This is a genomic window from Streptomyces chisholmiae (assembly GCF_031845445.1).
In the GTDB taxonomy this organism is placed as follows: domain Bacteria; phylum Actinomycetota; class Actinomycetes; order Streptomycetales; family Streptomycetaceae; genus Streptomyces; species Streptomyces chisholmiae.
The window spans coordinates 228,409-286,079 of record NZ_JAVREO010000006.1; the positions used below are offsets into that span (position 1 = coordinate 228,409).

General features: G+C 71.7%; 48 protein-coding genes and 2 tRNA genes (2 of these 50 only partly in view). 26 read left to right on the top strand and 24 right to left on the bottom strand.

Going from position 1 to position 57,671, the window contains the following annotated elements; all coding sequences use genetic code 11:
* From RM844_RS12405 to RM844_RS12415, 3 genes are all read left to right on the top strand, one after another.
* On the top strand, positions 1-1,541 hold the 3' portion of the coding sequence (locus RM844_RS12405) for a transglycosylase domain-containing protein (protein WP_311667147.1). Its footprint begins 1,168 nt before the window's first position; 1,541 of the gene's 2,709 nt are visible here — the last part of the coding sequence; its start codon lies beyond the left edge, outside the window; the stop codon is at positions 1,539-1,541.
* Between the two features lie 146 nt (positions 1,542-1,687).
* Positions 1,688-3,226: a glycosyltransferase family 87 protein gene (locus RM844_RS12410; protein WP_311667148.1), complete on the top strand. Its 1,539-nt coding sequence runs from the start codon at positions 1,688-1,690 to the stop codon at positions 3,224-3,226.
* Entirely contained in the window at positions 3,216-4,544 is a 1,329-nt protein-coding gene (locus tag RM844_RS12415) for an MFS transporter (RefSeq protein WP_311667149.1), read from the top strand. The genes RM844_RS12410 and RM844_RS12415 overlap by 11 nt, the downstream gene beginning before the upstream one ends.
* 22 nt (positions 4,545-4,566) lie before the next feature.
* On the opposite strand, the gene RM844_RS12420 is transcribed toward RM844_RS12415, so the two are convergent.
* The gene (locus RM844_RS12420) at positions 4,567-6,093 is read right to left on the bottom strand and encodes a CCA tRNA nucleotidyltransferase (RefSeq protein ID WP_311667150.1); all 1,527 of its coding nucleotides are present in this window, start codon (positions 6,091-6,093) and stop codon (positions 4,567-4,569) included.
* A 140-nt stretch (positions 6,094-6,233) separates the two neighbouring features.
* On the opposite strand from RM844_RS12420, the gene RM844_RS12425 reads away from it, so the two are divergent.
* From RM844_RS12425 to trxA, 7 genes are all read left to right on the top strand, one after another.
* Positions 6,234-8,561 carry a DUF6049 family protein gene (locus tag RM844_RS12425; RefSeq protein WP_311667151.1) on the top strand — a complete coding sequence of 776 codons (2,328 nt, stop codon included), beginning with the start codon at positions 6,234-6,236 and terminating at the stop codon, positions 8,559-8,561.
* An 18-nt stretch (positions 8,562-8,579) separates the two neighbouring features.
* The gene (gene murJ, locus RM844_RS12430) at positions 8,580-11,156 is read left to right on the top strand and encodes a murein biosynthesis integral membrane protein MurJ (protein ID WP_311667152.1); all 2,577 of its coding nucleotides are present in this window, start codon (positions 8,580-8,582) and stop codon (positions 11,154-11,156) included.
* Between the two features lie 172 nt (positions 11,157-11,328).
* A complete protein-coding gene (locus tag RM844_RS12435) occupies positions 11,329-13,005 on the top strand; it encodes a protein kinase family protein (RefSeq protein ID WP_311667153.1) in 1,677 nt (558 codons plus the stop codon).
* 60 nt (positions 13,006-13,065) lie between these two features.
* Positions 13,066-13,761: an RNA polymerase sigma factor SigM gene (gene sigM, locus RM844_RS12440; RefSeq protein ID WP_311667154.1), complete on the top strand. Its 696-nt coding sequence runs from the start codon at positions 13,066-13,068 to the stop codon at positions 13,759-13,761.
* Positions 13,754-14,635: an anti-sigma factor family protein gene (locus tag RM844_RS12445; RefSeq protein WP_311667155.1), complete on the top strand. Its 882-nt coding sequence runs from the start codon at positions 13,754-13,756 to the stop codon at positions 14,633-14,635. Before sigM ends, RM844_RS12445 begins: the two co-directional genes overlap by 8 nt.
* 207 nt (positions 14,636-14,842) lie before the next feature.
* Positions 14,843-15,811 carry a thioredoxin-disulfide reductase gene (gene trxB, locus RM844_RS12450; RefSeq protein ID WP_311667156.1) on the top strand — a complete coding sequence of 323 codons (969 nt, stop codon included), beginning with the start codon at positions 14,843-14,845 and terminating at the stop codon, positions 15,809-15,811.
* Between the two features lie 53 nt (positions 15,812-15,864).
* Positions 15,865-16,194, top strand: coding sequence for a thioredoxin (gene trxA, locus RM844_RS12455; RefSeq protein WP_311667157.1), 330 nt, complete (start codon positions 15,865-15,867; stop codon positions 16,192-16,194).
* A gap of 78 nt (positions 16,195-16,272) precedes the next feature.
* On the opposite strand, the gene RM844_RS12460 is transcribed toward trxA, so the two are convergent.
* The 8 genes from RM844_RS12460 to rpmH form a co-directional block, all read right to left on the bottom strand.
* Positions 16,273-17,388 (bottom strand): ParB/RepB/Spo0J family partition protein, encoded by a 1,116-nt coding sequence (locus RM844_RS12460; RefSeq protein WP_311667158.1) that lies wholly within the window; start codon positions 17,386-17,388, stop codon positions 16,273-16,275.
* Positions 17,385-18,446 carry a ParA family protein gene (locus RM844_RS12465; RefSeq protein WP_311667159.1) on the bottom strand — a complete coding sequence of 354 codons (1,062 nt, stop codon included), beginning with the start codon at positions 18,444-18,446 and terminating at the stop codon, positions 17,385-17,387. Before RM844_RS12465 ends, RM844_RS12460 begins: the two co-directional genes overlap by 4 nt.
* 322 nt (positions 18,447-18,768) lie before the next feature.
* Positions 18,769-19,506: a 16S rRNA (guanine(527)-N(7))-methyltransferase RsmG gene (gene rsmG, locus RM844_RS12470; protein ID WP_311667160.1), complete on the bottom strand. Its 738-nt coding sequence runs from the start codon at positions 19,504-19,506 to the stop codon at positions 18,769-18,771.
* Positions 19,503-20,009 carry a Jag family protein gene (locus RM844_RS12475; protein ID WP_311667161.1) on the bottom strand — a complete coding sequence of 169 codons (507 nt, stop codon included), beginning with the start codon at positions 20,007-20,009 and terminating at the stop codon, positions 19,503-19,505. The genes rsmG and RM844_RS12475 overlap by 4 nt, the downstream gene beginning before the upstream one ends.
* 14 nt (positions 20,010-20,023) lie before the next feature.
* The gene (gene yidC, locus RM844_RS12480; protein WP_311667272.1) at positions 20,024-21,166 is read right to left on the bottom strand and encodes a membrane protein insertase YidC; all 1,143 of its coding nucleotides are present in this window, start codon (positions 21,164-21,166) and stop codon (positions 20,024-20,026) included.
* Positions 21,167-21,178: 12 nt separating this feature from the next.
* Entirely contained in the window at positions 21,179-21,493 is a 315-nt protein-coding gene (gene yidD, locus RM844_RS12485) for a membrane protein insertion efficiency factor YidD (protein ID WP_311667162.1), read from the bottom strand.
* On the bottom strand, positions 21,490-21,858 hold the full coding sequence (rnpA, locus tag RM844_RS12490) for a ribonuclease P protein component (protein WP_311667163.1): 369 nt from the start codon (positions 21,856-21,858) through the stop codon (positions 21,490-21,492). The genes yidD and rnpA overlap by 4 nt, the downstream gene beginning before the upstream one ends.
* Before the next feature lie 25 nt (positions 21,859-21,883).
* Positions 21,884-22,021, bottom strand: coding sequence for a 50S ribosomal protein L34 (gene rpmH, locus RM844_RS12495; RefSeq protein ID WP_311667164.1), 138 nt, complete (start codon positions 22,019-22,021; stop codon positions 21,884-21,886).
* A gap of 383 nt (positions 22,022-22,404) precedes the next feature.
* Here rpmH and dnaA point away from each other — a divergent pair, with 383 nt between their 5' ends.
* From dnaA to RM844_RS12555, 12 genes are all read left to right on the top strand, one after another.
* Positions 22,405-24,198: a chromosomal replication initiator protein DnaA gene (dnaA, locus tag RM844_RS12500; protein WP_311667165.1), complete on the top strand. Its 1,794-nt coding sequence runs from the start codon at positions 22,405-22,407 to the stop codon at positions 24,196-24,198.
* 1,014 nt (positions 24,199-25,212) lie between these two features.
* Positions 25,213-26,343 (top strand): DNA polymerase III subunit beta, encoded by a 1,131-nt coding sequence (gene dnaN, locus RM844_RS12505; RefSeq protein ID WP_311667273.1) that lies wholly within the window; start codon positions 25,213-25,215, stop codon positions 26,341-26,343.
* A gap of 135 nt (positions 26,344-26,478) precedes the next feature.
* Positions 26,479-27,357 (top strand): phosphogluconate dehydrogenase (NAD(+)-dependent, decarboxylating), encoded by an 879-nt coding sequence (gene gnd / locus RM844_RS12510; RefSeq protein WP_311667166.1) that lies wholly within the window; start codon positions 26,479-26,481, stop codon positions 27,355-27,357.
* A gap of 46 nt (positions 27,358-27,403) precedes the next feature.
* The gene (gene recF, locus RM844_RS12515; protein ID WP_311667167.1) at positions 27,404-28,543 is read left to right on the top strand and encodes a DNA replication/repair protein RecF; all 1,140 of its coding nucleotides are present in this window, start codon (positions 27,404-27,406) and stop codon (positions 28,541-28,543) included.
* Positions 28,527-29,165 (top strand): DUF721 domain-containing protein, encoded by a 639-nt coding sequence (locus RM844_RS12520; RefSeq protein WP_394814490.1) that lies wholly within the window; start codon positions 28,527-28,529, stop codon positions 29,163-29,165. Before recF ends, RM844_RS12520 begins: the two co-directional genes overlap by 17 nt.
* Positions 29,166-29,424: 259 nt before the next feature.
* Positions 29,425-31,482, top strand: a complete 2,058-nt coding sequence (gene gyrB, locus RM844_RS12525; protein WP_311667275.1) for a DNA topoisomerase (ATP-hydrolyzing) subunit B — start codon at positions 29,425-29,427, stop codon at positions 31,480-31,482.
* A gap of 50 nt (positions 31,483-31,532) precedes the next feature.
* Positions 31,533-34,136: a DNA gyrase subunit A gene (gene gyrA / locus RM844_RS12530; RefSeq protein ID WP_311667168.1), complete on the top strand. Its 2,604-nt coding sequence runs from the start codon at positions 31,533-31,535 to the stop codon at positions 34,134-34,136.
* Positions 34,137-34,291: 155 nt separating this feature from the next.
* Positions 34,292-34,921 carry a DUF3566 domain-containing protein gene (locus tag RM844_RS12535; RefSeq protein WP_311667169.1) on the top strand — a complete coding sequence of 210 codons (630 nt, stop codon included), beginning with the start codon at positions 34,292-34,294 and terminating at the stop codon, positions 34,919-34,921.
* 56 nt (positions 34,922-34,977) lie between these two features.
* A tRNA-Ile gene (locus RM844_RS12540) sits at positions 34,978-35,051 on the top strand.
* 129 nt (positions 35,052-35,180) lie between these two features.
* Positions 35,181-37,283, top strand: coding sequence for a serine/threonine-protein kinase (locus tag RM844_RS12545; protein WP_311667170.1), 2,103 nt, complete (start codon positions 35,181-35,183; stop codon positions 37,281-37,283).
* Positions 37,284-37,388: 105 nt separating this feature from the next.
* Positions 37,389-37,526: a DLW-39 family protein gene (locus RM844_RS12550; RefSeq protein ID WP_170184714.1), complete on the top strand. Its 138-nt coding sequence runs from the start codon at positions 37,389-37,391 to the stop codon at positions 37,524-37,526.
* A gap of 242 nt (positions 37,527-37,768) precedes the next feature.
* Positions 37,769-39,097, top strand: coding sequence for a hypothetical protein (locus tag RM844_RS12555; protein WP_311667171.1), 1,329 nt, complete (start codon positions 37,769-37,771; stop codon positions 39,095-39,097).
* Positions 39,098-39,417: 320 nt separating this feature from the next.
* Here the strand turns inward: RM844_RS12555 and RM844_RS12560 are convergent, their stop codons facing one another.
* Both RM844_RS12560 and RM844_RS12565 read right to left on the bottom strand, forming a co-directional pair.
* Complete coding sequence (locus RM844_RS12560; protein ID WP_311667172.1) at positions 39,418-40,665, bottom strand: serine/threonine-protein kinase; 1,248 nt, start codon at positions 40,663-40,665, stop codon at positions 39,418-39,420.
* A gap of 57 nt (positions 40,666-40,722) precedes the next feature.
* The gene (locus RM844_RS12565) at positions 40,723-41,283 is read right to left on the bottom strand and encodes a helix-turn-helix domain-containing protein (RefSeq protein ID WP_311667173.1); all 561 of its coding nucleotides are present in this window, start codon (positions 41,281-41,283) and stop codon (positions 40,723-40,725) included.
* Between the two features lie 147 nt (positions 41,284-41,430).
* On the opposite strand from RM844_RS12565, the gene RM844_RS12570 reads away from it, so the two are divergent.
* Both RM844_RS12570 and RM844_RS12575 read left to right on the top strand, forming a co-directional pair.
* Positions 41,431-41,503: transfer RNA gene (locus RM844_RS12570), tRNA-Ala, on the top strand.
* A gap of 327 nt (positions 41,504-41,830) precedes the next feature.
* A complete protein-coding gene (locus RM844_RS12575) occupies positions 41,831-42,730 on the top strand; it encodes a phosphatidylinositol-specific phospholipase C/glycerophosphodiester phosphodiesterase family protein (protein WP_394814491.1) in 900 nt (299 codons plus the stop codon).
* A gap of 72 nt (positions 42,731-42,802) precedes the next feature.
* On the opposite strand, the gene RM844_RS12580 is transcribed toward RM844_RS12575, so the two are convergent.
* From RM844_RS12580 to RM844_RS12600, 5 genes are all read right to left on the bottom strand, one after another.
* Positions 42,803-43,549 (bottom strand): class E sortase, encoded by a 747-nt coding sequence (locus RM844_RS12580; RefSeq protein ID WP_311667277.1) that lies wholly within the window; start codon positions 43,547-43,549, stop codon positions 42,803-42,805.
* A 619-nt stretch (positions 43,550-44,168) separates the two neighbouring features.
* On the bottom strand, positions 44,169-45,683 hold the full coding sequence (locus RM844_RS12585) for a class E sortase (RefSeq protein WP_311667174.1): 1,515 nt from the start codon (positions 45,681-45,683) through the stop codon (positions 44,169-44,171).
* A complete protein-coding gene (locus RM844_RS12590; RefSeq protein ID WP_311667175.1) occupies positions 45,680-46,336 on the bottom strand; it encodes an aminodeoxychorismate/anthranilate synthase component II in 657 nt (218 codons plus the stop codon). The genes RM844_RS12585 and RM844_RS12590 overlap by 4 nt, the downstream gene beginning before the upstream one ends.
* On the bottom strand, positions 46,333-46,512 hold the full coding sequence (locus tag RM844_RS12595) for a hypothetical protein (RefSeq protein WP_311667176.1): 180 nt from the start codon (positions 46,510-46,512) through the stop codon (positions 46,333-46,335). Before RM844_RS12595 ends, RM844_RS12590 begins: the two co-directional genes overlap by 4 nt.
* 77 nt (positions 46,513-46,589) lie before the next feature.
* Positions 46,590-47,336 (bottom strand): DUF881 domain-containing protein, encoded by a 747-nt coding sequence (locus RM844_RS12600; RefSeq protein ID WP_311667177.1) that lies wholly within the window; start codon positions 47,334-47,336, stop codon positions 46,590-46,592.
* A gap of 121 nt (positions 47,337-47,457) precedes the next feature.
* Between RM844_RS12600 and crgA the strand changes: the two genes are divergently transcribed.
* Positions 47,458-47,724, top strand: coding sequence for a cell division protein CrgA (crgA, locus tag RM844_RS12605; protein WP_311667178.1), 267 nt, complete (start codon positions 47,458-47,460; stop codon positions 47,722-47,724).
* Between the two features lie 228 nt (positions 47,725-47,952).
* Here crgA and RM844_RS12610 read toward each other — a convergent pair whose 3' ends face one another.
* Entirely contained in the window at positions 47,953-48,831 is an 879-nt protein-coding gene (locus RM844_RS12610) for a rhomboid family intramembrane serine protease (RefSeq protein ID WP_311667179.1), read from the bottom strand.
* A gap of 112 nt (positions 48,832-48,943) precedes the next feature.
* Positions 48,944-49,471: a peptidylprolyl isomerase gene (locus RM844_RS12615; RefSeq protein ID WP_311667180.1), complete on the bottom strand. Its 528-nt coding sequence runs from the start codon at positions 49,469-49,471 to the stop codon at positions 48,944-48,946.
* A 198-nt stretch (positions 49,472-49,669) separates the two neighbouring features.
* Here RM844_RS12615 and RM844_RS12620 point away from each other — a divergent pair, with 198 nt between their 5' ends.
* A complete protein-coding gene (locus tag RM844_RS12620; protein ID WP_311667181.1) occupies positions 49,670-50,152 on the top strand; it encodes a DUF5324 family protein in 483 nt (160 codons plus the stop codon).
* A gap of 141 nt (positions 50,153-50,293) precedes the next feature.
* On the opposite strand, the gene pknB is transcribed toward RM844_RS12620, so the two are convergent.
* The 6 genes from pknB to RM844_RS12650 form a co-directional block, all read right to left on the bottom strand.
* A complete protein-coding gene (gene pknB, locus RM844_RS12625) occupies positions 50,294-52,330 on the bottom strand; it encodes a Stk1 family PASTA domain-containing Ser/Thr kinase (protein WP_311667182.1) in 2,037 nt (678 codons plus the stop codon).
* 252 nt (positions 52,331-52,582) lie between these two features.
* Positions 52,583-54,055 (bottom strand): penicillin-binding transpeptidase domain-containing protein, encoded by a 1,473-nt coding sequence (locus RM844_RS12630; RefSeq protein ID WP_311667183.1) that lies wholly within the window; start codon positions 54,053-54,055, stop codon positions 52,583-52,585.
* Positions 54,052-55,455 (bottom strand): FtsW/RodA/SpoVE family cell cycle protein, encoded by a 1,404-nt coding sequence (locus RM844_RS12635; protein WP_311667184.1) that lies wholly within the window; start codon positions 55,453-55,455, stop codon positions 54,052-54,054. The genes RM844_RS12630 and RM844_RS12635 overlap by 4 nt, the downstream gene beginning before the upstream one ends.
* A gap of 64 nt (positions 55,456-55,519) precedes the next feature.
* Complete coding sequence (locus RM844_RS12640) at positions 55,520-56,947, bottom strand: PP2C family protein-serine/threonine phosphatase (RefSeq protein WP_311667185.1); 1,428 nt, start codon at positions 56,945-56,947, stop codon at positions 55,520-55,522.
* 40 nt (positions 56,948-56,987) lie between these two features.
* Entirely contained in the window at positions 56,988-57,497 is a 510-nt protein-coding gene (locus RM844_RS12645; RefSeq protein WP_311667186.1) for an FHA domain-containing protein FhaB/FipA, read from the bottom strand.
* A gap of 10 nt (positions 57,498-57,507) precedes the next feature.
* Positions 57,508-57,671: the 3' portion of a DUF3662 and FHA domain-containing protein gene (locus RM844_RS12650; RefSeq protein WP_311667187.1), read on the bottom strand. The gene runs 658 nt beyond the window's last position; the window shows 164 of its 822 coding nt (coding positions 659-822); its start codon lies off the right edge, out of view; the stop codon is at positions 57,508-57,510.

Sequence of the window (57,671 nt, forward strand, 5' to 3'; positions counted from 1 at the left end):
CGGAGCAGCAGCTGTCCACCGGCGGGCTGCAGATCCACACGACCTTCAATCCGCGGATGATGGAGCAGATGGAGGCCTCGGTCGAGGCAGTCAAGGAAGAGCACATCGACCCCGAGGCCCGCGACGAGGACCGGCACGTGCAGTTCGGCGCCGCCTCGGTGATCCCAGGGGACGGCGCGATCGTCGCCATCTACGGCGGCGCCGGCTACCCCGAGCACTACGTGAACAACGCCAACTCGCCGAACGCGCAGGTCGGTTCGACCTTCAAGCCGTTCGTGCTGGCAGCGGCGATGCAGGAGGGCATCCGCGACCCCGAAGGCCCGCCGGAGCAGAGCCGGGAGGAGCGCATCCAGCTGTCGCCGGAAAGCGTGTATCTCAGCGAGGACGGCCTCCAGATCAACCAGTACAACGGCGAGACGCTGTACGTGGAGGACGCGGAGACCGGCGAGGACATCACCTGGGAACAGGCCAACTTCGAGGGCAAGTCCCCGGGTGAGCTGACCCTGCGGGAGTCCATGGAGGTCTCGGCCAACTCACCCTTCGTCCAGCTGGGCATGGACATCGGCCCGGCGACCGTGGCCGAGGTCGCGGAGGCGGCCGGACTGCTGCCGGACAGCCTCGGCCCGGCCAACGACACGGTGCCCTCGTTCGCCCTCGGTGTCTCAACGCCGGGCCCGATCCGGATGGCCACCGCCTACGCCACCTTCGCCGCCGGCGGCGAGCGGGCCGAGCCGTACTCGGTCACCCGGGTCGAGTTCCCCGACGGGGAGAGCTACGAGTACGAGACGGAGACCCAGCGCGCCTTCGAGGCCGCCGTCGCCAACAACGTGAACGACGTCCTGGTCTCCGTGGTGGAGAGCGAGCAGGGCAGCGGCCACGAGATCGTCCGGCAGGGCTTCGACAAGCCGGCGGCCGGCAAGACCGGCACCACGGACGACAACAAGAGCGCCTGGTTCGTCGGCTACACCCCGCACCTCTCCACCTCGGTCGGCATGTGGCGGATCGCCTCCGACCCGGAGGACCTGCGGGAGGACGAGGAAGCCGGCTTCATGTCCATGTACGACACCGCGGGCATGACCCGGATCAACGGTTCCAGCCTGCCGCTCCAGGTCTGGCTCGGCTTCATGCGGGAGGCCACGGCCGACCACGAGCCGACCGAGTTCCCCGAGGCGCCGGAGATCGGCGAGACCATCTGGGGTGGCGGCGCGGAGAGCCCGCCGCCGCCTCCCCCGGAGGAGACCGAGGCCCCGCCGGAGGAGGAGACCGAGGAGCCGGAGGCCCCTGAGGAGCCCGAGGAGAGCGAGGACCCGGAGCCCAGTGATCCGCCCACCGGCGAGGAGCCTGATCCGGAGCCCACCGATCCCTGCATGCCCTGGACCCCGAACTGCGAGGAGCAGGGTGATCCCGGCGGGACCGACCCGGGCACCAGCGACGGCCCCGGAAACACCACCGACCCGGGCACCAGCGAGGGACCGGAGGGGACCGACCCGGGCGAGAACGGAGACCCGGGTTCGAGCAACTCGGTCTTCCCCTGGGACTGACGGGGAGCACCGCGACACCGAAGGCTCACCCACCGAGGGCCGGGCATGGGCAACAGCTCATGCTCGGCCCTCGGCCGTGAGCGCCCCGCACCGCCGGGCCGGCCCACCCCCCGCCACGGAGGGGGGCCGTGGGGCAGGATGGGCGCATGGCGCATCCCAACCGGCGAGCGGTCGTTCAGCCCTCGTCCCAGGACGAGGTGGCCGCCGCGGGCAGCGAGTTGATCGGTGGGCCGGCCGGCCGGCGGGCGGTCCCGGGCGACGGCTGGTGGACCCCGGTCCGCGTGGTCGCCCTCGTCATGATCGGCATGTTCGCGCTCGGCATGGTCCAGAAGGTGCCCTGCTACCAGGAGTACTGGTTCTTCAGCGCCACCGGCCAGTACACCCACGCCTGTTACTCGGACATTCCGTATCTGTACGAGTCGCGCGGTTTCGCCGACGGGAAGCTCCCCTACGCGGAGCTTTCGGACACGCTCTCCGACGGCATGCGCTTCCTTGAGTACCCGGTGCTCACCGGCTACTTCATGCAGCTGGCGGCCTGGCTCACCCCCGGGGGCGGGGAGGTGCTGGAAGCCCAGCTCTACTGGATGGTCAACGCCGGGCTGCTGATGGTCTGCGCCGTGGTGATCGCCGTCTGCGTGGTCCGCGTCCACCGGCACCGCCCCTGGGACGGCCTGCTGGTGGCGCTCGCGCCGGCGCTGGCGCTCACCTCCACCATCAACTGGGACCTGTTGGCCGGAGCGTTGACCTGCCTGGCCCTGCTGCTCTGGTCCCGGAGCCGGCCAGGGTGGGCTGGAGTGCTGATCGGGCTGGCGACGGCCGCGAAGCTCTACCCGGTCCTGCTGTTGGGTCCGCTGCTGCTGCTCTGCTGGCGGGCGGGTCGTTGGCGCGCGTGGCTGGTCACCACCCTGGCGGCGGGGACCGCCTGGCTGCTGGTCAACCTGCCGGTGCTGCTGGCCGCGCCGGAGGGCTGGTCGAGGTTCTACGACTTCAGCCGCGAACGCCCGGTGGACGTCGGCTCGTTCTGGTTGGTCATCGCCCAGCGAACCGGCGCCGAGCTGGACTCCGTGAACAACTACGCCATCGCGCTGATGGTGCTGGGCTGTGCCGGCATCGCACTGCTCGCCCTCGCCGCGCCGCGCCGCCCACGCCTGGCGCAACTCGCCTTCCTGGTAGTGGCGTTGTTCATCCTGACCAACAAGGTGTACTCGCCGCAGTACGTGCTCTGGCTGATCCCGCTGGCGGCGTTGGCCCGCCCGCGCTGGCGGGACTTCCTGATCTGGCAGGCCTGCGAGGTGCTCTACTTCCTGAGCATCTGGATGTATCTGGCCTACCGGCACGGGGAAGACCACCAGGGCCTGTCCGTGGGGGGGTACCAACTGGCCATCCTGCTGCATCTGGCGGGCACGGCCTACCTCTGCGCCATGGTGGTGCGCGACGTGCTGCGCCCGGAGCACGACCTGGTGCGGCGCGACGGTTCGGACGACCCCGGAGGGGGCGTACTGGACGGGGCGCCGGACGCCTTCACCCTGCGCCGCAGCGAGGTGTCGAATCCGGCGCCCAGCCCCTATGTCGCCTGGGGCGTCGCCGCACCCCCACCGACCTTCTCCCCGACCTGGCCCGACCGTTCCCGGCCCGACCATCCTCGGCCGCCACACAGCACGGACGACGTTTCACGTGAAACCTGAGAGACAGCCGCCGAGCACCTCGGTGATCCACAACCTTCGGGATCTTCTGCGCGGCAGCGGCTTTCGCCGACTCCTGACCGTCCGGTTGCTCTCCCAGTTCGCCGACGGGGTCTTCCAAGTAGGGCTCGCCACCTATGTGGTCTTCGCTCCCGAGCAACAGACCACCCCCGCGGACATCGCCGCGGCCATGGCGGTGCTCCTGCTGCCCTACTCGCTGCTGGGACCGTTCGCCGGCGTGCTCCTGGACCGCTGGCGACGCCGCCAGGTGCTCTTCCACGGGAACCTGTTGCGCTGCGCCCTGGTCGTCGCGAGCTGTGCCCTGATCCTGAGCGATGCCCCGGACTGGCTCTTCTACCTCTCGGCCCTCCTGGTGACGGCCGTCAACCGCTTCATCCTGGCCGGGCTCTCGGCCGCCCTCCCCCGGGTGGTGGTCGAGCCGGACCGGCTGGTCGTCGCCAACTCCCTCTCGCCGACCGCCGGCACCCTGGCAGCCACCCTGGGCGGCGGCGGCGCCTTCGTGGTCCAACTGCTGGCCAGCTCCCAGGGCGTCGAGGACACGCTGGCGCTGCTGTTGGCCGCGGCAATCTATCTGCTCGCCGGGCTGGCCGCCCTCCGCCTGGGCCGCGACCAGCTGGGGCCGGACGACCGGGCGCTCGCGCCGGATCTCCGCACCGCCGTCGTCGCCACCAGCCGCGGCCTGACCGCCGGACTTCGCCATCTCCGCGACCGCCCCTACGCGGCGTGGACCCTGACCGGCGTCGGACTGATGCGCTTCTGCTACGGCGCCCTGCTGGTGACCGTGCTGATGCTCTGCCGCTACGCCTGGGACGAGGGTGGCGACGAGGGGGTCGCGCTGCTCGGCGTGGCCGTCGGCATATCCGGGGCCGGCTTCTTCGTCGCGGCCGTGCTGACCCCCTGGCTGGTGGCCCGGCTGGGCCGGCTCGGCTGGTATGTCTGCTGCGCCCTCGCCGCCGCCGTGTTGGTGCCGGCGCTCGGCCTGCCCTTCGCTCCGGCCCCGATGATGCTGGCCGCCTTTGTGCTGGGGCTGGTCACCCAGAGCGCGAAAATCGTGACCGACACGGTGGTGCAGTCCTCGGTCTCGGACGACTACCGCGGCCGCACCTTCGCGCTCTACGACATGCTCTACAACATCGCCTTCGTCGGAGCGGCCGGAGTAGCGGCGCTGATACTGCCGTCGGACGGCCGCTCCCCAGCCTTGCTCTGCCTGGTCTCCGCGCTCTACGCACTGACCGCCCTGCTGATCGCACGACTCCGGTGCCGCGCTGTTTCACGTGAAACAGCGGAGGCGGCCGGCTGAGGACAGTGGTGTGCCGGCAGCGTCACCCCTGCTGGGCCCACCACTCCTTGAGCGCGGCCTCGGCATCCGCCCGCTCCATCGGGCCCTTCTCCAGCCGCATCTCCAACAGGAAGCGGTAGGCGCGCCCCACCACCGGGCCCGGACCGACCCCCAGGATCTCCATGACCTCGTTGCCGTCGAGATCCGGACGGATGGCGTCCAACTCCTCCTGCTGCTTGAGTCGTTCGATGCGCTCCTCCAGGCCGTCGTAGGCCCGGGAGAGCGCCTGCGCCTTCCGCTTGTTCCGGGTGGTGCAGTCCGACCGGGTCAACTTGTGCAGCCGGTCCAGCAGGGGACCGGCATCGCGCACATAGCGCCGCACCGCGGAGTCGGTCCACTCGCCGGTGCCATAGCCATGGAACCGCAGGTGCAGCTCCACCAACCGCGAAACGTCCTTGACCAGCTCATTGGAGTACTTGAGCCGGGTCATCCGCTGCTTGGCCAGCTTGGCGCCGACGATCTCGTGGTGGTGGAAGGAGACGCGGCCATCCCCTTCGAAGCGGCGGGTCTTGGGCTTGCCGATGTCATGGAGCAACGCCGCCAACCGCAGCACCAGGTCGGGGCCGTCCTCCTCCAGGTCGATGGCCTGCTCCAGCACGGTCAGGCTGTGCTCGTAGACGTCCTTGTGGCGGTGGTGCTCGTCCCGCTCCAGCCGGAGGGCAGGGATCTCGGGCAGAACCCGGTCCGCGAGTCCGGTCTCGACCAGCAGCGCGATGCCGCGGCGCGGGTGGGCGCTCAGCAGCAGCTTGTTCAGCTCGTCCCGGACGCGTTCGGCGGAGACGATGTCGATCCGCTCGGCCATCGCCGCCATGGCCGCCCGCACCGGCTCGGCCACCGTGAACTCCAGCTGGGCGGCGAAGCGCGCCGCCCGGAGCATCCGCAGCGGGTCGTCCGAGAAGGACTCCTCCGGCGTACCCGGCGTGCGAAGCACCCGCTGGGCCAGGTCGGCGAGGCCGTTGTGCGGGTCGACGAACTCCTTCCGCGGGAGTGCCACGGCCATCGCGTTCACGGTGAAGTCCCGACGCCGAAGATCCTCTTCGAGCGAGTCCCCGTAGGCGACCTCGGGCTTGCGCGAGTCCCGGTCGTAGGCCTCGGAACGGTAGGTGGTGATCTCCAGCTGGTAGTCCCGCCGGCCCTCGCCGCCCTCCCCGAGGGGCGCGCTCTTGCGGCAGCCGACGGTGCCGAAGGCGATCCCGACCTCCCAGACGGCGTCCGCCCAGGGACGCACCAACCGCAGCACGTCCTCCGGGCGCGCGTCGGTGGTGAAGTCAAGATCGTTGCCGAGTCGCCCGAGGAGCGCGTCGCGTACCGAACCCCCCACCAGGGCCAGGCTGAACCCGGCCCGCGCGAAGCGGGTGGCGAGATCGTCGGCGATGGGGGAGACCCGCAGCAGCTCCCCCACGGCCCGCTGTTGCGCCTGGCTCAGCTCGGGCGCGGCCTGGCGGATGGTGCTGTCTTTCCTGTCGTTCGACACAACAGCACAGGGTACGTGGCTCACCGCCGCCGGCATCGTGGCCGGGGGGCAACCGGGGCCGCCAGCCCTGGCGTTCGCGGGTGGCGATCATCGTTACCATGAAGGCGCGTTGAGGGCTGGGGATGGACCCCGGGAACAGCGGGGATGAGAAGGAACGGGGCTGACGCGTGCCTGAGATGGCGGAAACACCATCGTCCCGACCTGGTGCCGGCCAGCGGGCCGGACTCCTGGGGCCCCGCGGACGCCGTCTCTTCGGTCTCTGTGCCGCCCTGCTGGCCACCGTGCTCTCCGCCGGCCTCGGTCCAGCGGCCACGGCGGCCACGCCGACCACGCCGGGTGCCGTGCCCGCCCAGACGGGCACCGGTTCGCTGGCCGCCACGGTCACCCTCGCCGAGCTGAGCCCGGTGGCCCCCGAGCAGGGCGACACCCTGACCATCCGGGGGACGATCACCAACGAGGGCGACAGCACCATCCTGGGCAGCTCCGTCGCGGCCCGCCAGGGCGTCCTGCTGGACAGCCGAGGCGCCATCGACGAGGCGATGGCCCGCAGCGAGTTCGGCATCGACCGGGACGGCCCGATAGTGACGGGGCACGGCCAGGACATCGGAGACGTGGCGCCGGGCATGTCCCGCACCTTCTCCCTCGAAGTGCCGGTCTCCGCCCTCTCCCTGGGCGAGGACGGGGTCTACCAGCTCGGCGTCGCCCTTACCGGGCAGACCGAGGCCGAGCGGTGGGACCGGATTCTCGGCATCGGCCGCAGCCTGCTGACCTGGCAGCCCACGGGCGCGGCGGACGCCTCCGGGACCCAGCTGACCGTGCTGTGGCCGTTGATCTCCCGGACCCACATGACCGCCCAGACCGGTGCCAACGAGGAGCAGACACCGACCTTCCGCGACAACTCCCTGCTCGCCGAGATCTCCCCCGGCGGTCGCCTCCACCAGCTGGTGCGGCTGGGCGCCGAGCTGCCGGTGACCTGGGTGGTCGACCCGGACCTGCTCGCCTCGGTCGACGCCATGGTGGAGGAGTACCAGGTCTACGAGGGCGACAACCTCGTCCCGGGCGCGGGCCAGCGGGAGGCCAGGGCCTGGCTGCACGACCTCCAGGAGGCGGTGCGCGGCGACGAGGTGGTCGCCCTGCCGTTCGGCGACCCGGACCTGGCCTCGCTGGCCCACCAGGGGCGAGAGGTGCAGGGCGCCCTCTGGCAGCTGGCCACCGCCACCGAGACGGCCGCGGTCACCGTCGAGTCGGTCCTGAAGGTCGAGCCGACCACGAACTTCGCCTGGCCGGTGGAAGGCGCGGTGGACCCCTCGATCGTCTCGGTCGCCACCTCGGCCGGCGCGCACAACGTCATCGCCCGCGGTGACAGCCTGCGCGACGACGGCCTGGCCCACACGCCCTCGGCCGCGCGCCCGATCGGGGACGGCAACACCGCCATCGTGGCCGACCCGGTGCTCTCCACCCTCTTCACCGCCGACATGAGCGGCGCCGGCAACGCCACCCTGGCTCGCCAGCAGCTGCTCGCCCAGACCCTGGCCATCGCCGAGGAGGACACGGCGAGCGAGCGCAACCTGCTGCTGGCCCCCCAGCGGATGCCGACCGGCGACCAGGCGCAGGCCATGGCCGACGCCGTGCAGGCGCTCCAGGAGCATGCCGACTGGCTCTCCTTCGCCGACCTGAGCACCGCCGCCGCCGCGGCACCCGACCCGGCGGCCAACCAGCGGGTGCCGAGCGCGGACGAGTACCCCTCCCGACTGCGCCAGCAGGAGCTGCCCACCAGCGCCTTCCAGATCATGCGGGAGACCCAGCGCGCGCTGGACGACTTCACCGTCATCCTGACCCGCCCGGATCGGGTCGAGCCGCCCTTCGGCAACGCGATCCGCCGGGAGATGTCCACCTCCTGGCGCGGCCACGAGTCGGACGCGGCCGCGTACCGCTTCACGGTGCAGAACGGTCTGGAGGACCTCACCGACCGGGTCCGCATCATCCAGAAGTCCCCCATCACGCTCTCCGGTCGCAGCGCCACCATCCCGGTGACGGTGGAGAACAACCTGGTGCAGGACGTCCAGGGGCTTGAGCTGCGGCTGACCTCCAGTCGCCGGATGGGACTTGAGGTGGGCGAGGCCCAGCAGGTCACCGTGGGCGGGGGGCACAGCCAGACGGTGAAGTTCTCCGCCACGGCCCGGGCCAACGGCCAGACCTTCCTGGAGGCCCGCCTCTTCACCGCCGAGGGCGACAAGGCGTACGGGGAGCCCATGCGGTTCCAGGCCGACGTCACCTCCATCACGCCCGTGGTGCTGATGGTGATCGCCGGCGGCCTGCTGCTGGTGGTGCTCGCCGGTATCCGGATCTACACACAGCGCAAGCGAGCGGCCCGCGAGGGCGGCACGTCCGACGACGCCTCGGCGGGTGAGAGCGACTCCGACACCAGCGGCGTCAACACCGACACCCCGCCCCGGGGTGAGAGGCTGGATCCCCCGACGAGTGAGCCGGAGTCCGGACCGTGAGCCTAAGGTGGGGTAGCGATGCAAGCGCCGTATGACCGTGAACGCGGCCAGGCGCCGGATGGCGGTGACCCGTCCGGCTGGCCGGAACACGCTGCGGACCAGAGCGGCTACCAGCCCTACGCGGAGCCGCCCCACGCCGGCTACGACCCGCAGGCCGGCTACCCCCCTCAGCAGCCCTACGGGCAGCAGCCGGCGCCGCCGCACGGGCAGCGGCAGCCGGCCGGATACGACCCCTACCTGGCGGACAGCTACGCGCACGACCCGTACGCGGCCCGCGATCCGCTGGCGCAGGACCCGGTGGGTGAGGCGCTCTACGACCGCACCGCGCACCCGCCCTACCAGGGCCCCACGGACCCGGCGGCCGGCTACCAGCAGCCGCAGGCCCCACAGCACTACCAGGACCCCCGGTGGGGCGCGCCCGAGGCGCAGTATCCGCAGCAGGCGCAGCCGGGCGCCTCGTACCCGGACGGCCTGGCCGGCCAGCACGGCGACCAGTTCGGCGGCCCATACCAGCAGCACGGCCAGCACGGGCAGCACAACCAGTACAACCAACACGCGCAGCAGCACGGCCCGGGCCCGACCGGCGGCTACCCGCCCGCCGGGTCCGACCAGCAGTACCAGCAGCAGCCCGGGCAGCCGGACGACGCCTTCGCCTACCTCTTCCGGGACCAGCAGCACCCGGGGGCCGGCCCGGCCCAGTCCCCCGCCCAGCCGCCGGCCGAGTCCTACCCCCAGCCACACCACCCGCAGGGGCAGCATCCCTATCCGCAACAGCATCGGGAACAGCCCCGGGAGCAGCAGCACCCTCAGTACCAGCACCCCCAGCACCCCCAGCATCCGCAGCACCAGCAGCACCGGCCGCCGGCGCCGCCGCCCCCCTCACCCCCGGCGCCCGCCGCCGCGCCGGCCCCGGCGGCCGATCCCACCCCGACGCCCGCGGAGAGCAAGGGCGGTGGTGGGCGAGCCAGCAGCCTGCTGAGGTCCAGCGCGATAATGGCGGCGGGCACCCTGGTCTCCCGGGTCACCGGATTCGTCCGCCAGCTGGTCATCGTGGCGGCCCTCGGCGCGGCCGTCCTCGCCGACACCTACACCGTCGCCTGGGCCCTGCCCTCGATGATCTACTTCCTGATCATCGGCGGTGGCCTCAACTCCGTCTTCGTGCCCCAGCTGGTGCGAGCCATGAAGGACGACGAGGACGGCGGCGACGCCTACGCCAACCGGCTGCTGACCCTGGTCATGGTGGCCCTGGCGGTCCTGGTCGTCGGCGGCATGCTGGCGGCGCCCCTGCTGGTCCGGCTGCAGACCGCCAAGTTCGCCAGTGACCCGGCGGCCAACGAGCTGACGATCACCTTCGCCCGCTACTTCCTGCCCACCATCTTCTTCACCGGCGTCTACACCGTGCTGGGCCAGATCCTCAACGCGCGGGACCGGTTCGGCGCGATGATGTGGACCCCGGTCCTCAACAACATCGTCGTGATCTTCACCTTCGGCATGTTCCTCTGGGTCTACGGCACCCAGGGCAGCTCGGAGATGAACGTCACCACCATCACCCCCGAGGGCATCCGGCTGCTGGGCATCGGCACGCTCCTGGGCCTGGTGGTCCAGGCCGGCGCGATGCTGCCGTACCTCAGGGCCGCCGGGTTCCGCATCCGTCCGCGCTTCGACTGGCGCGGCCACGGTCTGGGCAAGGCGGCCCGGCTGGCCAAGTGGACGGTGCTCTTCGTCCTCGCCAACCAGGCCGCGCTGATCGTGGTCACCCAGTTCGCCACCTGGGCCGGCGACAACGCCGACCGCGCCGGTTTCCCCGGCACCGGCTTCACCGCCTACAACAGCACGCTGCTCATCTGGCAGATGCCGCAGGCCATCATCACCGTCTCGGTGATGGCCGCCCTGCTGCCCAGGCTCTCCCGCTCGGCGGCCGACAACGACACGGCCGCGGTCCGCGACGACCTCTCGCACGGGCTGCGTACCTCGGCGGTGGCGATCGTCCCGATCAGCTTCGCCTTCCTGGCGCTCGGTATTCCGATCTGCACCATGCTCTTCGGCTCGGCCGGCGAAGCGAGCGCCCGTTCCTTCGGCTACATCCTGATGGCCTTCGGGCTGGGGCTGATCCCCTACTCCGCCCAGTACGTCGTGCTGCGCGCCTTCTACGCCTACGAGGACACCAAGACGCCGTTCTTCAACACCGTGGTGGTCTCGTTCGCCTGGATCGTCCTCTCCACGCTGAGCTTCGTGCTGCTGCCGGACCGCTGGGTCGTCGCGGGCATCGCCTTCGGCTACGGCGTGGCGTACGCCCTCGGCGTGGTGATCGCCTGGCGGCGCCTGCGGCAGCGCATGCGCACCGATCTGGACGGGCCCCGGGTGGTCCGCACCTACATCCGGCTCTGCGGCGCCTGTCTGCCGGCCGCGCTGCTCGGCGGCCTCGCCGGCCTCTTCCTGCTGGACACCCTGGGCCAGGGCCTGCTGGGCTCGCTGGCCGCGGTCAGCGTCGGTGGGCTGCTGTTGTTGGCGATCTTCTACCTGGCCGCGCGCCGGATGCGGATCCAGGAGATGACCGTCCTGGTCGGCATGGTCCGCAGCCGGCTGGGGCGCTGACCTCGGACGTCGCGGGGAACCGGCGCACGGGGCCGCGACCCCGACGCATTCCGGCCACCCTCCGTACAACCTCCCGGTGCCCTCACATGTCGTGCGGGGTGACGGACTAACGGCACAATGAATCTGGCAGAGTCCACGACCGACGGCTCGGAACGGGGAGGCGGAAGCGACGGTGGCGGAACGGAGCACGGCCACAAGCCCTCCGCAGGACCAGGCGAACGCCCGGGAAGCTGCGGACACACCTGAGCCGGAGGGCGAGACCGCCACGAGTGCCACGCAGGAACGTCCTCCGTCCGCCCCCGAGCCGGTCGAGCTGCACAGCGGTCACCGACTGGCCGGTCGCTACCGGCTTGAGGAGTGCATCACCCGACTGGACGGCTTCAGCAGCTGGCGTGCGGTCGACGAGAAGCTGCGCCGCGCGGTGGGCGTCCACGTGCTGCCGGCCAGCCACGAGCGGGCCGCCACGGTGCTCTCCTCGGCGCGGTCCACCGCGCTTCTGGGCGACCCGCGCTTCGTCCAGGTCCTCGACGCGGTGGAGGAGAAGGGCCTGGTCCATGTGATCCACGAGTGGCTGCCCGACGCCCAGCCGCTGCACACCCTGCTGCACAGCGGACCGTTGGACGCGCACGAGGCGCAGGCGCTCGCCGGCCAGGTCGCCGAGGCCATGGCCGCGGCCCACCAGAAGAACCTGGTGCATCTGCGGCTCAACCCGGCCACGGTGCTCCGCACCGGCCCCTGCCAGTTCCGCATCCGCGGGCTGGCCGTGGACGCGGCGCTGCGGGGCATCGAGGTGGACGACCCCCAGCGCACCGACACCGAGGCCATCGGGGCCCTGCTCTACGCGGCGCTGACCCAGCGCTGGCCCTACCCGCAGGGCGTCTATGGGCTCAGCGGCATCGGGGAGCTGAGCACGGGTTCCAGGGATCCCCTGCTCACCCCGGACCAGGTGCGGGCGGGGGTGCATCGGCGGCTCTCCGAGCTGGCCATGCGCGCCCTGGTGAACGACGGCGCCACCGCGGCGAGCGAGAAGCCCGCGCTGACCACCCCGGAAGAGCTGCGTCAGGCGCTGGCGGCCCTGCCTCGGATCCGCCCCCCGGAGCCCACCCCCTCCGCCATCCCGCAGTTCCACCAGCCGACCACCTTCCAGCGCGGCTCGCTGGTCAGCGGTGGCCAGCCGCCCGCCGCGAGCCGTCCGGTGCCCACTGGTCCGGCCGGGAGCGCGCCCCCGCCGCTGTCCGGACGCTGGGGCACGGCCCTGAAGCTGGGCGTCTCCGCGCTGCTGATCGCCGCGCTGGGGCTGGGCAGCTGGCAGCTCGCCGACGCGCTGCTGAAGAAGGACTCACCGCCCGAGAACCCCCCGGTCCCCGGTCCGGTCGTGGAACCGGACGACGAGGCGCCACCCGCCGGCCCGGTGACGGTCAGCGAGATCTCGGAGTTCGATCCCCTCGGCTCCGGACAGAACCCGGAGTCCGCCCCGCTGGCCATCGACGACGACCCAGCGAGCTTCTGGCACACCAAGAACTACTACGGAACACCGAACTTCGGTAACCTCAAGCCCGGTCTGGGCCTGCTCCTGGACCTCGGCGAGGCCCAGGAGATCCAGTCCATCGACGTGGAGGCCCTCGGCTCGACGAGCGTCGAGTTCCGGGTCGCGCCGGCCGACGCGACCACGGCGCCCAGCCATCAGGACGGCTTCACGGTGGTGGACGGCGGCACGGGCACCTCGCTCACGCTTGAGGGAGACGAACCAGTCGAGACACGATTCGTGCTCGTCTGGCTGACCGAACTGCCGCAGGGGGATGACGGCAACTACCGTGGCCGAATCACCGATATCAGCGTTCACCAGTAATCGGTCAGAACACGAGCAGGCCGGCCCCGCCGGTCCCGGGGGGCAGAGGGAGGTGCCGTGGTGAGCAGTCAGGCGCCCAGCGAACCCGCCGTCTCCAGCGACAAGGAGCTGCTGGCCCAGCACGTGGCCGGGGACCCGGAGGCGTTCACCGAGCTGGTCCGACGCCACCGGGATCGCCTCTGGCGGGTGGCGATGCGCACCCTGGGCGACCGCGAGGAGGCGGCGGACGCGCTCCAGGACGCCCTGGTCTCCGCCTACCGCTCCGCGCACACCTTCCGGGGCCACTCGGCGGTCACCACCTGGCTGCACCGCATCACCGTGAACGCCTGCCTGGACCGGGTGCGTCGGGCCCAGAGTCGCCGTACCTCGCCGATGCCGGAGCCGGAGCGGCTGGAGGATCTTCTGGAGCCGCACGAGTCCGCGGAAGCCCCGGCCGAACGTCAGGACCTCCGCCGTCAGCTACACACCGCGCTCGCCGAACTCCCCGCAGAGCAGCGGGCCGCCCTGGTCCTGGTCGACATGCAGGGCTACCCGGTGGCCGAGGCGGCCCGCATCCTGGAGACCCCGGTAGGCACGATCAAGAGCCGCTGTGCCCGTGGCCGCGCGCGCCTACTGCCGCTGCTCCGGCACCTCCACCCCAAGGCCTCCCCGGATGAGGAGACCGTGCGGAACCAGACTTCGGGTCCATCCGTCCCACCTCCCAGAGGCAGGGGAGCGGCCGGCGCCACCGAGAAGGAGGTGGGCAGACATGAGTGAGAAACACCCCGAGCCCGCCGAGATCGCGGAGCTGGACGAGGGCTTGCTCTCTCCGGCCGAGGCGGCCGGCCTGCGCGAACACCTAACGCACTGCCCCCGCTGCGCGGCGGTGCACGATGATCTGACCCTGCTGCGTCAGACCCTGGCTGATGAGACCGACCCCGGCCCGATCCCGGACGATGTCGTCCTCCGGATCGACGCGGCGCTCGCCGCCGAGGCAAGCCGGCCCATCGAGCTGCCGCCTGTTTCACGTGAAACAGCGCCACCGCAGCGGCGCCGTTCCCGTGGCCGCTTCATGCTGGCGGCGGCCGGCGCGGCACTGGCCGTGGGCCTCGGCGGCGTACTCCTCCAGACGTTGGGCACGGTGAGCGAGGACGGCGCCGCCAGCGATGCCGCGGCGAACTCCGGCGCCGCCGAAGAGGCTATAGCCACGCCGTCCGAGCTGCCGGTGGAGTACCTGGAGGGCCAGGTGCGGGAGCTGCTCGAGGACACCGAGCAGTCCGAGGCGTCCGCCGCCGAGGAGCCGCCCACCCAGGAGCCGCCGCCCGAGCCGGAAGCGCCGGCCCCGCCGCCCGTATCCACCAGCGCGCCCAGCGACACGCCGCCCGACGACCCCACCGAGGAGCCGGACACGGGGGGACTCCAGGTCCTCTCGGAAATGCCGATCTGTGTGGACGAGGCGATCAACCGGCCCGAGGAACCCCTGGCCGTCAATGCGGAGGACTACCAGGGTATGGACGCCTACCTGGTCGTCCTCCCGCACAGCGAGGACCCCGAGTTGGTGACCGCCTATGTGGTGGACGCCCAGTGCGTCTCCGCCGACCCGCCGGTCACCGGGGAGATCCTGCTGGAGGAGAGCTACCCCCGCGACTAGGACGTCGCGACCGGGGGAGCCCACCGAGAAGATCGTTCGCGTCGCGCCCTCTCCGGCCGTCGCGTTTCCCCGCCGGGAACACCTCAGGGGCATGGACCCCCCGGGGGCGTCATCGGGCGGGGAATGTCTGGGACCCTGGGAACCGTTAAGCGTCTGAGGGCCCAGCCAGGGTCCCGGGTGAGAGACCACCAGACAAGGAAGATTTCCGTGAGCGACGTCCGCAACGTGATCATCATCGGCTCCGGACCTGCGGGCTACACCGCCGCGCTCTACACCGCCCGTGCCTCGCTCAGCCCGCTCGTCTTCGAGGGGTCGGTCACCGCGGGCGGCGCACTCATGAACACGACCGAGGTCGAGAACTTCCCTGGCTTCCAGGAAGGGATCATGGGTCCCGACCTGATGGACAACATGCGGGCCCAGGCGGAGCGGTTCGGCGCCGAGCTGGTGCCCGACGACATCGTCGCGGTGGATCTCAGCGGAGAGATCAAGACGGTCACCGACTCCGCCGGCACCGTGCACCAGGCGAAGGCTGTCATCGTCACCACCGGTTCCCAGCACCGCAAGCTGGGACTGCCCAACGAGGACGAGCTGTCCGGCCGCGGTGTCTCCTACTGCGCGACCTGCGACGGCTTCTTCTTCCGGGAGCAGGACATCGTGGTGGTGGGCGGCGGCGACACCGCCATGGAGGAGGCCACCTTCCTCAGCCGGTTCGCTCGGAAGGTCACCATCATCCACCGGCGGGACACCCTGCGTGCCTCCAAGGCCATGCAGGAACGCGCCTTCGCCGACCCGAAGATCGAGTTCCTCTGGGACAGCGAGGTCGCGGAGATCAAGGGGACGGACAACAAGCTCTCCGCTCTGGTGGTGCGGAACACCAAGACGGACGAACTCTCCGACCTTCCCGTCGGCGGTCTCTTCGTGGCCATCGGCCACGACCCGCGGGTCGAACTCTTCAAGGGCGTCCTGGAGTTGGACGACGAGGGCTACATTGCGGTCGACGCGCCCAGCACGCGCACCAATGTGCCCGGAGTTTTCGCCGCAGGTGATGTAGTGGACCACACCTACCGGCAGGCGATCACCGCCGCCGGGACCGGCTGCTCTGCCGCGCTGGATGCCGAACGGTACCTGGCGGCCCTGGCCGACGCCGTCTCCGTCACCGCGGAAGCCCAGGGCTGAGCCTCCCCACAAGCCACCGACCGACCAGCAAGTACCAACAAAGGAGAAGCATCATGGCTGGCGCCACCGTCACCGCCACCGACGCCGACTTCGAGGAGAAGGTCCTCCAGAGCGACAAGCCCGTGCTGGTCGACTTCTGGGCCGAGTGGTGCGCCCCGTGCCGCCAGGTCGCCCCCTCGCTGGAGGCGATCGCCGCCGAACAGGCCGAGAAGATCACCATCGTCAAGCTCAACATCGACGAGAACCCGGCGACCGCGGCCAAGTACGGCATCCTCTCCATCCCGACCATGAACGTCTACCAGGGCGGCGAGGTCGTCAAGACCATCGTGGGCGCCAAGCCGAAGGCCGCCCTTGAGCGGGACCTTCAGGAGTTCATCGGCTGACGTCCCCGCAGCATACGAAAGGGCCCGTGGTGTTTCACGTGAAACACCACGGGCCCTTTCGTATGCCGGCGACCGCGTCTAGCGCTCCTCGCCGTCCGTCGACTCCGGCGCCTCATCCGGGGAGCGCTGCTCCAGCACCGGACCAGAGCCGGGCGCCAGCTGCCCCAGGATTCGCTCAAGGTCCTCCATCGAGGCGAACTCGACGACGATCTTGCCCTTCTTCTGCCCCAGGTCGACCTTCACCCTGGTCTCGAAACGGTCGGAGAGACGGGTCGCCAACTCATCGAGCGCCGGGGCGATCCGCTTGCCCGCGCGGGGGCCCCGACTCCGCGAGCCCTGCTTCTTGCTGCCGCTCTCCAGGGTGACGATCTCCTCGACGGCCCGCACCGAGAGGCCCTCGGCCACGATGCGCAGCGCCAGCTTGCTCTGCTCCTCCGGGTCCTCCACGGAGAGCAACGCGCGCGCATGACCGGCCGAGAGCACGCCGGCCGCCACGCGCCGCTGCACGGCCGGTGAAAGCCGAAGCAGCCGGAGCGTGTTGGAGACCTGCGGGCGAGAGCGACCAATCCGGTCGGCCAGCTCGTCATGGGTGCACTTGAAGTCCCGCAGCAGCTGGTCGTAGGCAGCGGCCTCCTCCAGCGGGTTGAGCTGTGCCCGGTGCAGGTTCTCCAGGAGGGCGTCCAGCAGCAGCTTGTCGTCCTCGGTGGCCCGGACGATCGCGGGGATCGCCTCCAGGCCGGCCTCACGACAGGCGCGCCACCGACGCTCCCCCATGATCAGCTCATAGCGGTCGGCCGAGAGGCGACGCACCACCACCGGCTGGAGCAGCCCCACCTCCTTGATCGAGGTGACCAGCTCGGCAAGGGCGTCCTCGTCGAAGACCTCCCGCGGCTGCCGCGGGTTGGGCGTGATGGCGTCCAGCGGCAGCTCGGCGAAGTGCGCACTCGTCGTCTCCGGGAGCGGGCTCTCCTCCTCGACCACCGCGGGCTGCGCCGCCTGGCCGGCGACCGGACGGCGTTCCCGCTCCGACGCGGTGGGCACCGCGACGCCACGCTCCGCCGTCAGCACGGGCACCGCGCTGGGCGACACCGACGGTCCCTTGCCGCCCTCGGGCGCCTGCTCCTCGGAGCTCCTGGGCGCGGCCGGGATCAGCGCGCCCAGCCCTCGACCCAGCCCTCTACGTCGCTCGCTCACTGAGTCCCCTCCACCGGGTTGTGCTGTTCCTGCTGCGGGATCGCGCCACGCAGCGCGATCTCCCGGGCCGCCTCCAGGTAGGACAGCGAACCACTGGAGCCCGGGTCATAGGTGAGGACCGTCTGCCCATAGCTGGGGGCCTCGGAGATGCGGACCGAACGCGGGATGTTGGTCCGGAGCACCTCGTTACCGAAGTGACCGCGCACCTCGTCGGCCACCTGAGAGGCGAGCCGCGTCCGCCCGTCGTACATGGTCAGCAGAATCGTCGACACATGCAGCTTGGGATTGAGATGGCCCCGCACCAGCTCGACGTTGCGGAGCAGCTGCCCCAGGCCTTCCAGCGCGTAGTACTCGCACTGGATCGGGATGACCACCTCGGCGCCGGCGACCAGGGCGTTGACGGTCAACAGCCCCAGCGAGGGCGGGCAGTCGATCAGCACATAGTCCAGCGGCTGTTCGTAGTCGCTGATGGCGCGCTGCAGCCGGCTCTCCCGGGCCACCAGGGAGACCAGCTCGATCTCGGCGCCGGCCAGGTCGATGGTGGCGGGAGCACAGAAGAGCCCTTCGACATCACGCACCGGCTGCACCACATCGGAGAGCGGCTTGCTCTCCACCAACACGTCGTAGATCGACGGGACATCGGCGTGGTGGTCGATGCCGAGCGCCGTCGAGGCGTTGCCCTGCGGGTCGAGGTCGATCACCAGCACCCGGGCCCCGTGGAGCGCGAGTGAAGCCGCCAGATTGACGGTGGTGGTGGTCTTCCCGACGCCGCCCTTCTGGTTGGCGACCACCATGATCCGCGTCTCGGCCGGCCGGGGCAGGGCCGCTCCCGAGAGGTGCATGGCCGCGATGGCCTGTTGCGCCGCCCGGGCAACCGGGGCGCCCGCGACCGGCGATGGCGCGGTGGTCCCCATATCAACGGCACCACCAGGCGCGTCCGTCGGTTCGGACCGGGGGCCCGGGACCGGATCGGCCGTCGGCCCAGCAGTGTTGGCGTCGGACCGCAATGGTTCACTCTCCTCGACACGCACAGCCTCTGTGGAGTCAAAGCCTGCCATGTCCTGGGGGTCGTGAACCAGCGAGGACCGCTTAGCTGTGGATGACTGGCCGTCTGTGGATACCTGCGACCCACTTTGGAGTGACATTCGGGGACGACGGGTGCGCGGCTCGGCGGTCGCGCGCCCACGGCTGATGATTCCCTGAAGCAGCGAGCGGCGTTTCACGTGAAACACGATGCCCAGCGAGATCAGCTGTCCCCGGCAGGACACTCCGCCGGGGACAGATTGAGCGCCATGACGGCCGCTTCGGCCGAACGCCCCCGCCTCCAGGAGCTCAGGGCTCGCGGCGGCGGGGGCGCTCAGGAAGTCATCGGGGACGCGTTCAGCGCCGCGGCCGGCGGGTGGCTCCGCCCCTTCGTGCCGCCTTGGCTCGCTTCGCGGCGAACCGCACCCCACCGGGGCTCTCTCCGACCTCGACCCGCACCACCGTGGACGGCGGATCGACCACGCCGACTCCCGCGTGGAGCACGGAGCCGCGCACCACACCGAGCTTGGCCAGCGCGCCACGGGCCGCCTTCAGCTCCTCCTCGGCCGTCTCCCCCTTGAGCGCCAGCATCTCCCCGTAGGGCCGGAGCAGCGGAACGCCCCACCCCGCGAGCCGGTCCAGGGGAGCGACCGCCCGGGCCGTCACCACATGGACCGGGGTGAAGGTGGGGAGTACCTCCTCCGCCCGCCCTCGGAGCACGGTGACGCCGTCCTCCAGGCCGAGCAGCTCGACCACCTCGCTCAGGAAGTTGGTCCGCCGCAGCAGGGGCTCCAGCAGGGTGATCCCGAGGTCCGGCCGAACCAGCGCGAGCGGAATGCCGGGCAGCCCGGCCCCCGAGCCCACATCGCAGACCGTGACCCCCTCGGGCACCACCTCGGCGAGGACCGCGCAGTTCAGCAGGTGACGCTCCCAGAGCCGCGGCACCTCGCGAGGGCCGATCAGCCCCCGGCGGACGCCGATGTCGGCGAGCAGCTCGGCGTAGCGAACGGCGTCGCCGAGCCGGTCGCCGAACACCTCGTGGGCCGCCTCCGGCGGCTCGGGAAGCGCCGCCGCGGGGGCGCGGTCCTCACTCACGGCAGGACGACCACGCGCCGCTGCGGCTCCTCGCCCTCGGACTCACTCCGAAGCCCGGCCGCCGCCACCGCGTCGTGTACCACCTTGCGCTCGAAGGGCGTCATGGGCTGGAGCTTCACCGGCTCACCGGAGTCCTTGGCCTGCTGGGCGGCCTCGGTGCCCAGCGTGGTCAGCTTCTCGCGCTTACGGGCCCGGAAGCCGGAGACGTCCAGCATCAGGCGGCTGCGCTCGCCGGTCTCCCGGTGCACCGCGAGCCGGGTCAGCTCCTGGAGCGCCTCCAGCACCTCGCCCTCCCGGCCCACCAGCTTCTGCAGGTCACGGGAGGTCCCCTCGGAGATGATCGACACCGCCGCCCGGTCGCCCTCCACGTCCATGTCGATATCGCCGTCCAGGTCGGCGATGTCGAGGAGCCCCTCCAGGTAGTCGGCCGCGATATCGCCCTCCGTCTCCAGGCGGGTCAGCTCGTCGGTCTCCTCGGCAGCGGCTGAGGTGGTGTCCGTCACGGGTGAGGCTCCTTCTACTTCTTGCTCTTGGCGGACGGCTTGGGCTTGCGGGCCTGGGACTTCTTGGCCTGCTGCCCCCGCTGCTTCTTCTGGGGCTGGGAACCGCTGGACTTCTTGGCCTGAGCGTCACCGGACCCGGCGTTCTGCCCCGGCTTGTCGAGCCGGGAGCCCTGCTCGGGCTTCTCCAGCCGGGACGAGGAGGCCGCCTGCTTCTTGGCCTGCGGCTGGCCGCCCGTCTGGCGCTGGGACTTGGTCTGCCGCTTGGGCTGGCTGCGCGCGGTGCGGGGGCCCTCGGCGGTCTTCTTGGCGGCCTCGGTCTCCTCCTGGGGGAGCTTGCCCTTCTTGCGGAGCCGCTCCTGCCGCGCCTGGTAGGCCAGGCTGCCCGGGGTGGGGTTCCGGGTGATCACGTACATCTGCTGCCCCAGCGTCCAGACGTTGGTGGTCAGCCAGTAGATCAGCACACCCACGGGGAAGTTGACGCCGAAGACGGCGAACATGATCGGGAAGATGTACATCAACATCTTCTGCTGGTTCATGAACGGCGTCTTGACCGTGAGGTCGACGTTCTTCGTCATCATCTGGCGCTGAGTGAAGAACTGCGACGCCGACATCAGCACGATCATGATGATGGTGACGATGCGGACGTTGCCCTGCGAGGCGCCCAGCTCGGCAACCTTGTCCACGCTGTCCATGAACCGGGTGGCGATCGGCGCGCCGAAGATCGTGGCCTCACGCGCGGACTCGACCTGCTCGTTGGTGAGCACGCCGACCTTGTTGTTGCTGGCGATGTGGTTCAGCACCTGGAAGAGCGCGATGAAGAACGGGGACTGCGCCAGGATCGGCAGACAGCTGGCGAGCGGGTTGGTGCCCGTCTCCCGGTACAGCTTCATCATCTCTTCGGACTGACGCTGCCGGTCGTTCTTGTAGCGCTCCTGGATCTTCTTCATCCGGGGCTGGAGCGCCTGCATGTTGCGCGTCGCCTTGATCTGCTTCACGAAGAGCGGGATCAGGGCGATCCGGATCACGACCACCAGGGAGACGATCGAGAGCCCCCACGCCCAGCCACTGTCCTCGTCGAAGATCAGGCTGTAGAGGCTGTGGAACTGAACGACGATCCACGAAACGGCGATATAGAGAGGAGTGAGGATCGTATTGATCGTGTCCACAGATCAGGCTCCTTGGGCATTGTTGGGGGCACCCCCGGGAGAGGCGGGGTTGAGCGACCGGTGCCGTAGGCGGTCACGCAGTGACTGGTGCCAGACTGGGCGCTTGCGCGGCGGGACGTGGTCGACCCCGCCGGGCGACCAGGGGTTGCACCGCAGGATGCGCCAGGCGGTCAGGACCGTCCCCTTCACCGCGCCGTGCCGGTCAATGGCGCCGTATCCGTAGTGAGAGCACGACGGATAGTAACGGCACACCGGGCCGAGAAGCGGGCTGATGGTCCACTGATACAGCTTGATCAGCAGCAGCAGCGGGTACTTCATCCGCGTACCCCTCCCAGTAGCCGCTCCAGTGCGGCGTCCAGCTCCCGGGCCAGCTGCTCGGACGCGACGGACTCCGCGCCGGGCAGGGCCCGCACGACGACCAGGCTACCGGCGGGCAACGCGGCCAGCCGTGCCCGGACCAGGTGGCGCAGCCGGCGCTGCACCCGGTGCCGGACCACCGCGTTGCCGATGGCCTTGCTGACGACGAAACCCGCACGTGGCGGAGGAGGGGTCTCCTCCGCCACGTGCGGGTCCGTGCCATCACGCAGATGGACGACGAGATGGGGGCGCCCAGCCCTGCGGCCTCGGCGCATCGCGGTCGCGAAGTCCTCGCGTCGCCTCAGTCGGTTCTCCGAGGACAGCACCGCATGGACCTGTGGTCGCTAAGACTCAGGCCGAAAGACGGCCGCGGCCCTTGGCACGACGGTTGGCGATGATGGCGCGGCCGGCACGCGTCCGCATCCGCAGCCGGAAGCCGTGGGTCTTGGCCCTGCGCCGGTTGTTCGGCTGGAAAGTGCGCTTGCTCACTCGGGGACTCCAGAGATCTTCGGTGTTTCGGCACAGGACGGCCGAGACAAGTTTGTGGACCGTCGTTGGCTGTCACCGTGCGCCCGCGAGGGCAGCGCAACGCCCGAGTCAGCCGCTCAACACCTCTGTACCGAGGCGGGCCATCGGAGGCAGGCGGCAGCAGCCATCGACGACTCGACCTGGCAACGGTACGCGCGAGGCCAGCCACAGGTCAAACTCAGACGGCGCACCCTTGTACACAGCCTGTGGACAACGACTTGATGCGCGGACCTCGCGCTGACTAACGTGGCTGAACTCGGAATCTTTCCCGACCGCCCCCGGCGTCACACCCTCAGGTGCCCGCCAACGCCAGCGCCACCCCTGCGAGTGAGAGAGCGTGCCCCGTGGCTGACCTTCCAGCGGACCTTGCAGCGGTCTGGCCCCGGGCTCTGACGACGATGCTCTCCGACGGCCAACGCCTGGAGTCCAAGGATCACCGCTGGCTCCAGGACTGTCAGCCACTCGCCCTGGTCTCCGGCACCGCGCTGCTCGGCGTGCCGAACGAGTACGCGAAAAACGTGCTGGAGGGCCGGCTGGCCCCGCTGATCAGTGAGGCGCTGAGTCGGGAGTGCGGCCAGCCGGTCCGGCTGGCCATCACCGTCACCGCGCCGCCCGCCGAGCCGGCGCCGTCCGCGCCCGAGCCGTCGTCCGCCACCGAGCCGCCGGCGGACGACGGCTACGCCGGCGGCAACGGCTACGGCGAGCGCGGCGCCGGGCTGCCCGAGGTCCGGCCGGTCTACCCCGACCGGCACCAGCCGCCGCTCCAGGAGAGCCCGCAGTGGCGCCAGCCCCGCGGCGACTACCCGGCCTACGGCAGGTCCGACGGCTACTCCCCCGGCTACGCCGAACAGGGATACGGCGAACGGGGCTTCGGCGACCAGCACTACCAGGAACAGCGCTACGGCGAACGTGCCTACGGCGGCGAGCCGCGCTATCCGGAGCAGCGGTACGGCCGTTACGAGCCGGGCGGGCAGCCCGGCGGCTCGTCGGGTGCCCCCGGAACGCCGGGGTCGGCCGGTGCGCCCCAGGGCGCCGGCCCGTCGGCCGGCGGGCCGGCGTCGCCCGGCTCGGGCGCGGGCGGCAGCGGCCCCGGAACGGGGGAGCCGACCGCCCGGCTGAACCCGAAGTACCTCTTCGACACCTTCGTGATCGGCGCCTCCAACCGCTTCGCCCACGCGGCGGCGGTGGCGGTCGCCGAGGCGCCGGCCAAGGCGTACAACCCGCTCTTCATCTACGGCGAGTCCGGCCTGGGCAAGACCCACCTGCTGCACGCCATCGGGCACTACGCCCGCAGCCTCTACCCCGGCACCCGGGTGCGCTACGTCAGCTCCGAGGAGTTCACCAACGAGTTCATCAACTCCATCCGGGACGGCAAGGCGGACGCGTTCCGCAAGCGGTACCGGGACATGGACATCCTGCTGGTGGACGACGTGCAGTTCCTCGCCAGCAAGGAGTCGACGCAGGAGGAGTTCTTCCACACCTTCAACACCCTGCACAACGCGAACAAGCAGATCGTGCTCTCCTCCGACCGGCCGCCGAAGCAGCTGATCACCCTGGAGGACCGGCTCCGCAACCGCTTCGAGTGGGGGCTGATCACCGACGTCCAGCCGCCCGAGCTGGAGACCAGGATCGCGATCCTGCGGAAGAAGGCCGTGCAGGAGCAGTTGAACGCGCCGCCCGAGGTGCTGGAGTTCATCGCCTCCCGGATCTCCCGCAACATCCGGGAGCTGGAGGGCGCGTTGATCCGGGTCACCGCCTTCGCCAGCCTCAACCGGCAGCCGGTGGACCTGGGGTTGACGGAGATCGTCCTCAAGGACCTGATCCCCGGCGGCGAGGACGCCACCCCGGACATCACGGCCGACGCCATCACCTCGGCCGTCGCCGACTACTTCGGACTGACCATCGAGGACCTGGCCGGCTCGTCCCGGAGCCGCATCCTGGTCACCGCGCGACAGATCGCGATGTACCTGTGTCGCGAGCTGACCGATCTGTCACTGCCCAAGATCGGCCAGCACTTCGGCGGCCGGGACCACACCACGGTGATGCACGCGGACCGCAAGATCCGGGCCCTGATGGCCGAGCGGCGCTCCATCTACAACCAGGTCACGGAGCTGACCAACCGCATCAAGAACGGCTGACGCCGCCCGTCCCGGCCCGCACCGCGCCGGCTCTCCCCAAGCCCCACCCCGTCGCCCCGCGCGCCCGCACGGGGCGCTCCGGCGTGCCCGCGCGCCGATGTCGCTCCCCGAGCCCGCCCCGCGTCCGGTCGCCGGCGTCGCGCACCTCGCCCGAGCACCCCGTGGAACGCCACCCAGCGTGTCCGCTCGGCGGCCGCCCGGGAGCCGCGCGCCCCGCCGCCGGCCGGTCCCGGCCCGGCGTCCACCGTCCTCGGACCGCGGGCGCTGTTCGATTAGCGATCTGGGCCACCGCGTTTTCCCGGGTTTCCCACAGGTTGGGCCTGTTGTGGTCGTCCACACCCTGTGGGGTTGGCGTGTCGTCCAGAACTCCGTCCACAGGCTGCCGGTCAACGGGACGCCGTCGCAGGTCAGATGCCTGTGGATGTGTGGAAGAAGGTTATCCACAGACTGTGGACACCGCTCCCGGGCGCGAACCGGCGTCGGACGTTGTCCACCGTCGAGGACCAGCTACCCACAGGAAACGGGTAGTTGTACACAGGCAATCCACAGGTTTATCCACTGTTCGGCAACCTAACGCGCCGCGTCACCGGGTCGAGTGAATCAGGTCACAGGAAGCGGCCGGGAAGCCTGTGGGTAACCGCTCGGAAACTGGGGATGGAGCTGTGGGGAACTCGGGGTCCGCTGTGGACGGCCTGTGCACAACTGATCGCTGTCCACAGGAGGGGCCGCGTCATCCACCGCTCCACCCACAGGGCCTGTGTATAAAAAACCGGGTCTGACCAGGGGAATTGGAGTTATCCACGGTTTCCACAGGCCCTACTACTACCACTACGGATATAAGCCGGGAGACTCGATTCGAAGTGGGGGCTGTGCACAACTCGGCCCTGACCGGTCCTACCCGGCGCGCCTCGATTTGACTCGCCCCAGCCCCTACTGTCGGTGGCGTGCGTCAGACTGGTGGCTCGACAGGAGCCAGCGACGACGAGCGGCCAGCAACAGCGGGAGGCGGCTGAAGTGAAGATCCGGGTGGAACGCGATGTGCTCGCGGAGGCGGTGGCGTGGGCCGCCCGCAGCCTGCCGGCCCGGCCTCCGGTGCCGGTGCTCGCGGGCCTGCTGCTGAAGGCCGAGGAGGGGGCGTTGAGCCTCTCCGGCTTCGACTACGAGGTCTCCGCGCGGGTCTCGGTCGAGGTCGACGTGGAGGACGAGGGGACGGTGCTGGTCTCCGGGCGGCTGCTGGCGGACATCTGCCGCTCGCTGCCGAACCGGCCGGTGGAGATCTCCTCGGACGGGGTCCGGGTCACGGTCGTCTGCGGCTCCTCCCGGTTCACCCTCCACACCCTCCCGGTGGAGGAGTACCCGGCACTGCCCCAGATGCCGACGGCCACCGGCACGGTCTCGGCCGAGGTCTTCGCCTCCGCCGTCTCCCAGGTGGCCATCGCCGCCGGCCGGGACGACACGCTGCCGGTGCTGACCGGGGTGCGGGTCGAGATCGAGGGCGACACGGTCACCCTGGCCTCCACCGACCGGTACCGCTTCGCGGTGCGGGAGTTCCTGTGGAAGCCCGAGGTCGCGGACATCTCCGCGGTGGCCCTGGTGCCGGCCAAGACGCTGCTGGACACGGCGAAGTCGCTCAGCGGCGGCGACGCTGTCGCCCTGGCGCTCTCCGGCTCCGGCGCGGGCGAGGGCCTGATCGGCTTCGAGGGCGCCGGCCGGCGCACCACCACCCGGCTGCTGGAGGGCGACCTCCCGAAGTACCGCACGCTCTTCCCCACCGAGTTCAACTCGGTGGCCGTGATCGAGACGGCCCCGTTCGTCGAGGCGGTCAAGCGGGTGGCGCTGGTCGCCGAGCGGAACACCCCGGTCCGGCTCAACTTCGAGCAGGGCGTGCTGATCCTGGAGGCCGGCTCCAGCGACGACGCACAGGCGGTGGAGCGGGTCGACTGCCAGCTGGAGGGCGACGACATCTCGATCGCCTTCAACCCCGGCTTCCTGCTGGAGGGGCTCAGCGCGATCGACTCCCCGGTGGCCCAGCTCTCCTTCACCACCTCGACCAAGCCCGCGCTGCTCAGCGGCCGGCCCGCGGTGGACGCCGAGGCGGACGAGAGCTACAAGTACCTGATCATGCCGGTGCGGTTGAGCGGCTGAGTCGTCGGCGTGGCCGCCGGGTCCTCCCGGCGGCCACGGTGCTGATCTGCGCTTTTGAGCGCCCGACCCCGCAGTTGTGCGGATGGGGTCGGGCGTAGGCTCGGCCTCAGGTACAACGCTACGAAGGAGTTCCTGATGGAGCTGGGTCTCGTCGGTCTCGGCAAGATGGGCGGCAACATGCGCGAGCGCATTCGCCGTGCCGGTCACACGGTCGTGGGGTACGCCCCCGACACGGAGACCGCCGATGTGCACAGCCTGCGGGAGCTGGTGGACGCCCTGGCCGCGCCCCGGGTGGTGTGGCTGATGGTTCCCGCCGGTGCGGCGACCCAGTCGGTGGTGAACGAGCTGGGCGAGCTGCTCTCCCCCGGTGACGTGGTGGTCGACGGGGGGAACTCCCGTTGGACGGACGACGCCCGGCACGCCGAGGAGTTGTCCACCCGGGGCATCGGCTTTGTGGACTGCGGTGTCTCCGGCGGCGTCTGGGGCCTGGAGAACGGCTACGCCCTGATGTACGGCGGCGAGGCCGAGCACGTGGCGCGGGTGCAGCCGATCTTCGACGCGTTGAAGCCGGCCGGCGACGCCGGCGCGGTGCACGCCGGGAAGGTGGGCGCCGGGCACTTCGCGAAGATGGTGCACAACGGCATCGAGTACGCCATGATGCAGGCCTTCGCCGAGGGCTGGGAGCTGCTGGAGGCCGCCGAGGAGGTCACCGACGTCCGCGAGGTGTTCCGCTCCTGGCAGGAGGGCACGGTCATCCGGTCCTGGCTGCTGGACCTGGCGGTCCGGGCGCTCGACGACGACGAGCACCTGGAGCTGCTGCGGGGCTACGCGGCGGACTCCGGCGAGGGGCGCTGGACGGTGGAGGCCGCGATCGACCACGCGGTGCCGCTGCCGGCGATCACCGCCTCGCTGTTCGCGCGGTTCTCCTCCCGGCAGGAGGACTCGCCGCAGATGAAGATGATCGCCGCGCTGCGGAACCAGTTCGGCGGGCACGCCGTGCAGAGCTCCTCGTAACGGACGTGCCCAGGAGCGAATCGATCGGGGAGGTTGGGCCACCGCCGTGCATCTGACCCATCTGTCGCTGGCCGACTTCCGGTCCTATCCCCGCGCCGAGGTGGTCCTCGGCCCGGGCGTCTCCGCCTTCCTCGGGCCGAACGGGCAGGGCAAGACCAACCTGGTCGAGGCGGTCGGCTATCTCGCGACGCTGGCCAGCCACCGGGTGGCGTCCGACGCCCCGCTGGTGCGGATGGGCGCGGAGCGGGCGGTGCTGCGGGCCCAGGTCCGGGAGGGCGAGCGGCAGCAGCTGGTGGAGCTGGAGTTGAACCCGGGCCGTGCCAACCGGGCCCGGCTCAACCGGTCCACCCAGGTGCGGCCGCGCGATCTGCTGGGCATCGTGCGCACCGTGCTCTTCGCGCCCGAGGACCTGCGGCTGGTGAAGGGCGACCCGGGGGAACGGCGCAGATTCCTGGACGAGTTGGTGACCGCCCGGGTGCCCCGGATGGCCGGGGTGCGGGCCGAGTACGAGCGGGTGCTCAAGCAGCGGAACACGCTGTTGAAGTCGGCGGCGATGGCCAGGCGGCACGGCGGTCGTGGGATGGACCTGTCCACCTTGGACGTCTGGGACCAGCATCTGGCGGGCGTGGGCGCGGAGTTGGTGGCGCAGCGGCTCGCCCTGCTGGAGGGCCTGCGGCCGTTGGCCGACAAGGCGTACGACGAGGTGGCGCCCGGCGGCGGGCCGGTGGCGCTGGAGTACCGGGGCTCGGCCGGCGAGGAGTCGGCCGGCCCGGTCGGCCGGGAGGGCTACACCGCCCTGCTCGCGGAGGCGTTGACACGCTCCAGGCCGCGGGAGATCGAGCGCGGGGTGACGCTGGTGGGCCCGCACCGGGACGAGCTGCTGCTGGGGTTGGGGGAGTTGCCGGCGAAGGGCTACGCCAGTCACGGCGAGTCCTGGTCGTTGGCGTTGGCGCTGCGGCTGGCCTCCTACGAGCTGCTGCGGGACGAGGGTCCCGAGCCGATCCTGATCCTGGACGACGTGTTCGCCGAGCTGGACGCCAGGCGCCGGCACCGGCTGGCCGAGTTGGTGGCCTCGGCGGAGCAGGTGCTGGTGACGGCCGCGGTGCCGGAGGACGTGCCCGAGGTGCTGGCCGGCGCCCGTTACACCGTCGCCGAGGGGCAGGTCTCCCATGTCGAGGGGGAGTGACCGGGGCGCCGGCGGTCCCTCGCCGGTGGCCGGTGGGCCGGCCCCGGCGCGGTTGCCCGAGGACGGCGGTCGGGCCGGCGGGGCGGCCGAGGTGTCGCAGGGGTCCGCGGGGTCTCAGGGGCCCGAGGTGTCCGGGGTGGATCTGGCCCGGGTCGCGCTGCGCGCGGCGAAGGAGCGCGCGCGGGAGCGCGGCGCCCTCGTGTCGCAGCGTCGGGACGCGCGCCGCGGGGGGCTGCGCTCCGGGGCGCGCGCCGGCGGTCGGGACCCGTTGCCGCTGGGCGCGGCCGTCGCCCGGCTCTCCGTCGAGCGGGGCTGGGAGATGCCGCTGGCGGTCGGCGGAGTGCTCGGCCGGTGGCCGGAGTTGGTGGGGCCCGAGGTGGCGCAGCACTGCGCGCCGGAGAGCTACGACGAGGAGAGCCGGGTGCTGACGGTGCGCTGCGACGCCACCGCCTGGGCCACTCAGCTGCGGTTGTTGGCTCCCCAGCTGCTGGCTCGGCTGAACGCCGATCTCGGCCAGGGCACGGTCAAGTTGATCAAGGTGCTGGGTCCGGCGTCCCCGGTGCGGCGCCCGGGACGGCTGCGCGCTCCCGGGTCGCGAGGGCCTGGTGACACCTACGGGTAACGTTGGGCGGCGGTGATCCGAAGTGATCCCGGTCACGTCCTGTGAGGTTGACAGGTGGAAGCGCTGAGCGCCGTTGTGAACGGATCAGGGGCCCCGGTCACATATGGGGAGTCGATGGAGGCCGGTTGAGGGCGGCACATGCGGGCTGAGAGCCCCGCAAACCGTCATTACGGTTGGCGCTAGCGGTAGACTGGCGGCAACCGCCCCGTTGCGGACCATGTCGAACGACGCAGCCGCTCCCGAGAGCCGGAGTTGGCTCGTGCTGTGCCAGAAAGGGCGCTTCGTGGCCGATTCCGGCGATGCCAACAACAACACTCCGTCCGCCGCCGATTCGACGGACGCACCCGTCTCCTACGACGCCAGCGCGATCACCGTGCTGGAGGGGCTGGACGCGGTCCGCAAGCGACCGGGCATGTACATCGGGTCCACCGGTGAGCGCGGCCTGCACCACCTGGTCTCCGAGGTCGTGGACAACTCCGTGGACGAGGCCCTGGCCGGCCACGCGGACCGGATCGACGTGACCATCCTGGCCGACGGCGGGGTGCGGGTCATCGACAACGGGCGCGGTATCCCGGTGGACATGGTGCCGTCCGAGGGCAAGCCGGCGGTCGAGGTGGTGCTCACGGTGCTGCACGCCGGCGGCAAGTTCGGCGGCGGCGGGTACGCGGTCTCCGGCGGTCTGCACGGCGTGGGCGTCTCCGTGGTCAACGCGCTCTCCACCCAGGTCGCCGTCGAGGTCAAGCGGGACGGCTACCGCTGGACGCAGGAGTACGAGCAGGGCGTGCCGACGGCGCCGCTGGCGCGGAACGAGGAGACCGGGGAGACCGGGACCACCGTCACCTTCTGGGCCGACGGGGACATCTTCGAGACCACCGACTACTCCTTCGAGACCCTGGCCCGCCGCTTCCAGGAGATGGCCTTCCTCAACCGCGGCCTGACCATCAGCCTCACCGACGAGCGGGCCGCGGCCAAGCAGACCTCGGGCGCCGACTCGGCGGCGCCGGCCGACGACGGCCAGCCGCGGACGGTGACGTACCACTACGAGGGCGGCATCGCCGACTTCGTCCGCCACCTCAACTCCCGCAAGGGCGAGCCGGTGCACGCCTCGGTGATCGAGATCGAGTCCGAGGACGTCGAGCGGCGGATCTCCGTCGAGCTGGCGATGCAGTGGAACACGCAGTTCAGCGAGGGCGTCTACAGCTTCGCGAACACGATCCACACGCACGAGGGCGGCACCCACGAGGAGGGCTTCCGGGCGGCGCTCACCGCCCTGGTGAACAAGTACGCCAGGGAGAAGAAGCTGCTGCGCGAGAAGGACGACAACCTCGCCGGCGAGGACATCAGGGAGGGCCTGACCGCGATCATCTCGGTCAAGCTGGGCGAGCCGCAGTTCGAGGGCCAGACCAAGACCAAGCTGGGCAACACCGAGGCCAAGACCTTTGTCCAGAAGATCGTCTACGAGCACTTCTCGGACTGGCTTGACCGGAACCCGACCGAGGCGGCGGACATCATCCGCAAGGCCATCCAGGCCGCGACGGCCCGGGTCGCCGCCCGCAAGGCCCGTGACCTGACCCGCCGCAAGGGCCTGCTGGAGACGGCCTCGCTGCCCGGCAAGCTCAGCGACTGCCAGTCGAACGACGCCACCAAGAGCGAGATCTTCATCGTCGAGGGCGACTCGGCCGGCGGCAGCGCCAAGTCCGGCCGGGACCCGCAGTACCAGGCGATCCTGCCGATCCGCGGCAAGATCCTCAACGTGGAGAAGGCCCGGATCGACAAGGTGTTGCAGAACACCGAGGTCCAGGCGCTGATCTCGGCCTTCGGGACCGGCATCCACGAGGACTTCGACATCGCCAAGCTCCGCTACCACAAGATCATCTTGATGGCGGACGCCGACGTCGACGGGCAGCACATCAACACCCTGCTGCTCACCCTGCTGTTCCGCTTCATGCGCCCGCTGGTCGAGGCCGGCCACGTCTACCTCTCCCAGCCCCCGCTGTACAAGATCAAGTGGGGCCGGGACGAGTTCGAGTACGCCTACTCGGACCGCGAGCGCGACAGCCTGATCCGGCTGGGCCGGGAGCGCGGCAAGCGGATCAAGGAGGACTCGATCCAGCGGTTCAAGGGCCTGGGCGAGATGAACGCCGAGGAACTGCGGATCACCACCATGGACATGGCCCACCGGGTGCTGCGCCTGGTCACGCTGGACGACGCGGCCGCCGCCGACGACCTGTTCTCGATCCTGATGGGCGAGGACGTGGAGGCGCGGCGCTCGTTCATCCAGCGCAATGCCAAGGACGTTCGGTTCCTGGACATCTGACGCCGGCCATCCGGCCCATCCCCGCTGTTTGAAAGGAATCGACCCACAGCATGGCCGACGAGAACCCCCCCACCCCGCCGAACCCCGAGGCCGCCGCGACCGGCGCGCTGCGGATCATGCCGGTGACGCTCGAAACCGAGATGCAGCGCTCCTATCTCGACTACGCGATGAGCGTGATCGTCTCCCGGGCGCTGCCCGACGTGCGCGACGGGCTCAAGCCGGTGCACCGGCGCGTGCTCTACGCCATGTACGACGGCGGGTACCGCCCGGAGCGCGGGTACTACAAGTGCGCCCGCGTGGTGGGCGACGTGATGGGCACCTACCACCCGCACGGCGACACCTCGATCTACGACGCCCTGGTGCGGCTGGCGCAGTCCTGGTCGATGCGGATGCCGCTGGTCGACTCCAACGGGAACTTCGGCTCCCCCGGCAACGACCCGGCCGCCGCGATGCGGTACACCGAGTGCCGGCTGGCGCCGCTGGCCATGGAGACGCTCCGGGACATCGACGAGGAGACCGTCGACTTCCAGGACAACTACGACGGCCGGAACCAGGAGCCGACGGTGCTGCCGTCGCGCTTCCCCAACCTGCTGGTCAACGGCTCGGCCGGGATCGCGGTCGGGATGGCGACCAACATCCCCTCGCACAACCTGCGCGAGGTGGCGGCCGGCGCCCAGTGGTACCTGGAGCACCCGGACGCCGAGCCGGACGAGCTGCTGGACGCGCTGATCGAGCGGATCAAGGGCCCCGACTTCCCGACCGGCGCGCTGGTGGTCGGCCGCAAGGGCATCGAGGAGGCGTACCGCACCGGGCGCGGCTCCATCACCATGCGGGCCGTGGTCGAGGTGGAGGAGATCCAGGGCCGGCAGTGCCTGGTGGTCACCGAACTGCCCTACCAGGTGAACCCGGACAACCTCGCGCAGAAGATCGCGGAACTGGTCAAGGACGGTCGGGTCAGCGGCATCGCCGACGTCCGCGACGAGACCTCGTCGCGCACCGGCCAGCGCCTGGTCATCGTGCTCAAGCGGGACGCCGTCGCCAAGGTCGTCCTCAACAACCTCTACAAGCACACCGACCTCCAGACCAACTTCGGCGCCAACATGCTGGCCCTGGTCGACGGCGTGCCGCGCACCCTCTCGCTGGACGCCTTCATCCGCTGCTGGGTGGCGCACCAGATCGACGTCGTGGTCCGGCGCACCCGCTACCGGCTGCGCAAGGCCGAGGAGCGGGCGCACATCCTGCGCGGCCTGCTGGCCGCGCTGGACGCCATCGACGAGGTCATCGCGCTGATCCGGCGCAGCGAGACGGTCGACGTGGCGCGGCAGGGCCTGATGGGGCTGCTGAGCATCGACGAGATCCAGGCCAACGCGATCCTGGAGATGCAGCTCCGCCGGCTGGCCGCCCTGGAGCACCAGAAGATCACCGCCGAGCGGAACGAGCTGGAGGCGCGGATCCGCGAGTACAACGCGATCCTGGCCTCGCCGGAGCGGCAGCGGCAGATCATCGGTGAGGAGCTGGCCGCGATCGTCGAGAAGTACGGCGACGACCGGCGGACCAAGCTGGTGCCCTTCGAGGGCGACATGTCCATCGAGGACCTGATCGCCGAAGAGGACATCGTGGTCACCATCACCCGCGGTGGCTACGTGAAGCGCACCAAGACCGACGACTACCGGGCACAGAAGCGCGGCGGCAAGGGCGTGCGCGGCACCAAGCTGCGCGAGGACGACATCGTCGACCACTTCTTCGTCTCCACCACCCACCACTGGCTGCTCTTCTTCACCAACAAGGGGCGGGTCTACCGGGCCAAGGCGTACGAGCTGCCGGACGCCGGCCGGGAGGCGCGCGGACAGCACGTGGCCAACCTGCTGGCCTTCCAGCCGGACGAGGAGATCGCGGAGATCCTCGCCATCCGGGACTACGAGGCGGCGCCGTACCTGGTGCTGGCCACCAAGTCCGGGCTGGTCAAGAAGACCGCGCTCAAGGACTACGACTCCCCCAGGTCCGGCGGCGTCATCGCGATCAACCTGCGGGAGATGACGGACGGCGGGGACGACGAACTGATCGGCGCCGAGCTGGTCTCGCCCGACGACGATCTCCTGCTGATCAGCAAGAAGGCACAGTCGATCAGGTTCACCGCCACCGACGACTCGCTGCGCCCGATGGGCCGGGCGACCTCGGGCGTGAAGGGGATGAGCTTCCGCGAGGACGACGAGCTGCTCTCGATGAACGTGGTCCGCGCCGGCACCTACGTCTTCACCGCGACCGACGGCGGCTACGCCAAGCGGACCCCGGTGGACGAGTACCGGGTGCAGGGCCGGGGCGGGCTCGGTATCAAGGCCGCCAAGATCGTCGAGGACCGCGGTTCGCTGGTCGGCGCCCTGGTGGTCGAGGCCACCGACGAGATCCTGGCCATCACGCTGGGCGGTGGGGTGATCCGCACGCGGGTCAATGAGGTCCGGGAGACGGGCCGTGACACCATGGGCGTCCAGCTGATCAACCTGGGTAAGCGGGACGCCGTCGTGGGCATCGCGCGGAACGCCGAGGCTGGTCGGGAGGCCGAGGAAGTCGAGGCCGAGGACGTTGGGGCCGAGTCCACGGACGAGGCTCAGCCGGCGTCCGCCGAGGACTCGGCGGCCGCGGGCACCGAGGAGTAGAGCGTGAGTGGAGCCATGGGCGCCCAGGGTGGCGGGAGCGACGGCGTGCCGCGCGCTTCGGCGACCCCGCCCCCGGGCGGCCATGGCTCGGGCTCCGGGACGGCGCGCCCAGGGGCCAGGAATCCGCAAGCGACCCTTCCCATGGGGGAACGACGATGACCAGTGCCCGACCTGCGGACTCCTCACCGCCGCAGGGCCATTCGCAGGGCCAGGGGTACAGCACCCCGGAACAACAGCACTACCATCCGCCGCAGGCGTACCCGTCCCCGCCCGGGGCGGCGCCGTCCGTCGGCCAGCAGTCCGGCCAGCGCCGGGCCGGCGGGACGCAGGGCGGTGGCACCACCGGCGGCCAGGGCCCCCAGACGCAGGGCGGCGGCGTGCGCCGCCCGCGCACCGGGGCCCGCACGGTCCCCCGGGTCCGCAAGGCGCGGCTGCGGGTGGCCAAGGCCGACCCGTGGTCGGTCATGAAGGTCAGCTTCCTGCTCTCCATCGCCCTCGGCATCTGCACCGTGATCGCGGTGTCCGTGCTGTGGATGGTGATGGACGGCATGGGGGTCTTCTCCACCATCGGCGAAACGATCACCCAGGCCACCGAGACGGACAACGAGAACGGCTTCGACCTCGAGTCGTTCCTGTCGCTGCCCAGGGTGCTCGTCTTCACCTCGGTGATCGCCGTGATCGACGTGGTGCTGGCCACCGCGTTGGCCACGCTGGGGGCGTTCCTCTACAACCTCTCGGCCGGTTTCGTCGGGGGCGTCGAGGTCACGCTGGCCGAGGACGAGTGAGGCCGCTTTCCGATTTGGGCGTGGGGCCGGGCATACGCTAGCCTTGCCGTGCACGCGGGGCTATAGCTCAGATGGTTAGAGCGCATCCCTGATAAGGATGAGGCCACAGGTTCAAGTCCTGTTAGCCCCACCGCGTGGAGGCCCCGGTCGGAGACGACCGGGGCCTTCTGCGTGTCCCCGGGGCGCTCCCGTCGTGCGGCTCCCCGCCCCAACTCCCTTACGCTGACGACGTGTACGCCACGGGAGGGGACGCGAGCTGATGAAGCCGTTGAGGGCGGGGGACCCACGGAGACTGGGGGACTACCAACTGCTCGGCCGGCTGGGCGAGGGCGGCATGGGGGCCGTCTACCTCGCCAGGTCGAGCCGGGGCAGAACGGTCGCGGTCAAGCTGGTCCGGGGGGACGTGGCCGACGACCCGACCTTCCGGGAGCGGTTCGCCCGCGAGGTCGAGGCCACCCGGCGGGCCAGCGGCGAGTGGACCGCCGAGGTGCTGGACGCCGAGACCGACAGCGGGACGCCCTGGGTGGCGACCGACTACATACCCGGACCCTCGCTGCACGAGGTGGTCGAGACGCACGGCCCGCTGCCGGAGCGGAGCGTCCTGCTGCTGGCCGACGGGCTGGCCCGGGCGCTGCGGGACATCCACCGCGTCGGCCTGGTTCACCGGGACCTCAAGCCGTCCAACGTGATGGTCACCATGGAACGGCCCCGGGTGATCGACTTCGGCATCGCCCGGGCCGTCGGGTCGCTCGGTGGCACGCTCACCGGCACCGGCATGCTGGTCGGGTCGCCCGGCTTCATGTCGCCCGAGCAGTGCCGCGGCGAGGCCGTCACCGCGGCCAGCGACATCTTCACCCTGGGCGCCGTGCTGGCCTTCGCCGCCACCGGCCGCTCACCCTTCGGCGGCCGCGACACCTCGCCCCATGTGCTGCTGCTCCGCATCGTGCAGGGTGAGTTCGACCTGACCGGCCTGCCCGACGGGCTCCGCGCGCTGATCGAGTGGTGCCTCGCCCCGCGCCCGGCGGACCGGCCCACGGCCGACGCGGTCATCGAACGCACCGTCCCGCACCACGACGGCGAGGTCTGGCTGCCCGGCGCCCTGCTGGCCACGCTCGGCCAGCGGGCCATCGAGCTGCTCACCGCCGAGACCCCGGACGCCACCCCCACCCCGGCGCCGCCGGCGCCCACGCCGCTGCCCGGGCCGCCGCCAACCCCGTTGCCCACGCCGGCGCCAACCCCGTTGCCAGCAGCGGCGGTTCCTCCCACGCCGCTGCCCGGGCCGCCCCCGTCCCTGGCGCCGGCGCCCGCGCCGGCCCGCCGGCGCGCGCGGTGGCTGGCCGCCACCGCGGTCGCCGCCACGGTGGCGGTGGTGGCCACGCTGGCGGTCAGCCTCTCCGGCGGCGACGACGGCGACCCGTCGGCCGCGGACGGCGGGGCGACGGACGGCGAGGCCGTTGACGACGAGGCCCTCGACGACGAGGCGTTCGGCGAGGACCCGCGCAACCGCGACGTCGGCGCGGACATCGAGTTCTCCGAGGAGGAGCTACGGACCGAGTTCGGCTACTCCTACGTGGACGAGGGTGCCGACTACCTCGGCACCTGGGAGGGCACCTGGACGAGCGACCTGGAGGCCGGCCTCGGCGTCTTCGGCCGGCTGGTCGTCGAGGAGATGGACGGCGGGGTCGGCAGCGGCACCCTCCGACTGGCCAGGGCCGAGACCGGCTCCACCTGCGCGATCCGCTGGACCTCCGACCGCAGCGAGCGCGTCGACGAGCACCGTGCCGTCCGGGACACCGTGGTCGAGGTGGCGCACACCGTCCCGGCGGAGCACGAGGAACACTGCTGGCCGGTGGCGCACGCCCTGGTGCTCAGGCAGCACGAGGGGGAGCCGGAACCGGAGCTGATGTGGTGGGTGCCGAGCAGCGGCCAGTCCATCCGCATGACGCGGGCCCCGGACGTGGCGGAGCTCGGCTTCCCCCCGGTGACCGGCAACTGGGCCATCGAGCCGGCGGAGTTGGCCGCCCTGGGGGTGCCGACGGAGGGCACGGAGCCCTACCGGGTCACGATGCGCCCTGCCAGGCCGGGCGAGACCGCGATGGAGATCCGCCCGCCCGCCGCCCTGGGCAGCCCCTGCGTCTGGGACGCGCAGCTGGTCACCTCCCAGGAGGACGGGGCGCACCTGCTGCTGACCGCGCCGGTGCCGTCCGGCCGGCTGGACGTGGAGTTCGAGCCGGGTGACTGCGCCGTGGCCGACGACGTGGTGCCGCTGATCGTGGAGAGCGTCGACTCCTACACGACCATGATGCTGCGCGGCATCGACCGCGATCCGGACCGGATCGTCACGCTGAACCGGGAGGACTGAGCGGATGGGGCGGGCGGCCCTGGCCCAAGCCGCTTGGCAGAGGACACGATTGGGTATCATCGGGCGCCAAGGTCCGATCACGTTGAAGAAGGACGAGGTAGCGCGGTGAAGAAGCTCCTCCTGGTCGCTGTGGCCGCCATCGGCGGACTCCTTGTCTACCGTCAGATCCAAGCGGACAAGGCCGAACAGGATCTGTGGACGGAGGCGACCGACTCCGTGCCGGCCGGCTCCACGGGCGCCTGACGTCCCCACGGACTCCACAAGGACTCATAGCAGCCGCCTTCGGGCCCTGGCCGCCTGACGGCGGTGGGCCCGAAGGCGGCTGGCCGCGTTTCGGGGACGGTTCGGGCCCGCCGCGCGCCGGGGCGCGGGCGCCGGCGGCTTGTAGCGCAACCGTGACGGGCCCGGGCGTCCGTGTGCACCAGCGAACTCGTACGGTGCGGTGAGGGACAGCGCGGTACCGGGGATGGCCGGGGGAGTTGGGGATGGGACAGATACGCGGCGGCGCGCGACTCGCGGCGCTGGGCTGCGCGTTGTTGCTGGTGGGCCCGCTCGCGGCGCCGGCCGCCGCCGCCGGTCCGGGGGCGGCGGAGCCAGGGGCGGCCGGGGGGTACCGGTTCGCCGCGGACGCCCGGCCGGTGGCGGGCACGGCCAGCAGCGCCGACGCCCCCACCATCGAGGCCGGCGGTGTCTACACGGACGAGATCGCCCCCGGCGAGACCCGGCACTACGCGCTCTCGCTGGACCACGCCGCCAGCGCCTACGTGACGACGGTGGCGGTCCCCGGCCCTGGGGCCCCGCTGGGGTCGTCCGACACCCTCGAGGTGGAGCTGCTGACCACCGACAACGAGAGCTGCTCCACCGGCCGCCGGAGCTTCTCGTCGGCCGGGACGGCCCGGCCGGTCGCCGCGTGGGCCGGGCGGACCGTCGCGCAGGGCGCCCCCTGCCAGCGGGCCGGCGTCTACTTCTACAGCGTGACCAGGGGCATCGGCGGCGACCCCGAGGACTGGCCGGTCGAGCTGCGCTTCACCCAGGAGCCGCCGCTGGCCGGCATCCCCGAGTCGGCCCCCGAGTTGACCGCCTGGGAGACCGAGCCGCCCGCCCCGCCCGGCGGGGCGGCCACCCGGGTGGCGGGCGGCACCGGCTTCAACGACGCCCAGCCGATCGGCGAGGGCGTCTGGCGCGACGACCTGGCCGCCGGGGACACGCTGGTCTACCGGGTGCCCGTGGACTGGGGCCAACAGCTCGCGGTGGACGTCGAGTTGGCCAACGCCACCGACCTCGACCCGGCGGTGGGGAGCCGGGCCGACGTGTTGGTCGAGCTGTACAACCCGGCCGGCGCGTGGGTGGACGCCGACGGCGCCGCCCGGTACGGCGGGGAGCAGCTCAGCGTCCCGCTGCTCACCCCCGGTGTGCACTACGGCAACCGCTTCCTGGAGGAGTACGACGCGCTGCGGCTGGCCGGCTGGCACTACCTGGTGGTCACGCTCGCCCCCGAGGCCGCCGAACTCACCCGGCGTCCGGTCGGGTTGACCCTGCGGCTCGCGCTGCTCGGCGAGCGCGCGGCCGGGCCGGCGTACGCCACCGACCTGGTCGAGGCCGGCTTCGGCGTCACCGACGAGATGGTCGCCCAGGCCGACGGGGGGCTGACCGACGCGGAGTTGGCCGCCGAGCGGGCCACCGACCGGAAGCGGCAGCGGGGCTACCTCGCCATCGGCGCCGGCGCGGTGCTGAGCGCCGGCATCGGGCTCTGGCACCTGGTTGCGCGCCGCCGCGCGGTGGCCGCGGCCGGCCCGGTGCCCGGCTCCCCCTGACGCCGGGCCCGGCCCCGGCCGGCTGGGCCGCGGCGGCCGGCGGGCGCCGGCCGGTGCCGTCGCCCCGGGTGGGTGTGACGGTCCGGGTGGGCGCCGGCGGGTCGGTCGCTCAGGCGGATGCCGGCGGCCCAGGGCGGGCGCTGGCGGTTTTGGTGGGCGCTGACGGTCCGGGCGGGCGCCGGTGGTTCGCTGGGTCTGGGGGGCGCCGGCGGGTCGGTGGGCCCAGCCGGACGCCGGCGGCCCGGACCGTGCGACGACGCCCGGTCCGGCCCGTTCAGGCGGTCCAGCCGTTCAGCGGGCCGAGCCGGATCGCCGGTGGTTCAGGCGGTGAGCAGGGACCAGATCCCGAAGCCGAAGCAGAGCGCGGCGACCAGCAGCACCGGGACCGCGACCGCGCGCGGCGGCCCGGGACGCTTCCGCACCGGCATCGGCCCGGTCGTGCCGTGTGGCGTCGGCGCCGCCGGCGTCCGCACGGTCTGCGCGCGGGTCACCGGCGACCTGGGCATGTCCGCGGTGGCCAACTCGCCCAGCGTCTCCGCCGACGGCGGGTACGCCCGGCCCCGGCCGGCCGGGCGCCCGGTGGCGGCGGAGCCCTGCGTCGCGCCGCCCCGCGGCGGCGCCAGCCGGTAACTCCCGGTCGCCGACGCGGTGTCGTCCACGGGCGGCCGCTCGCCGACCGCGCGGCCGTGCTCCGGCCCGTCGGGGCCGAAACCGGCGGGCAGCGGCCCCAACTGGTCGAAGACCTCGACGACCTCGCCCTCCAGGGTGGAGTCAGGCAGCAGCTCGCGGGCCGCGAGCAGCGCCTTGCGCGCCCCGGTCGCGGACCGGAACCTGGCGTCTGGCGAGGGGTGCAGCAGGGTGCCCAGCACCTGCCACAGCGGCTCGGGGACGCCCTCCGGGGGCCCCGGCTGGCCACCCGCCGCGTACTGCGCCAACAGCGCCTGGGAGTCCGGCTTGACCGCCGTCAGCAGGTAGAGGCCCAACAGGCCGACCGCGTACAGGTCGGCCGGGAAGTCCGGCTCCGCGCCCTCAAGCTGTTCGGGCGCGAAGTAGCCGGGTGTCCCCACCACGTAGTCGGTCTCGGTCAGCCGTGGCTCGCCCTTCCGCATGGCGATGCCGAAGTCGGAGAGCCGCAGGTGGGGCCGTCCGGTGCCGGTCGCGTCCAGCAGGATGTTGGCCGGCTTGATGTCCCGGTGCACCACGCCCTCGTCGTGCACCGCCTGAAGCCCGGCGAGCAGCTGGTCGAGCAGGAGACAGACCTGGGACGGCGGCAGTGGACCGTAGTCACCGATCAGGTGGGCGAGCGAACCCCCGGCCATCAGGTCCATGGTGAAGAGGACCTTGTCGTCGTCCGCCGCCCAGCTGGCCGGGGCCAGCACGTGCGGGTGGTCGATGCGCAGGGCCTGCTCCCGCACGAAGCGCAACAGGGTGTGGGCGTCCGCCTGTTGCAGCACCTTGGCGGCGACGTAGCGGCGCCGCCGGTGGTCGAAGGCGCGCCAGACCGCGCCCGCGCCCCCGCGTCCTATCGGGTCGACCAGCTCGTACCGACCCGCGAAGATCTCACCCATGGCGTCCAGTCCGCCCCCGTCGTCATCCCCGGCGCCGGCGTCGGCGCCGGCCGCCCGTCAGCCCTGGTGGCTCTCGTAGTGCTCGACGGCCTCGCGCGTCCTGGCCACGCCGTACACCCGAAGGAACTCGGCGAGTTCCGGGTGGCTGTCGCCCAACACCCGGGCTGCGCTCTGGATCTCCGTCGCGTCCGCGACCGAACGCAGCAGCGCCTGGATCTCCCGGACCACCCGCTTGCTGGGGTTGGCCGGCACCGCGCTCGGGCCGGACCTGGTGCTGGTGGAGGCCGGGCTGAGCACGTTGCCGCCGGCGGTGCGACGGATGTCGTCCATCGCGCCGGTGGCCTCGGCGGCGCTCACCCGACCGGCCCGCACCTCGGCGGCCAGGTCCTGGAGGGCCCGCACCCGCTGCACCACCGCCGGGTTGCCGATCTTCGCCCGCTGGCCGCTCATCAGCTGGGAGAGCATGGGGGCGGACAGCCCGAGCACCCCCGCCAGGCGCGCCTGGTTCAGCCCCAGGTCGGCGATGAGCCGGCGGAAGAGCGTGCCCAGGGGCTCGCCATACCAGGTCGTCTGCTGTTCCCTGGCCTTCTCGGTTGACTCCTGTTGGACCGCGTCCATCCTGCGACTCCCCTGTCTCCCCTGATCGCTTCACGTGAGCGAAGTTGCGCGTCATCCTACGGAGAGAGTCTTCCCCGGTGCGATACCCGGTCGGCCTCCCCGGAGAAGATTGGGTAATCTTGGCACTGGCCTTCCCGAAGGCCCGGCGGGGCCTTAGCTCAGTTGGTAGAGCGCCGTCTTTGCATGGCGGATGTCAGGAGTTCGACTCTCCTAGGCTCCACTTCGAAGGACCCCTTCTGACCTGCGGAAACGCGAGTTGGGAGGGGTCCTTCCCGCGTTTCAGTGGGCGACGAGTGGGCGAGGGCCCGGCCGGCGGTGCCTGGGTTGGTATGCCTGCATAATCGGGGCAAGCGGGACGGAACGGCCGGCGAAAGTGCGTGTGGGGGAGTCAGCGGCCGAACGGGCGGGGCTGGGCGGCGGGTGCGGACGGGTTGGCCAATGGGCGGTGACGGCCCGGGGAACGTTTGTTCAGGGGTCTCCTGATGGTCGGTTCCGGCCTCGATACTCACGGGTGGCCGTACCCGTCCACGCCGTCCCTGGAGGCACCGTGGCGCACGTTTCCCCGTCCCCGCTCACCCCGTCCGGCAGCAGGCCGTCCCGGCGGGCCTTCGGCGCCGCCGCGGCGGGCACCGTCGCGACCGCCGGGCTGCTCGCCGCCGGCACCGCGCGGCCCGCCGCCGCGCACGGGCGCCCGCGCCCGCCGGCGCCGTTCCCGCAGGCCCACGCGCACAACGACTACGAGCACCCCCGCCCGCTGCACGACGCCCTCGACCACGGCTTCGGCAGCGTGGAGGTGGACGTCTGGCTGGTGGACGGGCAGCTGTTGGTGGCGCACGACGAGGTCGACCTCGACCCCGCGCGCACCGTCGAGGCCCTCTACCTCGACCCGCTGGCCGCCCGGATCCGCGCCAACCGGGGTGTGGTGCACCGGGGTTGGGGGCCCGACTTCCAGCTGCTGATCGACCTCAAGACGGCGGGCGACGCGACCTACCGCGCGTTGGCGCGGCGACTGCGGCCGTACCGCGCCCTGTTCAGCTCCGCCACGCCGGGCCGGGTGCACACCCGCGCCGTCACCGCCGTGATCTCCGGCGACCGGGCGGCCCGCGAGCCGATGGCGGCGGAACGGGTCCGGTATGCCTTCTACGACGGGCGGCCCGAGGACCTGGGCAGCGGCGTGCCCGCCTCGTTCATACCGCTGGTCAGCGCGAACTGGACGAGCCTGTTCAGCTGGTCGGGCGTCGGCGCGTTCCCGGCGGCCGAGCGCGCGACGCTGCGCCGGTACGTGGACGCCGCGCACGCGGCCGGCCAGCGGGTCCGCTTCTGGGCCACACCCGACCAGCCGGGGCCGGAGCGCGAAGCGGTCTGGCGGGAGCTGCTCGCCGCCGGTGTCGACCACCTCAACACGGACGACCTGCCCGGGCTGGTCGCCTTCCTCCGCGCGAGCTGAGCGGGCCGCCCGGCGCCGGTCAGCGCGGGTCCGCCGCCGGCGCCGGCTGCCGCGAGGCGCCTCGGGGCGGCGCTAGTCGGCGGCGGCCAGCAGCTCGGCCGGCGGTGTCCGGTCGGCGTTCACGTGCTCGGTGCGCTCCAACTCGCCCCAGACGATGTACCGGTAGCGTGAGGTGTACACCGGCGTGCAGGTGGTGAGCGTGATGTACTGCCCGGCCTCGGTGGCGCCCGACTCCTCCGGGATCGGGTCCAGCACCTCGATGTTGTACCGCGAGGTCTCCGGCAGCACCGCGTAGACGCGGTAGACGTACCAGGTGTTCCTCGTCTCGAAGACGATCGCGTCGCCCTCTTCTATGTGGTGGATGTCGTGGAACTTGGCGCCGTGCCCGTCGCGGTGCGCGGCGATCGAGAAGTTCCCCTCCTCGTCCCACGGCATCGCGGACTGGACCGGATCGGTGTAGTAGCCGGCCACCCCGCCGTTCAGGGTGTCCGGGTCGGTGCCCTCCTTGACCAGGATCTCGCTGTCGCTCATGGCCGGGACGTGCAGGAAGCCGGCGCCGTCCTCCGGCTCGAACTCCCGAGGCTGGCCGGCTTCGTCATCCTCCCCCTCGGGCTGCGCCGCCCACTGCTCGCGGACCGCGTCGCTGTCCCGGGCGGCCTCCTGGTTGGCTATCACGTTGGTCCACCACAGCGAGTAGACGACGAAGAGACCCAGCACCACGCCGGCGGTGATCAGCAGCTCGCCGAAGACGGAGACGGCGACCGAGACCCGCTGCCGGGTCCGGCTGCCGCTTGCAGCGGCAGCGGCGGCCTTCGGCACGGGGTCGGCGCCTTCGGCGCCGGGGCCTGCTTCTTCGGCGGCGGGGTCGCCGTCGGTGTCGAGGTCGGGCTTCGACCCGGCGTCGGGGTCCGCTTCCTTGGTGTCGGCGTCGGATTCCGCGTCCGCGTGGGTGGCGGTGGCAGCGTCGAGGTCCGGCCTGGGCTTCGACCCGGCGTCGGGGGCGGCCTCTTCGGCGTCAGCGGCGTCGGGGTCGGTGTCCGGCTTCGCCTTCCGGTCCTGGGTGGGCTCCGACGTGTCGGTGTCCGGCTCGGACCTCGGCTGCCGGTCCTGGGCCGGTCCCGACGCGGGGTCGTCGGTTTCGGCTTCGGCTTCGGATGTGGCCGTCTCGGGCGCGCGGTCCGCTGCGGCCGGTGCCTCGGACTCGGGGGCGGAGCCGGACGCGGCGTCTTCGGCCTCGGACCCCGACTCGGGGGTGGGGTCGGGCGCCGCCCCGGGGGCGTCGTTGTCGGCGGCGGTGTTCCGCGGCTTCTCGGAGGAGGTGTCTCCGGCGAGGGCGGCTTCGGCCTTCGGGTCGCCCTGGGGCGTTGGGTTCTCGTTCTCCTCCGGCACCGCCGGTGTCCTCCGCTGTCGTTTCGTCATCGGTCAGTTGACGAGAGGGTCAGTTGACGAGGGCATCCGGCATCCCCTCGGCCCGCGGCCGTTCCTCCGCCAGCTCGCCCCAGACGATCAGGCGGTAGGTCGAGGTGAACTCCGGCGTGCAGGTGGTGAGGGTGATGTAGCGGCCCGGTTCGGTGAACCCGCCCTGTTCCGGGACGGGGTCCAGCACAGCCGTGTTGGACGGTTGGGTGGAGTCCAGTCGGCTGCGCATCTCGTAGACGTAGTACGTGGTCTCGGTCTCGATCACGATGGGGTCACCCGGCTCCAGCCGGTTGATGTAGCGGAACGGCTCGCCGTGGGTGTTGCGGTGCCCGGCCAGGCCGAAGTTCCCCTCCTCGTCCCACGGCATCGCGGTGGGGAGCCGGTCCTCCTCCGAGTAGTGGCCCACCATCCCGTTGTCCAGCACGCTGCTCGGGTCCACGCTCTCCGCCACCGGCACCCGGACGTCGAGGGTGGGCAGGTAGAGCAGGGCGAAGCCCTCGCCGGCCGAGAAGACGCCCGGGTCGCGGTTCTCGGCGTCCGCCGCCTCCTCGTCCGACTGGTCCCAGCGCTCCTGGAGCTCGTCCGCCTGGTTGTTGGCGTGCGCCCTGGCCTCCACGTTGGTCCACCACAGCTGGTAGACGACGAAGAGCAGCAGCAGCACGCCGGTCGTTATGAACAGCTCGCCGATCACGTTGCTGATCGCGGTGCCGGTCTGCTTCGCCGCCTTGGCCGCCGCCTTGGCGGCCTTGCGGCGGGCCGCCCGGCCGCCGCCGGCCTCCGGCTCGGCCGGGTCCGGCGTCGCCGGGTCGGCCGGCGCCTCGGCCGCGCCCCGGCGGCCGCCCGCCTTCGCCGCCCGGCGGCGGGCCGCCCGGCCACCGGCCTCGGCGGCGGTCGCGCTGGTCGTGCTGGTCGTGCTGGTCGTGCTGGCGCCGGCGGCCGGGCCGCCGGCCTGCGCCGCCGCCTGGGCGGCTCGGCGGCGGGCCGCCCGGCCGCCGACCGGCGGCTCGGCGGCGGTCTCCGGGCCGGCCGGCCCGGCGCCGGCCTCGGCCGCCGGCTCGGCCCAACGCGGCGGCCGGCGCAGGTCGTCGGGCCGGCGCAGCCCCACCGTCTGCGGGTCCCGCTCGGCCGGCCCGCCGGGGCCGTCCTGGGCGTTCGGGTAGCCGTAGCCGTCGGCTCCCGGCCCGCCCGCCGCCGGGTCGGCCGCCGGATAGCCACCGGCACCCGGAAACCCGTTCGCCGGGTACCCGCCCGCGGCCAGCTCGTCCGCCCCGTACCCGACGGCGACGCCGTCCGACCCGTAGCCGCCGGCCGGAGGGTCGCCGTGCCCGGGGTGGCCCGGCTCGGCCGGCCGCCGCTGCCCGGGCAGCGGGTCGCCCAACGGGTCGGCGAGGGCGTCGACCGCCGCCTGGTACGGGTCGGCGCCGGTGGTGCCGGGCGTCGGATAGGCGCCGCCGCGCCCCGCGTACGGGTCTTCCGCGTAGGGCTGCTGGTGCGGGTCCCAGTCCGCGCCCTCGGGCGGGCGCGCGGCGGTCACGCCGCCGGCTCCTGTTGGCCGATCCGGCCCACGATCGGGGCGAGCCCGTGGGAGCGTTCGACGGCGCCGGTGTCGCCGCAGCGGACCAGCCAGTTGGCCAACATCCGGTGGCCGCCCTGGGTGAGCACCGACTCCGGGTGGAACTGCACGCCCTCCACGGCCAGTTCGCGGTGGCGCAGGCCCATCACCACGTCGCCGACCCGGGCGGTGACCGTCAGCTCCGGGGGCAGTCTGGACTCCTCGGCGGCCAGTGAGTGGTAGCGGGTCACCGTCAGCGGCGAGGGCAGCCCCTCGAAGACGCCCGCCGCGTCGTGGCTGACCTCGGAGGTCTTGCCGTGCAGCAGCTCGGGCGCCCGGCCGACCACCCCGCCGTAGGCGGTGGCCATCGCCTGCATGCCCAGGCAGACGCCGAAGACCGGGACGCCGGTCTCGGCGCAGTGCCGCACCATCGGCACGCTGACCCCGGCCCGCTCCGGGGTGCCGGGGCCGGGGGAGATCAGCACCCCGGCGAAGCCGCCGTCGGCGACCTGCTCGGGAGTGACCGCGTCGTTCCGCCGCACCTCGCACTCGGCCCCGAGTTGGTAGAGGTACTGGACGAGGTTGTAGACAAAGCTGTCGTAGTTGTCCACGACCAGGATGCGGGTGGTGCTCACCGGCCACTCCCCCCTTGGGCGTCGTCCACGGTCACGTCGTTGAAGGGCAACAGCGGTTCGGCCCAGGGAAAGACGTACTGGAAGAGCAGGTAGACCACGCCCAGCGCGAGCAGCAGCGCGAGCACACCCCGCACCAGCGTGTTACCCGGCAGGTGTCGCCAGATCCACCCGTACATGGCTTCCCGTCCCCATTTCATGCGACGCCGCGTGCCCCAAGCGTACGAGACGCGGCTCACTCACGGGGCGCTCGGCGTCATTCCGCCGGCTCCAACGGCTCGGCGTGGTGGAGCGCGACGCTGCCCTGGTACCCGGGGAGGGTCACCGCTTCGTGCTCGTCCACGTCCCAGCCGAGGCCGTAGGCCGCCACGTACTGCTGGTAGTTGCGCAGTGCCGGCGAGGCGTCCAGGGCGGCGCGCAGCCGCTCGGGGGCGCCGACGGCGGTGATGGTGTAGGGCGGCGAGTAGAGCTGGCCCTGGAGGATCAGGGTGTTGCCGACGCAACGCACCGCGCTGGTGGAGATCAGTCGCTGGTCCATGATCCGCACCCCCTCGGCGCCGCCCGCCCACAGGGCGTTCACCACGGCCTGCAGGTCCTGCTGGTGGATCACCAGGTCGTTGGGGGTGGGCTCGGGCACCCCGGAGAGCAGCGGCTCGGCGTCGGCCGGGGCGTCGGTGAGGGTGACGGTCAGCCCCGTGCCGGTCAGCTCGCGCAGCCCGGCGGCGCCCTCCACGCTGTCCAGCCGCAGGGCCTGCTCCGGGTCGGCCGCGCGGTCGCGCTCGGTGAGGGCGGTCACGTCGGAGCGGAGCCGGGCCGTCGAGGACTCCAGCGAGGCGTTCTGCCGCTCCCGCTCACGGATCAGGTCGGACATCTGCAGCAGGGAGTCGTCGGTGCGGATGTTGTTGCCGCGGGAGACGGTGAAGCTGACCCAGAAGAGCAGGCCGGCCAGGGCGAAGACGGCGACCGTGCCGAGCCGGGCGCGGCGGAAGCGGAAATTCCTCACCGTACCCTGGTCTCCTTAAACAGCCGCGGAAGCACTACGCTATCGGACGATCCCATAGCTACGCGCTCCGGAGCGCGGCCAGGTAGCGCCTCACGCGGCGCGATCGACAGGAGTTTCTCTCGTGCCGAAGTCTCGGGTCCGCAAGAAGAAGGACGACAGCCCCGCGCAGCCGGAGAAGCGCGCGACGACCAAGCTCGACATGCGCGCCGGCGGGCGCCGCTGGGTGGCCCCGCTGATGCTGGCGCTCTTCGGCATCGGGCTGGCGTGGATCGTCGTCTACTACGTCACCAGGGCGGATCTGCCGATCAGCGCCCTCGGCGACTGGAACATCGTGGTCGGCTTCGGCTTCATCGCGTTGGGATTCGTGGTCTCCACCCAGTGGAAATGACCGGCCCACCGCCGCCGTCAACAGTCTTCAACAGGGTTATCCACAGGTTGCTCGAACATCGCAAGATCTGTGGATAACCCTGTGTGTTGTCCGGTCGGCAGGAGCCGGGCCCGTGCCGTTCGCACCCCTGTTCTCCTGCGGAAACGCGGTTCATGAAGGGGACGGTCGCGAGTCGTCCACAGCTCGGGCAAACTCCGGGCCCGGCTGTGGATAAGTGCGACCGTAGGCTCAGCCGAGCAGCTGGCTGGTGCGGATCAGGCAGGCGACCAGGACGGCCGCCGCGACCAGCGCACAGACCCCGAGCTGGATCGGCAGCCGCCGCTCCCGGGGCGCCCACACCAGGCCGGCGGCGACCACCGCGCCGGCGATCAGCCCGCCTATGTGCGCCTGCCAGGCGATGCCGGACCAGGCGAAGGTGATCACCAGGTTGATCGCCAGCAGCAGCATGATCGGCCGCATGTCGTAGCGCAGCCGGCGGGCCAGCACCGCCGTGGCGCCGAAGAGGCCGAAGATCGCGCCCGAGGCGCCCAGCGAGAGCTGGGTCTGGTCGGCCAGCACGTAGGAGAGGGTGCTGCCGGCGAGCGCCGAGAGCAGGTAGAGGGCGACGAACCTGGCCCGGCCCAGCGCGCTCTCCAACGGCGGCCCCAGCAGCCACAGGCCGAGCATGTTGAAGCCGATGTGCCAGATCTCCTGGTGCAGGAAGGCCGACGTCAGCAGGCGGTACCACTCGCCGTCCGCCACCCCGATCCAGTTCGGCGCGAAGACCGAGCCGCCGTCCACCGCGTAGCCGACCAGGCCGAGATCGACCACCAGCTGGTCGCCCCTGGCCAGCACGGCCAGGAAGACCGCCACGTTCATCGCCAGCAGGACCTTGGTGACCAGGCCGGCGTTGGCCGAGATCCGGCCGCCGGCCAGGGTCCGCGGCCGGGCCGCCCGGGCGGCGCCCGCGGCGCCGCGCACGCAGCCCACGCACTGGTAGCCCACGGCGGCCGGCACCATGCAGGCGGGGCAGATCGGCCGCTCACAGCGGGTGCAGCGGACGCCGGTCTCGCGGTCCTGGTGCTGGTAGCACCGGGCGAGCCCCGGCTGCGGCTGCTGCTGGGTCATCGCGCTCCTTCCCCACGGGCGGTGCCCGGAGCCGGTATGACACCGGCCCCCTGATCCAACGGTCAGGGGGCCGGTCTCGTTCCCGATGGTGGGAGAGTGACGGGAGAGTCGGTCAGCGGCTCTCGATCGTCACCGACTCGATCACCACGTCCTGCACCGGACGGTCGGTGTTCCGGTCGGTCGCGGTGGTCGCGATGGCGTCCACCACCTTCTGGCCCTCGGGCGAGGTGACCTCACCGAAGATGGTGTGCTTCCCGGTCAGCCACGCCGTCGGGGACACCGTGATGAAGAACTGCGAGCCGTTGGTGCCCGGGCCCGCGTTGGCCATCGCCAGCAGGTAGGGGCGGTCGAAGGACAGGTCCGGGTGGAACTCGTCCTGGAACTTGTACCCGGGGCCGCCGGTGCCGTTGCCCAGCGGGTCCCCGCCCTGGATCATGAAGCCGCTGATCACCCGGTGGAAGACCGTGCCGTCGTACAGCTTGTCGGTGGACCGCTGCCCGGTGGCCGGGTGTACCCACTCGCGATTGCCCTCGGCGAGTTCGACAAAGTTCTTGACCGTCTTCGGCGCGTGGTTCGGGAAGAGCCGCACCTCGATGTCGCCTCGGTTGGTCTTCAGGGTGGCGTAGAGCTGCTCAGCCACGATCTACCTTCCGTCTACGTTCAATGACGGTCACCGATCCTGTCACGGACGACCGACACGCCATGCCCCCGGATGGCTCTTTCGCGTGCCGGACCGCCGCGCACCCGGCATGATTTGCGCACGAGTGGACAAGAGGAAAAGTCAGTGCGAAATCGTGAGCAACCGCCGGTAGGCGGAGGATCACCCAGGAGGAGAACAGTGAACCAGCAAGGGAAGGCGACGGTTCGACACGTGGGCGAGACGGTGCTCCCCTACGCGCTCTCCTGCAAGGAGAACGCCGCCCGGTGCGCCGGTCAGGCGAAGGCCTATCTCGGCCCCCGCGCCAGTCGTGCCGCTACCCAGGCCCGCCAGCGGTATGCAACCGAGGTGGTACCGCGGATCGAACAGGCCAGGCTGGCCGCCGGGCCGGCCACCGACGCGGCGGTGCGACGCTCCGCGGCCGCCATGGCCGCGCTGCGCGGCGACGTCACGCTCGACGAGATCCAGCGCACCGCGCGCCGCCGCGACCGCCGGGCCAGGGCCGGCCGGGCGGTCCGCCGGGCGGCGCTGCTCGGGCTGCTGGCCGGCGGCGCGGTGGCCGCCTGGAAGTGGTGGAGCGCGCAGAACGACCCCGACTGGCTCGTCGAGCCGTCCCCCGCCACCGAGATCCCCACCGAGCCGGAGGAGCAGGCCCTCGGCTGACCGGCTCCCCGTGGCGCCGGCCGCCGGGAGCGGCCCCGGGCCCCGCGCCCGGCCCCAGCACGGCGAAGCGGGCACGACCGAGGACGTTCGCCTCGGATCGCACCCGCTCGCTGTCCGGGTCGGCCGGACTACCGGGAGCCGTCAGAACTGCTCGCGGCTGCCGCCCAGGCCGAAGATCCCGATGTCACCTATGTCACCCTCCGGCCCGCCGTTGTCGTCGCCACCCGGGTCGCCCGGCCCGCCGGGCTGCCCACCCGGCTCGTTGGTGACCAGGGTGATCGGCGTGTTGGGGGCCACCGACTGACCGGCCACCGGCATGGTGACCACCACGACCGCGGTCGGCGAGTTGGGCCCGTCGACGGTCAGCTGGGTGAAGCCGGCGCCGTTCAGGGTCGCCGTGGCCTGCTCCAGCGTCTGGCCGCCGACGTTCGGCACCGGCACCTCGGCCGGCTCCTCCGGCTCCTCCGTCTGGGACGGCACCGCGACCGTCAGCACCACCAGGCCACCCGGCTCGTGCGGCGCGCTGGCCCCCGGGTCCTGGCTGATGACCTCGTTCTCCGGACGGGAGTCGTCCGGCTGGTTCTGCCGGGTCACCTGGAAACCGGCCGCCACCAGCGTCGAGCGCGCGGTGTCGAAGTCCTGGCCGACCACGTCGGGCACCGGGTCGGTCTCCGGGGCGGCCGCGACGGTCAGCGTGACCTCGCTCTCCGCCTCGACCTCCGAGCCGCCCTCCGGGTCCTGGGCGAGCACCGTGCCCGGCTCCGCGTCGGCGTCCTCCTGGCTCTGCTGGCGCACCGTCAGGCCCAGCCCGTCCAGCTCCGCCTCGGCGTCCTCGAAGCTGTCACCCACCACGTCCGGCACCTCGACGGCCGCCGGGCCGTCCGACGGGATCATGGTCACGGCGCCGCCGTCCGCCAGCTCCGTGCCGGGCTCGGGGTCGGTCGTGCAGACCGTGCCCGCCTCCTCCTCGCAGGGCTGGGGATCGCCGGTGGAGACCTGGAAGCCCAGGCCCTCCAACTGCTCCTGGGCCGCGTCCAGCTCCTTGCCGGCCACGTCGGGCACCCGCAGCTCGTCGGACGGCGGCTCGTTGTTGAACATCACCCGGCCGATCAGCACCGCGCCGACCAGCACCAGGATGCCCGCCAGCACCAGCAGGATGGTCGAGGTGTGCCGGCCACCCTGCCGGCGGTCCGGCCGGCCGTAGTCGTCGTCGTACCCGTCCCCGTCCCGGGCCGGGGGCAGCATGGTCGTCGCCGGGTCGGTCGGGCGCAGCATGGTGGTGGGGCGGTCGTCGTAGCCGTAGGCCGCGGCGCCCATCGCCGCCGTCGCGCCGACCGGGCGGCCGTCCAGCGCCGCCTCGATGTCGGCGCGCATCTCGTCCGCCGACTGGTAGCGGTAGTCCGGGTCCTTCACCAGCGCCTTCATCACGATGGCGTCGGTGTCCTGGCTGATCTCCGGGTCGAAGGCGCTCGGCGGCTGGGCCTCCTCCCGGACGTGCTGGTAGGCGACCGCGACCGGCGAGTCCCCGATGAACGGCGGCCGCACGGTGAGCAGCTCGTAGAGCAGGCAGCCGGTGGAGTAGAGGTCGGACCTGGCGTCCACCGTCTCGCCCTTGGCCTGCTCGGGCGAGAGGTACTGCGCGGTGCCGATGACGGCCGAGGTCTGCGTCATGGTCATCCCGGCGTCGCCCATGGCGCGGGCGATGCCGAAGTCCATCACCTTCACCTGGCCGTTGCGGGTGAGCATGATGTTGGCCGGCTTGATGTCCCGGTGGACGATGCCGTTGCGGTGCGAGTACTCCAGCGCCTGGAGGATGCCGATGCACATCTCCAGCGCCCGCTCCGGCAGCAGCTTCCGCCCGGAGTGCAGCAGCTCGCGGAGCGTGGACCCCTCGACGTACTCCATGACGATGTACGGGATGGAGATGCCGTCGACGTAGTCCTCGCCGGTGTCGTAGACCGCGACGATCGCCGGATGGTTCAGCGAGGCGGCCGACTGGGCCTCCCGGCGGAACCTGGCCTGGAACGTGGGGTCGCGAGCGAGGTCGGCACGGAGCGTCTTGACGGCCACGGTCCGGCCAAGACGGGTGTCATGGGCCAGATAGACCTCGGCCATCCCGCCCCGGCCCAGCACCTGGCCCAGCTCGTACCGCCCGCCGAGGCGACGCGGCTCATCCATGTATCCAGCCCTCTCCGTGTGATCCCGGGCCACACCCCCCTGTCCGCACGCGGGCTCGGGGAGCCAGACCCTGGCTTACGGTACCCGCCATGGGTGAACCCACCGGGTGGCGGTGGGCGGCCGATATCCAACCGGTATCGCCATCCACCACAACCGGTCACCGTCGGCCGGTCACCGGTATGACGTGCGTTCGGTGGTCCCCGGTTGCCCCCGGGGGCGGGCCGGCCCTCGCCGGCGGGCACGGCGCCACCGTCAGCCCTCGTCTTCCAGGACCGCGGCCATCACGTCCATGGCGATCGGGGCGGCGAAGCGGGTGCCGGAGATCAGGTCACGCTCGACATCGCCGTCGCCGACCTCGACCACCACGGCGACCGCCACCGGGGAGCCCTCGTCGGTCATCGCGTAGGAGATGAACCAGGCGTAGGGCGGCTCGGAGTTGTTCTCGCCGCGCTGCGCGGTGCCGGTCTTGCCGCCGATCCGCACGTCCCCGCTGATCGAGCCACGGTCCATGTCGTTGCCCTCGACGACCTCCTCCATGGCCTCCTGGAGCTCGCGCGCGGTGTCCCCGGAGACCGCCTCGCGCAGCTCCTCCGGGTCGTGCTGCTCGATGACGCTGAGGTTCGGCGCGACCAGCTGGTCCACCATGTACGGCTTCATCAGGGTGCCGTTGTTGGCGACCGCGCTGGCGACCATGGCCATCTGGAGCGGGGTGGCCCGGTTGGACGCCTGGCCGATGCCGGCCATCGCGTTCTGCGGGCGGTTGTCCTCCGGGTAGACGCTGGCGTTGGCCCGGACCGGGACGAAGTGCTCCTCGTTGAAGCCGAACCGGTCGGCCATCTCGATCATGCCCTCGTTGCCGACGTCGTTGCTCAGGCCAGCGAAGACGCTGTTGCAGGAGTACCGCATGGCGTCCCGGACGTTGGCGTCCTGGCAGACCCCCGGCACCTGGTTGTCCAGCGGGACGTCGTTGGTGTCCGGCAGCAGGTACGGGTCGTCGTACTGGGTGTCCTCGTCGATGTCGCCGACCAGGTCGTTCTCCAGGGCGGCGGCGGCCGTCACCACCTTGAAGGTGGAGCCGGGCGGGTACGTCTCCCGCAGCGCCCGGTTGAGCATCGGCTTGTCCTCGTCGTCCCCTTCGAGGGCGACCCAGGCCTCCTCGTCCTCCGCGCCGTAGCCGGCGAAGCTGGTCGGGTCGTAGGACGGGGTGGAGGCCAGCGCCAGGATCGCGCCGCTGCGCGGGTCCAGCGCGACCACGGCGCCCTTGCGGTCCCCGAGCCCCTCGAAGGCGGCGCGCTGGGCGTCGCCGTTGAGGGTGGTGATCACGTCGCCGCCGCGCTGGTCCCCGCCGGTCAGCATGTCGATCGTGTTGTTGAAGAACAGCCGGTCGTCGTCGCCGGTGAGGATCGAGTCGTTGACCCCCTCCAGCATGCTGGTGCCGAACGCCTGCGAGGCGTACCCCGTCACCGGCGCCCACATCTCGCCGTCCGTCCAGGTGCGCTGGAAGCGGTAGTCCGGGTCGTCCGTCTCGACGGAGCCGGTGATCGGCTCGCCGTCCACGATGATGTCGCCGCGCGGGTTGCTGTACCGCTCGATGGAGACCCGGCGGTTGTCCTCGTGGCTCTGCAACTCGTCGGCCTGCACGAACTGCACGTAGTTGACCCGGATCAGCAACGCCAGGATCAGCACCCCACAGAACACGGCCACCCGGCGCATCGGCTTGTTCATGGACGAACCACCTGAGTCTGCTCGGAGTCGAGGGAGGGGGCGGGGGCCGGGGCCGGCCTTCGGGCAGTGTCGCTGATCCGCAGTAGGAGCGCGATAAGCGCCCAGTTGGCGATGACCGAGGAACCACCCTGGGCCAGGAACGGCATGGTCATCCCGGTCAGCGGGATCAGCCCGGTCACACCGCCGGCCACCACGAAGACCTGGATCGCGAAGACCCCGGCCAGGCCGACCGCGAGCAGCTTGCCGAACGGGTCACGGGCCGCCAGCGCGGTCCGCATGCCCCGCTCGATCAGCAGCGCGTAGAGCATCAGGATCGCCATCAGGCCGGCCAGGCCCATCTCCTCGCCCACGGTGGCCAGGATGTAGTCGCTCTTGGCCGCGATGCCGCCGATCAGCCGCGAGTAGCCCTGCCCGAGACCGGAGCCGAAGAGCCCGCCGGAGCCGAACGAGAACATCGCCTGCGCGGTCTCGGTGACCCCGTCGTTGGCCGCCCGGTCCAGCGGGTGCAGCCAGTTGTGGATGCGCTCGCCGACGTGCGCGTTGGTGCTGGCCACGAAGACCGCGCCGCTGGCCGACAGCAGCAGACCGAAGATGATCCAGCTGGTCCGCTCGGTGGCCACGTACAGCATCACCACGAAGATGCCGAAGAAGAGCAGCGAGGTGCCCAGGTCGGTCTCGAAGATCAGGATCATCAGGCTGATCGCCCAGATCACCAGGATCGGCCCCAGGTCCCGGCCGCGCGGGAGGTAGATCCCCATCACCCGGCGGCTGGCCAGGGCCAGCGCGTCCCGCTTCACCATCAGGTAGCCGGCGAAGAACACCGCGATGATGATCTTGGCGAACTCGCCCGGCTGGATGCTGCCGACGCCCGGGATCTGCACCCAGATCCGGGCGCCGTTGATCTCCGTGCCGACCAGGATCGGCGAGGCCAGCAGGATCAGCGCGACCACCATGGAGATGTAGGTGTACCGCTGGAGCAGCCGGTGGTCCTTCAACAGCAGCAGCACCGCGATGAAGAGCGCGACGCCCAGCGTCGACCACATCAGCTGGCCCGGCGCCAGCGCGCCGCCCAGCCGGTCCGTGGTGATCGTGGGCTCCTGGTCGAGCCGCCAGATCAGCACCAGACCGAGCCCGTTGAGCAGGGTCGCGATCGGCAGCATCAGCGGGTCCGCGTACGGCGCCCAGCGGCGCACCGCGAGGTGCGCCACGCCGGCCAGCAGGCCGAGCCCGAGACCGTAGCCGAGCATGCCGGCCGGCAGGCTGCCCTCCCGGGCCAGGCCCACGTTGGCGTAGGCGAAGACCGGGATCACCACCGCGAACACCAGCATCAGCAGCTCGGTGTTCCGGCGACTCGGGAGCCCGCCGGGGGAGACGGTGGTGGTGTTGTTACTGCTGCTCATGCGATCAGGTCTCTCGGTCCGCTATGTCCCGCGCAGGGTCCCGCGCCACGCGCCGCACCGCCGGCTATGTGCCACACCGCTTGGCCAGCTCCCGCTGCTCGGCGGTCAACTCCGGAGTCGGCGTGCCACCGCCCGGCTCCGGCTCCTTGCCGTTCTCGTCCGTCTCGCCGGCCTGCTCCTGCTCCTGCTCGGCGCCTTCGGCCAGCAGCTGGCACACCTCGGCCTGCGCGCCCAGGTCGGCCAGCTGTGTCCTGGCGTCCGCCAGGCTGTCCGCCGAGATGTCGTTCTCCACCTGGCTGCGCTGGTAGTCCGGCAGGAACTCCAGCCGGATCTCCGGGTGGTCCTCCTTGACGCTGCTCAGGTCCAGCGGGCCGAGGCTCTGGCTCAGCCCCTGGTAGAGCGCCAGGTGGTCGTCGTTCACCCCGACGAAGTACTGGGTCTGCGTCCAGCGGTAGCCGGCGTAGAGGCCGCCGCCGAGCACCGCGACCGCGAGCCCCACCAGCAGCCAGGCGCGCAGCGGCCGCCGGCGGCGGGCCTGGGTGACGTACTCGTCGTCCGGGTAGAGCGCGCCGAAGACGCCCGTCGCCGGGCCGGCCTGGCCGGGCGCCCCGCCCGCCGGCGCGGCCGCCGGGGGGCGGGCCAGCTCGGCCGCCCGGGCGGCCGGCGTGCGCGGGGTGCCGGTGGAACGCTGGGCCTGCGTCTCGGCGACCGCGCCCACGATCTGCGGGGCGTCCGAGAGCTGCATCGCCAGCGTGTCGCTCTCCTGGCTGTCCATGTCGAGGACGTCGGCGATGATGCAGGTGATGTTGTCCGGCCCGCCGCCGCGGAGCGCCAGCTCGATCAGCTCGCGCACCGTGTCCTGCGGCACGGCCTGGGCGATCATCGTGTCCCGCATCGTCTCCAGGCTGACCACGCCGGAGAGCCCGTCGGAGCAGACCAGGTAGCGGTCGCCGGCGCGCACCTCGCGGATGGAGAGGTCGGCCTCGATCCGGTCGGCGCTGCCCAGGGCGCGCATCAGCAGCGAGCGCTGCGGGTGGGTGGTGGCCTCCTCCTCGGTGATCCGGCCCTCGTCCACCAGCCGCTGCACCCAGGTGTGGTCCTGGGTGATCTGGGTCAGCTCGCCGTCCCGCAGCAGGTAGGCGCGGGAGTCGCCGACGTGCACCACGCCCATCCGCTGGCCGGTCCAGAGCAGGGCGGTGAGCGTGGTGCCCATGCCGTCCAGCCTGGGGTCCTCGGCCACCATGCCGCGCAGCTGCTCGTTGGCCCGCTGCACCGAGGCGTCGAGCGAGGTCAGCAGGTCGGAACCCGGGATGTCGTCGTCCAACGGGACCAGGGTGGAGATGACCTCGGAGCTGGCCACCTCGCCCGCCGCCTGGCCGCCCATGCCGTCGGCGATGGCCAGCAGCCGGGGCCCGGCGTAGCCGGAGTCCTCGTTGTGCCCCCGGATCATCCCGACATGGGAGCCGGCCGCGAATCTCAGTGACAAGCTCATGCGCGCCTCTCCCACCCTCCGGTCGTCATTGTGGTCCGACCTACTTCCGAAGCTCGATGACCGTCTTGCCGATCCGGATCGGCGCGCCGGGCGGAATGGGGACCGGGGTGGTCAGGCGCCCCCGGTCGAGATAGGTGCCGTTGGTCGAGCCGAGGTCCTCGACGATCCACTGGCCGTTCTGGTCCGGATAGATCCGGGCGTGCCGCCCGGAGGCGTAGTCGTCGTCGAGCACGATGGTCGAGTCGTGTGCCCGGCCGAGCGTAATCGTCTGCCCCTGGAGCGCGACAGTGGTTCCGGTGAGGGAACCTTCCGTGATGACCAGCTTGGTGGGGGCGCCGCGGCGCTGCCGCCCCCTGGCCTGGGGCTTGGGCTGCGGCTGCGGCCGCTGCGGTCGCTGGCCGCCCGCCTGCTCCGGGCGGCGGACCGCCGCGCGCTGGGTGACCCGGGTGCCGAACAGATCGCTGCGGATCACCTGCACCGCGACGATGACGAACAGCCACAGGACGGCCAGGAAGCCCAACCTCATGACCGTCAGGGTCAGCTCTGACATTGGCCCCCGCTTACCCTTCGGCTTGCCGGTAGATGACTGTGGTGCTGCCCACGACGATCCGTGAGCCGTCGCGGAGCGTAGCGCGTTTGGTGTGCTGTCCGTCCACCACGATGCCGTTGGTGGAGCCGAGGTCCCGCACGCTGGGCGGGTTCGACGCCTGGATCTCGCAGTGTC

What these genes read in the sequence shown, in the direction of transcription:
- RM844_RS12410 (WP_311667148.1), top strand. Translation starts at nt 1,688, where the DNA reads ATGGCGCATCCCAACCGGCGAGCGGTCGTTCAGCCCTCGTCCCAGGAC.
- RM844_RS12635 (WP_311667184.1), bottom strand. Translation starts at nt 55,455, where the DNA reads ATGAGCAGCAGTAACAACACCACCACCGTCTCCCCCGGCGGGCTCCCG.
- pknB (WP_311667182.1), bottom strand. Translation starts at nt 52,330, where the DNA reads ATGGATGAGCCGCGTCGCCTCGGCGGGCGGTACGAGCTGGGCCAGGTG.
- RM844_RS12420 (WP_311667150.1), bottom strand. Translation starts at nt 6,093, where the DNA reads ATGCCGGCGGCGGTGAGCCACGTACCCTGTGCTGTTGTGTCGAACGAC.
- RM844_RS12630 (WP_311667183.1), bottom strand. Translation starts at nt 54,055, where the DNA reads ATGAACAAGCCGATGCGCCGGGTGGCCGTGTTCTGTGGGGTGCTGATC.
- gnd (WP_311667166.1), top strand. Translation starts at nt 26,479, where the DNA reads ATGGAGCTGGGTCTCGTCGGTCTCGGCAAGATGGGCGGCAACATGCGC.
- RM844_RS12465 (WP_311667159.1), bottom strand. Translation starts at nt 18,446, where the DNA reads ATGGCAGGCTTTGACTCCACAGAGGCTGTGCGTGTCGAGGAGAGTGAA.
- trxA (WP_311667157.1), top strand. Translation starts at nt 15,865, where the DNA reads ATGGCTGGCGCCACCGTCACCGCCACCGACGCCGACTTCGAGGAGAAG.
- gyrA (WP_311667168.1), top strand. Translation starts at nt 31,533, where the DNA reads ATGGCCGACGAGAACCCCCCCACCCCGCCGAACCCCGAGGCCGCCGCG.
- RM844_RS12645 (WP_311667186.1), bottom strand. Translation starts at nt 57,497, where the DNA reads ATGTCAGAGCTGACCCTGACGGTCATGAGGTTGGGCTTCCTGGCCGTC.
- RM844_RS12520 (WP_394814490.1), top strand. Translation starts at nt 28,527, where the DNA reads ATGTCGAGGGGGAGTGACCGGGGCGCCGGCGGTCCCTCGCCGGTGGCC.
- RM844_RS12560 (WP_311667172.1), bottom strand. Translation starts at nt 40,665, where the DNA reads ATGGGTGAGATCTTCGCGGGTCGGTACGAGCTGGTCGACCCGATAGGA.
- RM844_RS12640 (WP_311667185.1), bottom strand. Translation starts at nt 56,947, where the DNA reads ATGAGCTTGTCACTGAGATTCGCGGCCGGCTCCCATGTCGGGATGATC.
- RM844_RS12555 (WP_311667171.1), top strand. Translation starts at nt 37,769, where the DNA reads ATGGGACAGATACGCGGCGGCGCGCGACTCGCGGCGCTGGGCTGCGCG.
- RM844_RS12565 (WP_311667173.1), bottom strand. Translation starts at nt 41,283, where the DNA reads ATGGACGCGGTCCAACAGGAGTCAACCGAGAAGGCCAGGGAACAGCAG.
- RM844_RS12535 (WP_311667169.1), top strand. Translation starts at nt 34,292, where the DNA reads ATGACCAGTGCCCGACCTGCGGACTCCTCACCGCCGCAGGGCCATTCG.
- RM844_RS12610 (WP_311667179.1), bottom strand. Translation starts at nt 48,831, where the DNA reads ATGACCCAGCAGCAGCCGCAGCCGGGGCTCGCCCGGTGCTACCAGCAC.
- RM844_RS12445 (WP_311667155.1), top strand. Translation starts at nt 13,754, where the DNA reads ATGAGTGAGAAACACCCCGAGCCCGCCGAGATCGCGGAGCTGGACGAG.
- RM844_RS12425 (WP_311667151.1), top strand. Translation starts at nt 6,234, where the DNA reads ATGGCGGAAACACCATCGTCCCGACCTGGTGCCGGCCAGCGGGCCGGA.
- RM844_RS12545 (WP_311667170.1), top strand. Translation starts at nt 35,181, where the DNA reads ATGAAGCCGTTGAGGGCGGGGGACCCACGGAGACTGGGGGACTACCAA.
- RM844_RS12595 (WP_311667176.1), bottom strand. Translation starts at nt 46,512, where the DNA reads ATGTACGGGTGGATCTGGCGACACCTGCCGGGTAACACGCTGGTGCGG.
- murJ (WP_311667152.1), top strand. Translation starts at nt 8,580, where the DNA reads ATGCAAGCGCCGTATGACCGTGAACGCGGCCAGGCGCCGGATGGCGGT.
- yidD (WP_311667162.1), bottom strand. Translation starts at nt 21,493, where the DNA reads ATGAAGTACCCGCTGCTGCTGCTGATCAAGCTGTATCAGTGGACCATC.